At 70.8% G+C, this 57,671-nt stretch carries 48 protein-coding genes (1 of these 48 running past the window's edge); all 48 read left to right on the top strand.

Annotation, left to right across the window (positions count from 1 at the left end):
- Positions 1-216 carry the final stretch of a flagellar basal-body rod protein FlgG gene (flgG, locus tag JR065_RS07130; RefSeq protein WP_206233327.1) on the top strand. 570 nt of this gene lie to the left of the window's left edge, so only the last 216 of its 786 coding nucleotides appear in the window; its start codon lies off the left edge, out of view; the stop codon is at positions 214-216.
- Positions 217-239: 23 nt separating this feature from the next.
- On the top strand, positions 240-938 hold the full coding sequence (gene flgH, locus JR065_RS07125; RefSeq protein ID WP_206233326.1) for a flagellar basal body L-ring protein FlgH: 699 nt from the start codon (positions 240-242) through the stop codon (positions 936-938).
- Between the two features lie 7 nt (positions 939-945).
- Entirely contained in the window at positions 946-2,064 is a 1,119-nt protein-coding gene (locus tag JR065_RS07120) for a flagellar basal body P-ring protein FlgI (protein ID WP_206233325.1), read from the top strand.
- A 1-nt stretch (position 2,065) separates the two neighbouring features.
- Positions 2,066-3,277 carry a flagellar assembly peptidoglycan hydrolase FlgJ gene (gene flgJ, locus JR065_RS07115; RefSeq protein ID WP_206233323.1) on the top strand — a complete coding sequence of 404 codons (1,212 nt, stop codon included), beginning with the start codon at positions 2,066-2,068 and terminating at the stop codon, positions 3,275-3,277.
- An 11-nt stretch (positions 3,278-3,288) separates the two neighbouring features.
- Complete coding sequence (gene flgK, locus JR065_RS07110) at positions 3,289-5,163, top strand: flagellar hook-associated protein FlgK (RefSeq protein WP_206233322.1); 1,875 nt, start codon at positions 3,289-3,291, stop codon at positions 5,161-5,163.
- Complete coding sequence (gene flgL / locus JR065_RS07105) at positions 5,160-6,362, top strand: flagellar hook-associated protein FlgL (RefSeq protein ID WP_206233321.1); 1,203 nt, start codon at positions 5,160-5,162, stop codon at positions 6,360-6,362. Before flgK ends, flgL begins: the two co-directional genes overlap by 4 nt.
- Before the next feature lie 151 nt (positions 6,363-6,513).
- Positions 6,514-7,335 carry a hypothetical protein gene (locus JR065_RS07100; RefSeq protein ID WP_241093446.1) on the top strand — a complete coding sequence of 274 codons (822 nt, stop codon included), beginning with the start codon at positions 6,514-6,516 and terminating at the stop codon, positions 7,333-7,335.
- A gap of 542 nt (positions 7,336-7,877) precedes the next feature.
- A complete protein-coding gene (locus JR065_RS07095; RefSeq protein ID WP_206233320.1) occupies positions 7,878-9,056 on the top strand; it encodes a flagellin in 1,179 nt (392 codons plus the stop codon).
- Between the two features lie 225 nt (positions 9,057-9,281).
- Positions 9,282-10,622, top strand: coding sequence for a flagellar filament capping protein FliD (gene fliD, locus JR065_RS07090; protein WP_206233319.1), 1,341 nt, complete (start codon positions 9,282-9,284; stop codon positions 10,620-10,622).
- A gap of 163 nt (positions 10,623-10,785) precedes the next feature.
- Complete coding sequence (gene fliS, locus JR065_RS07085) at positions 10,786-11,205, top strand: flagellar export chaperone FliS (protein ID WP_206233318.1); 420 nt, start codon at positions 10,786-10,788, stop codon at positions 11,203-11,205.
- Positions 11,202-11,510 carry a hypothetical protein gene (locus JR065_RS07080; protein ID WP_206233317.1) on the top strand — a complete coding sequence of 103 codons (309 nt, stop codon included), beginning with the start codon at positions 11,202-11,204 and terminating at the stop codon, positions 11,508-11,510. Before fliS ends, JR065_RS07080 begins: the two co-directional genes overlap by 4 nt.
- Complete coding sequence (locus tag JR065_RS07075) at positions 11,507-12,091, top strand: PilZ domain-containing protein (RefSeq protein ID WP_206233316.1); 585 nt, start codon at positions 11,507-11,509, stop codon at positions 12,089-12,091. Before JR065_RS07080 ends, JR065_RS07075 begins: the two co-directional genes overlap by 4 nt.
- 91 nt (positions 12,092-12,182) lie before the next feature.
- Positions 12,183-12,815 (top strand): response regulator, encoded by a 633-nt coding sequence (locus tag JR065_RS07070; protein ID WP_206233315.1) that lies wholly within the window; start codon positions 12,183-12,185, stop codon positions 12,813-12,815.
- A 265-nt stretch (positions 12,816-13,080) separates the two neighbouring features.
- On the top strand, positions 13,081-14,481 hold the full coding sequence (rpoN, locus tag JR065_RS07065; RefSeq protein ID WP_206233314.1) for an RNA polymerase factor sigma-54: 1,401 nt from the start codon (positions 13,081-13,083) through the stop codon (positions 14,479-14,481).
- Positions 14,482-14,494: 13 nt separating this feature from the next.
- Complete coding sequence (locus tag JR065_RS07060; RefSeq protein ID WP_206233313.1) at positions 14,495-14,878, top strand: response regulator; 384 nt, start codon at positions 14,495-14,497, stop codon at positions 14,876-14,878.
- Positions 14,875-16,365, top strand: a complete 1,491-nt coding sequence (locus JR065_RS07055; protein ID WP_206233312.1) for a sigma-54 dependent transcriptional regulator — start codon at positions 14,875-14,877, stop codon at positions 16,363-16,365. Before JR065_RS07060 ends, JR065_RS07055 begins: the two co-directional genes overlap by 4 nt.
- Before the next feature lie 169 nt (positions 16,366-16,534).
- Entirely contained in the window at positions 16,535-17,551 is a 1,017-nt protein-coding gene (locus JR065_RS07050; RefSeq protein WP_206233311.1) for an XcbB/CpsF family capsular polysaccharide biosynthesis protein, read from the top strand.
- A 10-nt stretch (positions 17,552-17,561) separates the two neighbouring features.
- Positions 17,562-18,218, top strand: a complete 657-nt coding sequence (locus tag JR065_RS07045) for a TylF/MycF/NovP-related O-methyltransferase (protein WP_206233310.1) — start codon at positions 17,562-17,564, stop codon at positions 18,216-18,218.
- Between the two features lie 78 nt (positions 18,219-18,296).
- A complete protein-coding gene (locus JR065_RS07040) occupies positions 18,297-18,728 on the top strand; it encodes an adenylyltransferase/cytidyltransferase family protein (RefSeq protein ID WP_206233309.1) in 432 nt (143 codons plus the stop codon).
- Positions 18,729-18,740: 12 nt separating this feature from the next.
- On the top strand, positions 18,741-22,625 hold the full coding sequence (locus JR065_RS07035; protein ID WP_206233308.1) for a CDP-glycerol glycerophosphotransferase family protein: 3,885 nt from the start codon (positions 18,741-18,743) through the stop codon (positions 22,623-22,625).
- Complete coding sequence (locus JR065_RS07030) at positions 22,622-23,929, top strand: ATP-grasp domain-containing protein (RefSeq protein WP_206233307.1); 1,308 nt, start codon at positions 22,622-22,624, stop codon at positions 23,927-23,929. Before JR065_RS07035 ends, JR065_RS07030 begins: the two co-directional genes overlap by 4 nt.
- 91 nt (positions 23,930-24,020) lie before the next feature.
- Positions 24,021-25,148 carry a DegT/DnrJ/EryC1/StrS family aminotransferase gene (locus JR065_RS07025; RefSeq protein WP_206233306.1) on the top strand — a complete coding sequence of 376 codons (1,128 nt, stop codon included), beginning with the start codon at positions 24,021-24,023 and terminating at the stop codon, positions 25,146-25,148.
- On the top strand, positions 25,145-26,476 hold the full coding sequence (locus JR065_RS07020) for a CDP-glycerol glycerophosphotransferase family protein (protein ID WP_206233305.1): 1,332 nt from the start codon (positions 25,145-25,147) through the stop codon (positions 26,474-26,476). Before JR065_RS07025 ends, JR065_RS07020 begins: the two co-directional genes overlap by 4 nt.
- A complete protein-coding gene (locus JR065_RS07015) occupies positions 26,473-30,018 on the top strand; it encodes a glycosyltransferase (RefSeq protein ID WP_241093444.1) in 3,546 nt (1,181 codons plus the stop codon). Before JR065_RS07020 ends, JR065_RS07015 begins: the two co-directional genes overlap by 4 nt.
- 290 nt (positions 30,019-30,308) lie before the next feature.
- A complete protein-coding gene (gene fliE / locus JR065_RS07010) occupies positions 30,309-30,671 on the top strand; it encodes a flagellar hook-basal body complex protein FliE (protein ID WP_206233304.1) in 363 nt (120 codons plus the stop codon).
- Positions 30,672-30,682: 11 nt separating this feature from the next.
- The gene (gene fliF, locus JR065_RS07005) at positions 30,683-32,386 is read left to right on the top strand and encodes a flagellar basal-body MS-ring/collar protein FliF (protein WP_206233303.1); all 1,704 of its coding nucleotides are present in this window, start codon (positions 30,683-30,685) and stop codon (positions 32,384-32,386) included.
- A 10-nt stretch (positions 32,387-32,396) separates the two neighbouring features.
- The gene (fliG, locus tag JR065_RS07000) at positions 32,397-33,386 is read left to right on the top strand and encodes a flagellar motor switch protein FliG (protein ID WP_206233432.1); all 990 of its coding nucleotides are present in this window, start codon (positions 32,397-32,399) and stop codon (positions 33,384-33,386) included.
- Positions 33,383-34,000 (top strand): FliH/SctL family protein, encoded by a 618-nt coding sequence (locus tag JR065_RS06995; protein ID WP_206233302.1) that lies wholly within the window; start codon positions 33,383-33,385, stop codon positions 33,998-34,000. The genes fliG and JR065_RS06995 overlap by 4 nt, the downstream gene beginning before the upstream one ends.
- The gene (locus tag JR065_RS06990; RefSeq protein WP_206233301.1) at positions 33,997-35,373 is read left to right on the top strand and encodes a FliI/YscN family ATPase; all 1,377 of its coding nucleotides are present in this window, start codon (positions 33,997-33,999) and stop codon (positions 35,371-35,373) included. Before JR065_RS06995 ends, JR065_RS06990 begins: the two co-directional genes overlap by 4 nt.
- A 3-nt stretch (positions 35,374-35,376) precedes the next feature.
- Positions 35,377-35,832, top strand: coding sequence for a flagellar export protein FliJ (gene fliJ, locus JR065_RS06985; protein ID WP_206233300.1), 456 nt, complete (start codon positions 35,377-35,379; stop codon positions 35,830-35,832).
- Positions 35,829-37,058 (top strand): flagellar hook-length control protein FliK, encoded by a 1,230-nt coding sequence (locus JR065_RS06980; protein ID WP_206233299.1) that lies wholly within the window; start codon positions 35,829-35,831, stop codon positions 37,056-37,058. The genes fliJ and JR065_RS06980 overlap by 4 nt, the downstream gene beginning before the upstream one ends.
- Positions 37,059-37,252: 194 nt before the next feature.
- Entirely contained in the window at positions 37,253-37,777 is a 525-nt protein-coding gene (locus tag JR065_RS06975; protein ID WP_206233298.1) for a flagellar basal body-associated FliL family protein, read from the top strand.
- Between the two features lie 11 nt (positions 37,778-37,788).
- Positions 37,789-38,796: a flagellar motor switch protein FliM gene (gene fliM, locus JR065_RS06970; protein ID WP_206233297.1), complete on the top strand. Its 1,008-nt coding sequence runs from the start codon at positions 37,789-37,791 to the stop codon at positions 38,794-38,796.
- Complete coding sequence (gene fliN / locus JR065_RS06965) at positions 38,793-39,131, top strand: flagellar motor switch protein FliN (RefSeq protein ID WP_206233296.1); 339 nt, start codon at positions 38,793-38,795, stop codon at positions 39,129-39,131. The genes fliM and fliN overlap by 4 nt, the downstream gene beginning before the upstream one ends.
- The gene (fliO, locus tag JR065_RS06960) at positions 39,128-39,544 is read left to right on the top strand and encodes a flagellar biosynthetic protein FliO (RefSeq protein ID WP_206233295.1); all 417 of its coding nucleotides are present in this window, start codon (positions 39,128-39,130) and stop codon (positions 39,542-39,544) included. The genes fliN and fliO overlap by 4 nt, the downstream gene beginning before the upstream one ends.
- Before the next feature lie 2 nt (positions 39,545-39,546).
- The gene (fliP, locus tag JR065_RS06955; RefSeq protein WP_206233431.1) at positions 39,547-40,368 is read left to right on the top strand and encodes a flagellar type III secretion system pore protein FliP; all 822 of its coding nucleotides are present in this window, start codon (positions 39,547-39,549) and stop codon (positions 40,366-40,368) included.
- A 4-nt stretch (positions 40,369-40,372) separates the two neighbouring features.
- The gene (locus JR065_RS06950; protein ID WP_206233294.1) at positions 40,373-40,645 is read left to right on the top strand and encodes a flagellar biosynthetic protein FliQ; all 273 of its coding nucleotides are present in this window, start codon (positions 40,373-40,375) and stop codon (positions 40,643-40,645) included.
- 159 nt (positions 40,646-40,804) lie between these two features.
- Positions 40,805-41,596 carry a flagellar biosynthetic protein FliR gene (gene fliR, locus JR065_RS06945; RefSeq protein WP_206233293.1) on the top strand — a complete coding sequence of 264 codons (792 nt, stop codon included), beginning with the start codon at positions 40,805-40,807 and terminating at the stop codon, positions 41,594-41,596.
- Between the two features lie 102 nt (positions 41,597-41,698).
- On the top strand, positions 41,699-44,638 hold the full coding sequence (locus JR065_RS06940) for a diguanylate cyclase (RefSeq protein ID WP_343237252.1): 2,940 nt from the start codon (positions 41,699-41,701) through the stop codon (positions 44,636-44,638).
- Between the two features lie 472 nt (positions 44,639-45,110).
- Positions 45,111-48,062 (top strand): ligand-binding sensor domain-containing diguanylate cyclase, encoded by a 2,952-nt coding sequence (locus JR065_RS06935; protein WP_206233290.1) that lies wholly within the window; start codon positions 45,111-45,113, stop codon positions 48,060-48,062.
- A gap of 141 nt (positions 48,063-48,203) precedes the next feature.
- Entirely contained in the window at positions 48,204-49,334 is a 1,131-nt protein-coding gene (gene flhB / locus JR065_RS06930; RefSeq protein WP_206233289.1) for a flagellar biosynthesis protein FlhB, read from the top strand.
- A 17-nt stretch (positions 49,335-49,351) separates the two neighbouring features.
- A complete protein-coding gene (gene flhA, locus JR065_RS06925; RefSeq protein WP_206233288.1) occupies positions 49,352-51,415 on the top strand; it encodes a flagellar biosynthesis protein FlhA in 2,064 nt (687 codons plus the stop codon).
- Between the two features lie 213 nt (positions 51,416-51,628).
- Positions 51,629-53,221, top strand: a complete 1,593-nt coding sequence (gene flhF / locus JR065_RS06920) for a flagellar biosynthesis protein FlhF (RefSeq protein ID WP_206233287.1) — start codon at positions 51,629-51,631, stop codon at positions 53,219-53,221.
- Entirely contained in the window at positions 53,208-54,092 is an 885-nt protein-coding gene (locus JR065_RS06915) for a MinD/ParA family ATP-binding protein (protein WP_206233286.1), read from the top strand. The genes flhF and JR065_RS06915 overlap by 14 nt, the downstream gene beginning before the upstream one ends.
- On the top strand, positions 54,089-54,838 hold the full coding sequence (locus JR065_RS06910; protein ID WP_206233285.1) for an RNA polymerase sigma factor FliA: 750 nt from the start codon (positions 54,089-54,091) through the stop codon (positions 54,836-54,838). The genes JR065_RS06915 and JR065_RS06910 overlap by 4 nt, the downstream gene beginning before the upstream one ends.
- A 17-nt stretch (positions 54,839-54,855) precedes the next feature.
- Positions 54,856-55,248 carry a chemotaxis response regulator CheY gene (cheY, locus tag JR065_RS06905; RefSeq protein ID WP_206233284.1) on the top strand — a complete coding sequence of 131 codons (393 nt, stop codon included), beginning with the start codon at positions 54,856-54,858 and terminating at the stop codon, positions 55,246-55,248.
- Positions 55,248-55,856, top strand: coding sequence for a protein phosphatase CheZ (locus JR065_RS06900; RefSeq protein ID WP_206233283.1), 609 nt, complete (start codon positions 55,248-55,250; stop codon positions 55,854-55,856). Before cheY ends, JR065_RS06900 begins: the two co-directional genes overlap by 1 nt.
- A gap of 4 nt (positions 55,857-55,860) precedes the next feature.
- Positions 55,861-57,630, top strand: coding sequence for a chemotaxis protein CheA (locus JR065_RS06895; protein WP_206233282.1), 1,770 nt, complete (start codon positions 55,861-55,863; stop codon positions 57,628-57,630).
- The last annotated feature ends 41 nt before the right edge of the window (positions 57,631-57,671 follow it).

Raw genomic sequence — 57,671 nt, 5'->3', positions numbered from 1 at the left:
CTGTACGCGGAAACCACCGCCTCCGGTCCGGCGCAGAACGGCACGCCCGGCCTCAACGGCCTGGGCACCACCGTGCAGGCCTCGCTGGAAGGCAGCAACGTCAACGTGGTCGAGGAGCTGGTCAGCATGATCGAGACCCAGCGCGCCTACGAGATGAACGCCAAGGCGATCTCCACCACCGATTCGATGCTCGGCTATCTGAACAACAACGTCTGATCCCGACTTTCCTGGAACCTGCCATGTCGCGTCTGTCCGCTCTCCCGTTCACCGTCGCCCTCGCCCTGCCCCTGCTGGGCGGCTGCGCCAGCATCGGCGTCGCCGCCGGCGACGTGCGCCCGTACGCGCCGATGGCGCCGATCGTGCCGGTGGTCGCGCCGATGGCGCAGGCCAGCGCCGGCGCGATCTACGCCGCCGGCCCCGGGCTGCAGCTGTACTCGGACCGCCGCGCGCGCGACGTCGGCGACCTGCTGACCATCACCCTGGTCGAGAGCACCACCGCCAGCTCCAGCGCCAACACCAGCATCAGCAAGGCCGACACGGTGACGATGGATTCGCCGACGCTGCTCGGCGCGCCGCTGACCGTCGGCGGCCTGGACGTGCTGAGCAACTCCACCAATGGCGACCGCAGCTTCGCCGGCAAGGGCAACTCGGCGCAGAGCAACCGGATGCAGGGCAGCATCACCGTGACCGTGATGCAGCGCCTGCCCAACGGCAACCTGGTGATCCAGGGGCAGAAGAACCTGCGCCTGAACCAGGGCGACGAACTGGTGCAGGTGCAAGGCATCGTCCGCGCCGCCGACATCGCCCCGGACAACACCATTCCCTCCAGCAAGGTGGCCGAGGCGCGCATCGCCTACGGCGGCCGCGGCGCCATCGCGCAATCCAACGCGATGGGCTGGCTGAGCCGCTTCTTCAATTCGCGCTTCTCGCCGTACTGAGGCTTCCATGAGCATCTCCTCCCTGCCCTGCCGCCTGCTCGCCGCCTTCGTGCTGTGCTGCGGCGTCGCCGCTCCGGCCGCCGCCGAACGCATCAAGGACCTGGCCCAGGTCGGCGGCGTGCGCGGCAACGCGCTGGTCGGCTACGGCCTGGTGGTCGGCCTGGACGGCAGCGGCGACCGCACCAGCCAGGCGCCGTTCACCGTGCAGAGCCTGAAGAACATGCTTGGCGAGCTGGGCGTCAATGTCCCGGCGAACGTCAATCCGCAGCTGAAGAACGTCGCCGCGGTGGCGATCCACGCCGAGCTGCCGCCGTTCGCCAAGCCCGGCCAGCCGATCGACATCACCGTGTCCTCGATCGGCAACGCGGTCTCGCTGCGCGGCGGCTCGCTGCTGATGGCGCCGCTGAAGGGCGCCGACGGCCAGATCTACGCGGTCGCGCAGGGCAGCCTGATCGTCGGCGGCTTCGGCGCGCAGGGCAAGGACGGCTCGCGGATCTCGGTCAACGTGCCGAGCGTGGGCCGCATCCCCAACGGCGCGACGGTGGAGCGCGCGTTGCCGGACGTGTTCGGCGCCAGCGGCGAGATCACCCTGAACCTGCACCAGAACGACTTCACCACGGTGTCGCGGATGGTCGCGGCGCTGGAAAACGCATTCGGCGCCGGCAGCGCCCGCGCGGTCGACGGCGTCACCGTGGCGGTGCGCGCGCCGACCGACCCGGGCGCGCGCATCGGCCTGCTGTCGCGGATCGAGAACATCGAGCTGTCGCCGGGCGCGGCGCCGGCCAAGGTGGTGGTCAACGCACGCACCGGCACGGTGGTGATCGGCTCGCAGGTGCGGGTCAGCCCGGCGGCGATCTCGCACGGCTCGCTGACCGTCACCATCAGCGAGGGCACCGAGGTCAGCCAGCCCAACGCGCTGAGCAACGGCCAGACCGTGGTCGCGCCGAAGTCGACCATCACCGCCACCAACGAAGGCAGCCGCATGTTCAAGTTCGAAGGCGGCACCTCGCTGGACGAGATCGTACGCGCGGTCAACGAAGTCGGCGCCGCCCCCGGCGACCTGATCGCGATCCTGGAAGCTCTGAAGCAGGCTGGCGCGCTGAGCGCGGAGCTTGAGGTGATCTGACATGCGCATCTCCGCCTCTCCCATCGAGCTGAACCCGACCACCCAGAACGATCCGGCCCGGATCGACAAGGTGTCGCGCCAGCTCGAAGGACAGTTCGCGCAGATGCTGGTCAAGAGCATGCGCGACGCCAGCTTCGGCGACTCGCTGTTCCCGGGCGAGAACCAGACGTTCCGCGACATGTACGACCAGCAGATGGCCAAGTCGCTGACCGACGGCAAGGGCCTGGGACTGGCGGCGATGATCGCCAAGCAGCTGGGCGGCGGCAAGAACGAGCCGGCGCCACCGGTCAACACCTCGCTGGGCAACGCGCAGGCCGCGGCCAAGGCGTACTCGCTGGTGTCCGGGCAAGGCGCCGGCAGCGGCAACGGCATCGCCGCGGCGGGCGCGGCCGCCGCCAGCGGCAACGACGACGGCGCGCTGGCCGGCCTGGATGCCGGCAATGCGCCGCAGCACCAGATCGACCGCGTGCTGGACCTGATCGCCGGCCGCGAGACCAGCGCGATGCACGATGCGATCGGCAGCAGCCCGGCCGAAGGCAACGTGCCGCTGGCCTGGCCGATGGCCGACGACCGCTGGCAGGACCTGGCCGCCACCGACGGCGCCGGCGCGCAGACCGATGCCGACGCCAGCGCGGCCGCCACGGCGGCAGCGGCGAGCCTGGGCGAGCGCACCCCGGAAGGCTTCGTCGCGCAGATCTGGACCCACGCGCAGAAGGCGGCCAAGGAACTGGGCGTGGACGCGCGCGCGCTGGTCGCGCAGGCCGCGCTGGAGACCGGCTGGGGGCGCAAGGGCATCCAGCGCAACGATGGCGGCAGCTCCAACAACCTGTTCGGGATCAAGGCCACCGGCTGGAGCGGCGAGCGCGCCACCACCGGCACCCACGAATACGTCAACGGGGTCAAGCAGTCGCAGACCGCCGACTTCCGTGCCTACGCCTCGGCGGCGGAGAGCTTCGCCGACTACGTGCGCCTGCTGAAGACCAACCCGCGCTACCAGCAGGCGCTGAAGGCCGGTACCGATATCCGCGGCTTCGCCCAGGGCCTGCAGCGCGCCGGCTACGCCACCGACCCGTCGTACGCGGCCAAGATCGCCGCGATCGCCGGCGGCCCGACCATCGGCCGCGCCGTCGCCGCGATCGGCAGCGCGGCGGTGGCCGGCGTCGAGCGCGTGTTCGCCAGCAACTCCGATGCGTCCCGCATCAACCGCCGCTGAGGTAGCCGACCATGTCCGTACTTTCCACCGGCACCAACGCGCTGATCGCCTTCCAGCGGGCGCTGGCCACCGTCAGCCACAACGTCGCCAACATCAATACCGACGGCTACAGCCGGCAGCGGGTGTCCTTCGCCACCTCCACGCCGACCCGGTACGGCTCGGACTACATCGGCAACGGCACCCAGATCACCGACATCAGCCGCATCGCCGACCAGCTGGCGACCTCGCGCCTGCTCGACAGCGGCGGCGAACTGGCGCGGCTGCAGCAGCTGTCCAGCCTGGCCGGCCGCGTCGACGGGCTGTTCTCCGACACCGCGACCAACATTTCCGGCCTGTGGTCGAAGTTCTTCGACGCCAGCAGCGGGCTGTCGTCCAACGCGTCTTCCACCGCCAGCCGGCAGAGCCTGCTGGACAACGCCACCGCGCTGACCACCCGCTTCAAGCAGCTCGACGGCCAGCTGGACGCGCTCGACAACGAGGTCAACAACGGCCTGCTGTCCAGCACCGCCGAAGCCAACCGCCTGGCCACCGAGATCGCCAAGCTCAACGGCACGATCGGCAGCAACGCCGCCGGCGCGGCGCCGGACCTGCTCGACCGCCGCGACCAGCTGATCAGCCAGCTGGTCGGCTACACCGGCGGCACCGCGGTCAGCCAGGACGGCGGCGCGATCAACGTCTACACCACCGGCGGCCAGGCGATGGTGGTCGGCACCACCGCCTCGACCCTGACCACGGTCGCCGATCCGTACCAGCCCGGGCGGCTGCAGGTCGCGCTGAAGGCGCAGGGCGGCACCATCACCCTCAACGGCAACGCGCTCGGCGGCCAGATCGGCGGCCTGTTCGAGTTCCGCAGCAGCGTGCTGGATCCGGCCATCGCCGACCTGGGGCGCATCGCCACCGGCCTGGCGGTGACCTACAACCAGACCCATAGCGGCGGCATGGACCTGTACGGCAACCTGGGCGGGGACTTCTTCTCGCTGCCCTCGCCCGCCGTCAACGGCCACAGCGCCAACACCGGCAGCGCCAGCTTCAGCGCCAGCGTCGGCGACCTGAGCAAGCTCGACGGGCAGAACCTGGTGCTCAAGTTCGACGGCAGCGCCTGGACCGCCAACCGTGCCGATACCGGCGCCAGCGTGGCGCTGACCGGCACCGGCACCGGCGCCGACCCGTTCGTGGTCAACGGCGTGGAACTGCAGCTGTCCGGCACCGCCGCCGCCGGCGACAGGTTCCTGCTGCAGCCCACCGCCGGCGTGGCCGGCACGCTGACCGTGGCGATCACCGATCCCTCGCGCATCGCCGCGGCCACGCCGATCAAGGCCACCACCGACCTGGCCAATCTGGGCACCGGCGTGGTCAGCAAGGTGCGCGCCACCGATGCCGGCAACGCCAACCTGCTGGTTCCGGCGAACATCGAGTTCATCGACGCCAACCAGTACACCATCGATGGCGCCGGACCGTTCCCCTACACCGCCGGGCAGACCATCAGCGCCAACGGCTGGAGCCTGACCCTGGACGGCGCCCCGGTCGCCGGCGACAGCTTCGGCGTCGGCCCGACCGGCGCCGGCTCCAGCGACAACGGCAACGCCCTGCTGCTGGCCAACCTGGACGACGCCAAGGCGTTCAACGGCAACACCATCACCCTCAACGGCGCGGTGTCCGGGCTGACCACCTCGATCGGTTCGGCGGCGCGGCAGGCCTCGTATTCGGCCGAGGCGCAGCAGATCATCCACACCAACGCGCAGGACGCGCGCGATTCGGTCTCCGGCGTCAACCTGGACGAGGAAGCCTCGGACATGCTGCGCCTGCAGCAGGCCTACCAGGCCGCGTCGCAGCTGATCTCCACCGCCGACACGATGTTCCAGTCCATCCTGAGTGCAATCCGATGAACCGCATCTCCACCGGCATGATGTTCAACCAGTCCGTGTCCACCATGCTGGGCAAGCAGGCCAAGATCTCGCACCTGGAAGCGCAGCTGGCCAGCGGCAAGCGCCTGGTCACCGCCGCCGACGACCCGGTCGCCGCCGGCACCGCGGTCAATCTGGATCGCGCGGTCGCCGAGCTGGAGCGCTTCGGCCAGAACGCCAACAACGTGCAGAACCGGCTCGGCCTGCAGGAGAACACGCTGGCCCAGGCCGGCGAACTGATGGCGCGGGTCAACGAGCTGACCATCCAGGCCAACAGCTCGGCGCTGACCAGCGACGACCGCAAGGCCATCGCCTCGGAACTGAAGTCGCTGCACGACGGCCTGCTGAGCCTGGCCAACAGCACCGACGGCAGCGGCCGCTATCTGTTCGCCGGCACCGCCGACGACAGCGCGCCGTTCGCGGTGGTCGGCGGCCAGGTGGTCTACAACGGCGACCAGACCCAGCGCAGCGTGGAAGTGGCGCCGGACACCAAGGTCGCCGACGCCCTGCCCGGCAGCGAGGTATTCATGCGCATCCGCACCGGCGACGGCACCGTCGACGCGCACGCGGCCGGCGCCAACACCGGCACCGGGCTGCTGCTCAGCTACGGCCGCGACGCAAGCTCCGGCACCTGGAACGGCGGCAGCTACAGCGTCGCGTTCACCGCCGCCGACACCTATGAAGTGCGCGACAGCGGCGGCGCCGTGCTGCAGACCGGCACCTATGTCGCCGGCGAGAGCATCGGCTTCAACGGCCTGACGCTGCGCCTGGACGGCGCGCCGGCGGCCGGCGACAGCTTCGACATCGGCGCATCCACCAACAAGGACGTGTTCGCCACCATCACCGACCTGGTCGACGCGCTCGGCTCCGATCCGTTGACCGCCGCGGACAAGGCCGCGCTGCAGAACACCCTGCAGTCGTCGATGCGCGACATCAGCCAGGCCTCGGCGAAGATGATCGACGCGCGCGCCTCCGGCGGCGCGCAGCTGGCCGCGCTGGACAACGCCAGCGAACTGCGCGAGTCCAACACGGTGACGCTCAAGACCACGCTGTCGTCGCTGCGCGACCTGGACTACGCCGAGGCGATCGGCCAGTACCAGCTCGAACAGGCGGCGCTGAAGGCGGCGCAGACCATCTTCACCCAGATGCAGTCGATGTCGCTGTTCAACTCGATCCGCTGACCCCTGCGCGCATGACAGTCCGTGCCGACGGCGCCACGGTTCCGGCGGAGCTCAACGCACCGATGTGCGACCGCAGCGCCGCTGCGGCGCCGAGGGTGGCTTTCATCGGCCACGAAATTGCGCGATGCTCTGCCGAACGGGGGAGAAGCGCATGAGCACCAGGGAAGAGGACGGTATCCACCGCGATGGGGCGGCGGTCGCCGCTGGCGGCGGGCAGGATGCCGGGGCGATCGAGCAGACGCCGACCGATTGGTCGCTGTTGCCGGTCAAGCACGTCAACCAGGACTCGATGGTCGCGGAGATCTGGCGCCTGCTGCGGCAGGAGCCGGCGCTGATGGTCAGTGCCGGTTACGTGTTTCTGTCCGCGCTGGGACTGTGGTCGAGTTATTTCTTCTACCGGCGTTTCCAGCTGTCGATCCTGGACTACCTGCAGGTAAGCGACTTCCTGGTCGCCGGCCTGCGCGATCCGGCCTATATCCTGATCCTGCTGCTGGGCATCCTGATCGCGGTGGTGCTCGGCTGGCCGGAGACGCTGCGCCGCCGCAACCCGGCCAAGGTGGAGCGCCTGCGCGCGCGGCATTGGGGCTGGCGGCTGCTGTTCTCGCATTCGCCGTGGATGAGCTGGGAACTGTCCGGGCTGCGGCCGTTGACCGGCATGTGCATGGCGGTGGTCTGCTTCATGGCCATCGGTGCGGCACTGTATGCCTCGAACACGGCCGAGAAGATCCGCGATGGCCGCGCGGGCACGCCGGTGCAGGTGATGCTCAGCGGCGACCGCGCGGCGCTGCCGGGCAACGCGAAACTGCTGGGGTCCAGCAGCGCGTTCGTATTCCTGTGGTGGCCCACGCAACGTCGCGCCGAAGCGGTGCCGATCGCCTCGATCCGCCGGCTGCAGTCGGGGGTGGTGCCGGCCAAGCGCCCGGCCCCGGCACCGGCGGCGAAACCGGCGCCGGTGCCCGCCGCGGCGCGCTGATCGCCCAGGCTGCGCTGTTCCTGGGCCGCGGGGGCCACGGATACACCGCCGCGCATTGCCTGCGGCGTTTCTTCGTACCGCTCTCGATGCCCTTCCTGGCGTAGCGTTCTTACCCGCGCCTGGCCGGATCCTCTTGGCCGCCTTTATGGTCTTTGCGCCTTACGCGTTGTTTCCTTGCGCCGACCTTCCGGACGGCGTTCTTGCCGCTTATCCGCAATCGGGTGAAGTCCTCCTCGGCCCGAAGCGAGGCGACGCTTCCTTTATACCGGGTTCGTCATTGCCGTCGGCCGCGGGTGGCGCCTGCGCAGCAACTCTAAAGTTTGGCAATCCGCGGCCGAAACAAGCTCTTCGCGCCGCCCGCGCAACCTGCGACCGCCCTGCCCGATGCAGCGAATCGCGAATATTCCGCAGAAAATCGCTAAAGGTTGTTGACACGGCGCCGTTACCTATCTCAGCAGCGGCAACGGCCAATTGATGGCCCCCCTGCGGAGGCTCCAGGCACCGACAGGTGGCCGGATAAATCGCTTAGAGGAGATATCAAAATGGCACAGGTAATCAACACCAACGTAATGTCGCTGAACGCTCAGCGTAACCTCAACAGCACCAGCTCGAGCATGGCGACGACGATTCAGCGCCTGTCTTCGGGCCTGCGCATCAACAGCGCGAAGGACGACGCCGCCGGTCTGGCGATCTCCGAGCGTTTCACCACCCAGATCCGCGGCCTGGACGTCGCCTCGCGCAACGCCAACGACGGCATCTCGCTGGCCCAGACCGCCGAAGGCGCGATGGTCGAAATCGGCAACAACCTGCAGCGTATCCGCGAGCTGTCGGTGCAGTCGGCCAACGCCACCAACTCCGACACCGACCGCGAGGCGCTGAACTCGGAAGTCAAGCAGCTGCTGTCGGAAATCGACCGCGTCGCCAACCAGACCAGCTTCAACGGCACCAAGCTGCTGAACGGTGACTTCTCCGGCGCGCTGTTCCAGGTCGGCGCCGACGCCGGCCAGACCATCGGCATCAACTCGATCGTCGACGCCAACGTCGATTCGCTGGGCAAGGCCGGCTTCGCCGCCGCGCAGACCAGCACCGCCGACTTCGTCACCGGTACCGCTACCGCTTCGGGCAGCGTCTCGGGCGTCCAGGTCAACGGCCAGAGCATCGCCAGCGTCAAGGTCGCCGTGGGCGACACCGCCGCCGATGTCGACAAGAAGATCGCCGCGGCCATCAACGACAAGCTGGACCAGACCGGCGTGTACGCCTCGATCGACTCCGCCGGCAAGCTGAAGCTGGAATCGCTGAAGGCTGGCAAGGACTTCTCGTTCACCGCCGGCACCAGCGACGCCACCGGCCTGGCCGTAGCGTTCGGCGGCATCAACGCCACCGCCACCGCGGTCGCCGGCACCACCAGCACCCTGGAAGACCTTGACATCTCGTCCTTCTCCGGCGCGCAGAAGGCGCTGGAAATCGTCGACAAGGCGCTGACCTCGGTCAACTCCTCGCGCGCCGACATGGGTGCGGTGCAGAACCGCTTCACCTCGACCATCGCCAACCTGAGCTCCACCTCGGAGAACCTGTCGGCCTCGCGCAGCCGCATCCGCGATACCGACTACGCCAAGGAAACCGCCGAACTGACCCGCACGCAGATCCTGCAGCAGGCCGGTACCGCGATGCTGGCGCAGGCCAAGTCGGTCCCGCAGAACGTGCTGAGCCTGCTGCAGTAACAGGCCCGGTTCGCCCGCACCCGCGGCGCGATCCAAAGCCCCTCTTCGGAGGGGCTTTTTTTTTGCGCCGGCCTTTTGGGCGCGGTTCCAGGTACGGGACTTGCATGGCGGTAGGGACAATCCCTACCCGGGCGACCGGCGCGCTAAAGCTTGCGCGCCACCGGCCGATAGGACCATCAACTGCTGGCGGTTCCGCCCGTGCCAGCTACCGTAAGGACGCTCGTTATGGCTGCTTCATCGCTCAGCGCTGTCGGCTCCGGCCTGGACATCCCCACCCTGGTCGCCAACCTGGTCAAGGCCGAGCGCGCCCCGGCCGAGAACCGCATCAACAAGGACGGCACCGCCTCCAGCGCCAAACTTTCGGCGCTCGGCACGATCAAGAGCGGACTGACCAACCTGCAGACCGCGCTGACCGCGCTGACCACGGCCAGCACCAAGGCTGCCTACAAGGCCACGGTCGCCGAAGGCGCCGGCTACACCGCCAGCGTCACCGAAAGCGCCAGCGCCGGCACCTACAGCATCGAAGTGGTGAGGCTGGCCGAGCGGCAGAAGCTCAGTTCGGCCGCGTTCGCCGACGATGCGGTGGTCGGCGACGGCACCCTGACCATCGCCTACGGCGAAAGCTCGCTCAACGTCAGCGTCGCCCAGGGCAGCACCCTCAGCGACATCGCCAGCGCCATCAACAAGGCCGCCAACGGCAGCGGCGTGACCGCCAGCGTGGTCAGCGCCGACGACGGCGACCACCTGGTGCTCAACGCGGTCGATTCCGGCACCAAGGGCGCGTTGACCATCACCGCCTCCGGCGGCAACGGCGGGCTCAGCGCGCTGACCTACGGCGCAGGCGCCGCCGGCGGCATGACCCAGACCGTGCCGGCCACCGACTCGGTGGTGCGCGTGGACGGCTTCGAGCGCACCTCCAGCAGCAACGCGGTCAGCGACCTGGTGCCCGGGGTGACGCTGAACCTGACCAAGGCCGCCGAGGGCAGCAAGTACAACCTGAGCATCGCCAAGGACAACACCGCGCTGAAGGCCAACCTGACCGCCTTCGCCAGCGCCTACAACGCGGTCAACACCGTGCTCAAGTCGTCCACGGCCTACAACTCCACCACCAACACCGCCTCGGCGCTGACCGGCGACTCGCTGGTGCGCGGGCTGCAGCAGTCGCTGCGCGCGCAGGTCACCGGCAACGTCTACGAACTCAAGGAACTGGGCGTCACCATCTCCAAGGACGGGGTGATGAGCTTCGACGGCGCCAAGTTCGACTCGGCCATCGCCAAGGACCCGGCCGCGGCGCAGGCGATGTTCGGCGCCGACGGCAGCTTCGCCAGCGGCCTGGACAAGGTGCTGGACAGCAACCTGGATGCGACCAACGGCACCCTGAGCCAGCGCACCGCCAGCCTGAGCAAGCACATCGAGGACCTGACCGACCAGCTCGACGCGCTGGACAAGCGCATGGAGACGCTGACCAAGCAGTACACCGCGCGCTTCACCGCGATGGACACGCTGGTCGCGCAGATGCAGACCACCAGCAACTACCTGGCGCAGCAGTTCGCCACCAACAGCTGATAATCGTTATCGATATGCCCTTCACCGGACTCAAGTCGAACCGCCTAGTGGCCGATAACTTTAGTATCGACAGTCATTCCGGACCGGCTCCGAGTACCGCCGCCGTGGCGCCATCGCCACGCGCCGTGGCAAGCGGCCGCCACGTCACCCGAGGGAGTTTTTCATGCACGGTTCCACTCGCCAATTCGCCGAGCAATATCGCAAGATGAGCGTGTCCACCAGCGTCACCGACGCCGACCCGCACAAGCTGGTCTCGCTGCTGTTCGCCGGCGCCTGCCAGCGCATCCGCCAGGCGCAGGCATGCCTGGCGCAGGGCGACCAGGCGCGCAAGGGCAAGGCGATCGGCGAGGCCTGCGCCATCGTCGGCCACCTCAACGGCTCGCTCGACCACGAGGCCGGCGGCGAGATCGCCAACAACCTCTCGGCGCTGTACGACTACGTCATGCACCGCCTGACCGAGGCCAACCTGCACAACGACGACAGCGCGCTGGTCGAGTCGCTGGAACTGCTCAGCGAGATCGACGCGGCGTGGAACGCCATTCCGCATCAGCAGCGCGAGCTGTCGGCCGCGGTCGCGTCATGAACGCGGCCGCTTCCAGCATCGAGTCGCTGCATGCCGAGCTGCTTGCGCTGCAGGACGCCCTGGACCGCGACGAGCACGCGCTGGCGGCGCAGATGGTCGCCGACCACGACCGCCACCTGCGCCAGTACATCGCCCAGGCCGGGCGCGAGGCGTCCATCGCCGGGATGGCCTCGCTGCTGGAACTGCAGCAGCGGCTGATGGCGCGGATGCGCGAGGCGCGCGACGAAGCCGGCGCCTGGCTGCGCGCCAGCCGCCAGTCCAACAACGCCGCGCGCGCCTATTCGCAGGCCGGATCGCTGCGATGAACGCGGCATCGGACGGCGGCATCCAGCACCCCGCCGAAACCGAACTGTTCCAGGACACGCTCAGCTGCGACCTGGCGCTGCCGGCCGACTTCCGGGTCGGCAACGGCGTCGGCCGCTTCAGCGCCGGCGAGGCGCTGCTGCGCGGCCTGGCCCAGGTCGAGGACATGCGCAGCGACGACGGCAACGAGGAGCGCGGCGAACTGCCGCTGCAATTGCAGCGCATGGACGCCAAGCTGGACCTGATGCTGGTCCTGCTCGGCCGCCTGGCGCGGCAGAACGAGGACGCCCTGCCGCTGCGCCCGCTGCGCTGGTCGCGCCGCGGCCTGCGACTGGAGCTCGGCTCGCGCAGCGGCGCTTCGCCCGGTGCGGCCGGCCTGGTGCGCCTGCAACCCTCCGATTGGCTGCCCGACTATCTCGAACTGCCGGTACGGGTGGTGGCCGAGGCCGATGCCGGCGCTGGCGCCGGATTCCACCTGTGGCTGCGCTTCGACGACCAGCCGGCCGCGCTCGAAGAAGCCCTGGAACGGCACCTGTTCCGCATGCACCGGCGCCAGATCGCCGAGAGCCGGCGCCTGCGCTGAGCGCGCGCGCCGGCCGCCGCGTGGCCGGCCATGGTTGGCGGCGGCGGCGCGCTCGGCTAAGGTGCGGGACTAGAGAGAGGGACTTTCCAACGTGCGAGTCATCATCGTCGACGATCATCATCTGGTCCGCGCAGGCCTGAGCCGGCTGCTGCAGACGTTTGCCGACGTCGATGTCGTCGCCGAAGCCAGCAACGCCCAGCAGGCGGTCGACCTGGCCACCCTGCACCGCCCCGACCTGGTGCTGATGGACCTGTCGCTGCCCGGGCGCAGCGGCCTGGACGCGCTGACCGATGTATTGCAGATCTCGCCCAAGACCCGCGTGGTGATGATGTCGATGCACGACGACCCGGCGCACGTGCGCGACGCGCTGGACCGCGGTGCCACCGGCTTCGTGGTCAAGGACGCCGCGCCGCTGGAACTGGAGCTGGCGCTGCGCGCGGCCAGCGCCAACCAGTTGTTCCTGAGCCCGCAGATCTCCTCGAAGATGATGGCGCCGATGCTCGGCCGCGAGCGCCCGGTCGGCATCGCCGCGCTGTCGCCGCGGCAGCGCGAGATCCTGCGCCAGATCGGCCGCGGCCAGAGCAACAAGGAGATCGCCGCGGACCTGGGCATCAGCGTCAAGACAGTGGAGACGCACCGCGCGCGGATGATGGAATCGCTGGGTTGCCGGCGCGCCAACGACCTGGTGCTGCTGGCCGCGCGGCACCAGAACGAGCTGACCTGAGCCGCCGCCGGGATCCCGCCGTCTACGAATGGCACCAGGCTTGCATAAACCGGTCAGCTTGCGACGCCGGACCGGCACCCCGCGCCAGCACTGGGATTGCGCCGTCGGACTACCGGCGCTCCTGACACCTCTGTAAGGGAATTCCCTACACCCCGTCAGGAATTTGACTACACGCCTCAGGAACGTCCTGATTCTCTTCCCGACAGGCGGCAAGCAATATGCGTTCCAAGGCGCCGGAGAGTTGGCGTCACCCAAGGAACGACCCATGAAGCCGACCGTCTCCGTCCAGCTTGGCCAGCAACTCCACCTGACCCCGCAGCTGCTGCAGTCGATCCGGCTGCTGCAGCTCGACGGCATGCAGCTGGAACTGGAGATCCGGCGCGCGCTGGAGACCAATCCGCTGCTCGAACTGGAAGAGTCCGAAGGCGCGCTCGAGCCGGTGGTGCAGCACGACGCGGCGCTGGACACGGCCGCCTTCGACGAGCTGCCGGAAACCTCGATGTGGGATACCCCGGCCGCCGGCTGGAGCGAAGGCGACGAAGACCGCATGCAGCGCATCGCCGCCGGCGAGTCCACCGACCCGCAGGTGCGGGTGCTGCAGCGGCTGGCGCTGGAACTGGACGAACGCGAACTGGAAGTGGCCGCGTTCTGGCTCGAACACACCGACGACGCCGGCTACCTGAGTGAGTCGCTGCACACGCTGACCCTGCTCGCCTCGGCGCGCTTCGACCTGGATGCCGCGCGGGTGGAGGCGGTGCGCCAGCGCCTGCTGCAGGGCGACCCGACCGGCCTGGCCGCGTGCGACCTGCGCGAATGCCTGAGCGTGCAGCTGGCCGCCCTGCCCGGCCGCGTCGCCGCCCGCCACCTGGCCGCGCGCATCCTCGACGGCGACCTGAACCTGCTGGCCAGCCACGACTATCCGCTGATCGCGCGCCAGCTCGACGCCGAGGCCGACGACGTGCGCGAGGCGGTGCGGCTGATCCTGTCGCTGCAGCCGCGCCCGGGCGACAGCCTGCAGCCGGAGAACCTGGGCCACGTGATCCCGGACGTGATCGCCTGGCACGCCGACGGCAGCTGGCGGGTGGCGCTGAACCCGGCCACCACCCACCGCGTCACCATCAACCCCATGCACGAGCGCGCCCTGGCCGAAGCCGGCGACGCCGCGCAGCCGCTGCGCGAGATGCTGCAGGAAGCGCGCTGGCTGACCCGCGGCCTGTCGATGCGCTACGAGACCCTGCTGCGCGCCACCCGCGCCATCGTCGAGCGCCAGGCCGCGTTCCTGGTCAAGGGCGAGGAAGCGATGGCACCGCTGACCCTGAAGGAAGTGGCCGACGAGATCGGCATGCACGAGTCCACCATCTCGCGCATCACCACCGGCAAGTATCTGCAGACGCCGCGTGGTACCTTCGAGCTGAAGCATTTCTTCGCCGTGCGCCTGGAAGGCGCCACGGTGTCCGGGCAGGCGGTGCGCGCGATGGTGCGGCGCCTGATCGAATCGGAGCCGGCCGGCCGTCCGCTGGCCGACGAGGCCATCGCCGGGCTGCTGTCGCGACAGGGCGTCAACGTGGCGCGGCGTACCGTGGCCAAGTATCGTGAACAACTGGACATCGCCCCGGCTCGCGAACGCCGTCGCGGCGCCAAGCCGCTACTGGCCCGCGCGGGCTAAGGAACCCTTGCACATGAACAAACTGTCCGTACTGCTGGTCGACGACCACGAAGGCTTCATCAACGCGGCGATGCGCCACTTCCGCAAGCTGGACTGGATGGAAGTGGTCGGCAGCGCCGCCAACGGCCTGGAGGCGATCGAACGCTCCGAGTCGCTGCGCCCGCAGGTGGTGCTGATGGACCTGGCGATGCCGGAAATGGGCGGTCTGCAGGCCACGCGCCTGATCAAGACCCAGGACCAGGCGCCGTACATCGTGATCGCCAGCCATTTCGACGATGCCGAGCACCGCGAGCACGCGATGCGCGCCGGCGCCGACAACTTCGTCAGCAAGCTGTCCTACATCCAGGAAGTGATGCCGATCCTGGAGGGCTTACGCACCGAAGGAGTACCGGCATGAGCGAGTCACGCATCCTGGTGATCGATGGCGACGCGGTGCGCGCCGAACGTACCGTGAGCCTGCTCGAGTTCATGGACCTCAACCCGCGCTGGGTCACCGACGTGGCCGACATCAACCCGGGACGCCACCGGCAGACCGAATGGATGGCGATCCTGGTCGGCGGGCTCGACGACGAGGCCCAGGCCGACGAGTTCTTCGGCTGGGTCGCGCGCAGTCCGCTGCCGCCGCCGGTGCTGATGCTGTGCGGCGACGCGCAGGCCTTCGCCCAGCGCCACGGCCTGCACGAGGCCAACGTGTGGCAGCTGGAGGCGCCGCTGCGCCACGCGCAGCTGGAGACCCTGTTGCGCCGCGCCAGCCTCAAGCGCCTGGACGCCGAGCACCAGGCCGGCGCCGTGCAGGACAGCGGCCCGACCGGCAACAGCGCCGCGGTGACCCGGCTGCGACGGCTGATCGACCAGGTGGCCGCGTTCGACACCACCGTGCTGGTGCTGGGCGAGTCCGGCACCGGCAAGGAAGTGGTCGCGCGCGCGATCCACCAGCAGTCGCCGCGCCGCGACGGCCCGTTCGTGGCGATCAACTGCGGCGCGATCCCGCCGGACCTGCTCGAGAGCGAGCTGTTCGGGCACGAGAAGGGCTCGTTCACCGGCGCGCTGACCGCGCGCAAGGGCCGCTTCGAGATGGCCGAGGGCGGCACCCTGCTGCTGGACGAGATCGGCGACATGAGCCTGCCGATGCAGGTCAAGCTGCTGCGCGTGCTGCAGGAGCGCAGCTTCGAGCGCGTCGGCGGCAACGTCACCATCCGCTGCAACGTGCGCGTCATCGCCGCCACCCACCGCAACCTGGAAGAGCGCATCGCCGGCAACCAGTTCCGCGAGGACCTGTTCTACCGCCTCAACGTGTTCCCGATCGAGATGCCGGCGCTGCGCGAGCGCAGCGACGACCTGCCGGCGCTGGTCAACACCATCGCCGCGCAGCTGGCGCGCACCGGGCGCGGCGAAGTGCGCTTCTCCGAGGAGGCGCTGCTGGCGCTGCGCGGCTACGACTGGCCGGGCAACGTGCGCGAACTGACCAACCTGGTCGAACGCCTGGCGGTGCTGCACCCCAGCGGGCTGGTGCGGGTGCAGGACCTGCCGGCGCGCTACCGCGGCGACTTCGCCTCGTCGATCGACGTATCCGCGCCGCCGGAACCGGTGCCGGCCGACCCGCGGCGCCAGCCGAACGTGGTCGACCTGCACGCCAGCGGCAAGCCGCTGCTCGCCGGCGGCGACCCGACGGTCAGCCCGGCGGCGGTGACGCTGCCGGAAAGCGGCATGGACCTGCGCGGACACATGGCCAACATCGAACTGGCGCTGATCAACGAGGCGCTGGAACGCACCCAGGGCGTGGTCGCGCACGCGGCCCAGCTGCTCGGCCTGCGCCGCACCACGCTGGTGGAGAAGCTGCGCAAGTACGGCATCGACCGCGACCAGACCGAACTGGCCAGCTGAGCCGGCCTTCCCGGCGCCCCTTTTTCGACTTCGATTGGCATCCTGCTTGCATCCCAGGCAGGGTGCCGTGCGCCCGAGAGCGCGCGCGCCACGGCGCCGGTCATGCGGCATGGGGCCGTCCCGGCCGGGCGCTTGCAAGCATTCCAGAGGACGATCGATGAGTGGAGCGGTGAAGATTGACGCAAGCGAGCTGGCCGGCGCGGATCTCGGGCAGGCCCGGTTCGTGCACCTGCGCCACCCGGGCGAGGACAACTGCATCCGGCTCTCGCGAAGGGACCCACAGCTGAAGGAATCGCTGGTGTCGCTGGTCGACCAGGGCTTCCTGGTCTACAAATACGCCAACGACGGCGCGGCGGTCACCTCGTTCGTGCACGCGTCCATCGCGCCGAGCTTCTGGGCCGAGAAAACCGATTTCGGGCTGAGGGAATACAACGGCGTCTGCTACAAGCTGGAGCAGCAGCAGGACGTCGTCGCGCGCCGCCTGCTGGTGGTCTTTTCCTGCATCTCCAAGGTCGACCAGATGTACGAGGCCGGCTTCTCCGCCCGGTATTTCGCCCGGAACCTCAACCAGGCGGCGAAATACACGCCCTTCGATACCGCCGTGCTGCGCATCGCCGACCTCGGCGGGGTGGTCGGCGCGTTCTACACCAACACCAATGCGCAGCCGGACAACGAGGAGCGCGTCGCCGCGCTCATCGCCAAGGTCGCGCTGGACCTTGCGATAGCGCCGCAGCACATCGTCCTGTACGGCGCATCGAAAGGCGCGTCCGGCGCCCTGCTCCATTCGTTGCGCTCGGGCATGAAGCTGGTCTGCGTCGAGCCGATCCTGTCGGACGACTACTACCTGCATCGCTACCGCGACTCGCACTTCACCCAGGGGCTGTTCCCGCGCAGCAAGCAGGCGCTGTTCGCCCATCACCTGGCCGCCGAGGGCGCGCCGGCCGAACGCGTGGTGATCTATTCGGACAAGTCGCCGCAGTTCCCCTACATCCGCGACATCGCCATGCAGTCGTCGCGGGGCAAGGACATCGCCTTCATCGACGTGCAAAGCCCGGCGATCAAGGATCATCCGGACGTGGCGCCTTGGTCGATGGGACTGCAGGTCGCGCTGTTGAACCTGATGCTCTGCGGCATCGACGTCGACGACCGGCACCTGGCCGCGCTGCGCGCGGCCCATGCGGTCTGAGGCGGCGGGCATGGCCAGTGCCACGCAGTCGGAGAAGTTCCAGCAGATCCGGGAACGGCTGCCCGGGGTTCCCGAACTGCGCACGCGCACGTTCGCCGACAACGAGGACCGTTGGTACAGCTACAAGCTGACCTCGCTGTACGAAGGCGTCGGCGAAGTCACGCTGCCGGGCGACTACCTCCAGCTCGGCGTCTACAAGGGACACTGCGCCAGGTTCCTGGCCGGGCTCATTCCGCCGGAGCGTACGCTGTACCTGCTGGACAGCTTCGAGGGCCTGCCCGAGGACTGGATGGGGCCGTGGAAGAAGGGCGCGTTCTCGCTGGCCGGCGACGAGATCCCGACGTTCGACGCGCCGAACGTGAAGGTGGTGCCGGGCTGGTTCCGCGACACGGTCCCGGGGCTCGCCGAGGGGCTGGATGCGCCGCTGGCCATGATCCACGCCGATGCGGACCTGTACAGCTCGACCCTGGAGGCCTTGTCCGGGCTCGAGCCGCGCATCGCGCCGGGCACGGTGATCGTGTTCGATGAATACTTCATGCAGGTCGGCGACCGCTTCCAGGACGACGAGCATCGCGCGTTGCTGGACTGGTGCCGGACCTACGACCGGGACTTCGAGTACCTGTGGAAGACCGAATGGGTGCAGGTCGGCATCCGCATCACCCGATAGGGCGCGCCGCGCCGGGCGCCGCGGCACACCGTTTGCATCACGTAGCGACGTTCCCTTCCACTTTGCGGAAACTCCACCATGGCACTCGTCGTGACGTACGGCACCTTCGATCTGCTCCATGTCGGTCACGTCAACCTGCTGCGCCGCGCCCGCGCGCTGGGCGACCGCCTGGTGGTGGGGCTGTCCAGCGACAGCTTCAACGCGCTGAAGCACAAGCGCGCCACGCAGAGCTACGCCGACCGCGAAGTGGTGCTGCGGGCGATCCGCTACGTGGACGACGTGTTCCCGGAACACACCTGGGAACAGAAGGCCGAGGACATCCTTAGGCTCGGCGCGGACCTGCTGGTCATGGGCTCGGACTGGAGCGGCCATTTCGATGCGCTGTCCACGCTGTGCCAGGTGCGCTACCTGCCGCGCACCGCCGACATCTCCAGTTCCTCGCTCAAGTCGCTGATCCGCCAGGGAGCCGAGCCGCCACCGGTGCTGGCAGTCGCCGGCACGCATGGCTGAACAGGCGCGGACGTGATCTCCAGCCAGCCAAGCGACCCGGCCGTCCCCGCCCCCGACCTGCCGATCCCCGGGCATCGGCCCGCCGTGGCCGCGCAGTCGGCGCCGGCGTGGTTCGATGCGGACTTCTACCTGCTGCACAACCCCGACGTGGACATGGCGGGCACCACGCCCTACGCGCATTTCCGCGAGCGCGGCTGGCGCGAGTTCCGCAATCCGTCCGCCGGCTTCGACCTGTGGTGGTATTGCATCCGGCACCTGGATTCGGACCTGGAGCGCGATCCCGGCGCCCACTACGCAGCGCACGGCCAGGCGCTGGGCCTGAGCACCACCCTGCTCCCCAGCCAGCGGCTGGAGGTCGCGCAGCGCACCGAATTCAATACCCGCAGCCTGGCCCTGTTCAAGCGGCTGGAGGCGCCGCCGCAGGTGCTGGCGCGCATCGCCGCCAACCTGGCGCGCATGGAGCTGTGGGAGGTGGCCGACATGATCGCCGTGCGCGCCTGCGCGCTCGATCCGGACGACGCCGCCAACCTGGTCCTGCTGGCGCGGATCGTGGCCAAGCGCGGCGGCTGGCGGCGCGCGGTGGATCCGCTGCGCAAGGCCACGCGCCTGGACGACCGACACCCCGCCTGGTTCCACGAACTGGGCTACGCCTGCGAACGCCTGGACTGGCTCGACGAGGCGATCGACGCCTACCGCAAGGCGCTGGCGCTGGACGACGCGCGCGAGGACACCCTGTACCGCCTCGGCTACCTGTACGAACAACGCGGCGCCGCGCAGGACGCGGCCGGCTGCTACGAGCGGCTGGCGGCGATCAATCCGCAGATCGCCCAGCTGGGCGTGGGGGCGTTGCACGCACAGGAGAACGACTGGAGCGCCGCCGAGGCCGCCTACGCGCGGCGCGCCGGGCAAGCCGGCGCAGCGGCGCCGGCAGCGCTGCATTTCGCCCACGGCTTGGCGCTGGAAATGCTGTTGCGCTGGGAAGACGCCGAGGCGGCCTACCGCCGCGCGCTGGCGGCCGACGCGGGCCAGGCCGACTGGCACTACCGCCGGGCCTACATGCTCGAGCGCCTGGAGCGCCATGCCGAAGCCGCCGACGCCTACGCGCAGGCGCTGCAGTTGCGCGAGGACGCCGACTGGCGCTATCGCCAGGCCAGCAGCCTGTTCGGCGCCGGCGACGCCCGCGCCGCGATCGCCGCGTGGCTGCGCTGCCTGCCGGACCAGCCCGAACAGCTGGCGATGGACGAAGCCCCGTCGGCGCTGCACGAGCGGCGCCACGCGCTGCGCGCCGAACTGGCCGGCAGCCAGCTCGACCCCGACACCCACTACCGGCTCGGCACCGTCTGCGAGCGCCTGGGCCTGCTGGCGGAGGCGGCCGACGCCTACCGCGGCGCGGCGCGGCGCCGCGGCGATCACCGCGCCTGCGACCATTACCGGCTCGGCGCGGTGCTGTACCGCCTGGGCGAACTGACCCAGGCCTGCCATGCGCTGCAGGACACGCGCCTGTACAGGCGCGATTTCTCGCACCTGCCGCAGCCGCCGGAGGACATCAAGACGACCTACGCCGAATTCCTCGACACGCTGGAGGTCGACGACGGCATCGTCCTGTACGAGAGCTTCCACGGCGCCTCGGTCAGCTGCAATCCGCTGGCGGTGTTCCGCCGCGCATACCGGCGCTTCGCCGGAAGCGGCCGGCTGCACGTATGGGCGGTCAGATCCGACGCCAGCGTGCCGCCCGAGTACGCGGCGCTGCCGGACGTGCTGTTCGTGCGCCATGGCAGCGCACTGTACGTGCGCTATCTGGCCACCGCCGGCTGGCTGGTCAACAACAACACGTTCATGCCCTATTTCGTGCGCCGGCCGCGGCAGCGCTATCTCAACGTCTGGCACGGCACGCCGCTGAAGAAGCTCGGCGCCGACATCCCCGGCGCGCTGTTCGACCACAAGAACTGCACGCGCAACCTGCTGCAGGTCACCCATCTGGCCGCGCCGAACGCCCATACCTGGCATACCCTGCTGCATGCGAACCAAGTGCGCGACGTGTTCGCCGCGCGCGTGGCCGCGACCGGACACGCGCGCATCGACCTGATGCTCAACGCCACCGACGCGGACCGCGCGCGCCTGCGCGAGCGCCTCGGCGTGGCCAGCGGGGAGCGCGTGGTGCTGTACGCGCCGACCTGGCGCGGCAGCCTGGGCGGCGCATCGCTCGACACGGCGCTGGTGGCCGCGGCGATCGAGCACATGGCGCGCCCCGGCGTCGCCCTGCTCTTCAGCGCGCACCACTTGGTGGCGCGCAAGCTCGGCCCGCTGCCGGCCGGCGCGCGCGCGTTCCCGAACGGCGTGGACATCACCGAGGCCCTGGCGATCGTCGATGTGCTGGTCACCGACTACTCGTCGATCCTGTTCGACTACCTGCCGTCGCGGCGTCCGCTGATCCTGCACGTCCCCGACGCCGAGCAGTACGCACGCGAACGCGGCCTGTACCGCGACATCGCCTCCCTGCCCGCGCGGTTCAGCCGCACGCCCGAGGCGCTGGCGTCGGCGCTGACCGAGGCGCTGGCGCCCGGCGCGGCGCCGGCCGCCGCCCTGCAGGAGGCGCTGGCGGAGTACTGCGCGCACGAGGACGGCGCCGCCGGCGAACGCGTCCTGGACTTCTTCTTCGACGACGCCCGCGTCCCCGGCGAGGTGGCGCTGCCGCCGACCGGCAAGCGCAGCCTGCTGTTCCAGGCCGGCAACTTCAATCCCAACGGCGTGACCGCTTCGTTCAACCGGCTGGTATCGCAGCTGGACCCGGCGAAGTTCTCGGTCGCCGTGGTCGCCGATCCCTGGAGCATGGAGAGCTACCCGCAGCGCCTGCAGCGCTACGGCGAACTGCCTGCGCACGTGCAGCGCTGGGGACGGGTGAGCCATCCGGTGACCAGCGTCGAGGACCAGTGGCTGCACCAGCGGCTGGGCATGCCCGACACCCTGGCCGAGCGTGCCCAGCGCCAGCTCGACCGGATCCTGGCGCGCGAGTACCGGCGCCAGTTCGGCTCGGCGCGGATCGACGCGGCGATCGACTTCGCCGGCTACACCGCGTTCTGGACCGGCCTGTTCGCGCGCGGCCGGCCGCACGGCGTGCGCGCGGTGACCTACCTGCACAACGACATGCGCCAGGAGGCGGCCACCCGCCACCCGCAGCTGGCGCGCGTATTCCGGCAGTACCGCTACTGCGACGCGCTGGTATCGGTGTCGCAGAGCCTGCACGAGGTGAACGCCAGCACCCTGGCCGACTGCGTGGACTACGATGCGCAGCGCTTCCGCGTGGCCGAGAACTGCATCGATCCGGACTTCATCCGCGCCCATGCGCAGGCACCCGTGCCCGAAGCGCTGCTGGCCTGGCGGCGCGGCCACGTCCTGATCGGCAGCGTCGGCCGGCTGTCGCCGGAGAAGGGGCATGCGCGCCTGCTGGACGCCTTCGCCGCGCTGCGCGGCCAGTTCCCGCAGGCGCTGCTGGCGATCGCCGGCGAAGGCGCCGAGAAACCGGCGCTGCTCGAGCAGATCGCGCGGCTGGGGCTGTCCGACACGGTGCGCCTGCTCGGCGCGCTGGAGAATCCGTATCCGCTGATGCGCGAGCTGGACCTGTTCGTGCTGCCTTCGCTGTACGAAGGCCAGGCGATCGTGCTGCTGGAAGCGCTGACCCTCGGCACGCCGGTGCTGTCCACCGACATCCCCGGTCCGCACAGCGTGCTGGCCGGCGACCGGCAGCGGCTGGTCGACAACTCGACGCAGGGCCTGCTCGAGGGCATGCGCCGCTGGCTGGCGGCGCCGGCCGCCGGCCAGGCCTGGGACGCGCAGGCCTATGCGCGCAGCGCGCTGGCCCAGTTCGAGCGCATCGTCGCGCCCGCCGACCAAGCATGACCGGCGAACGGATGCGCATGAACGTGCTGGTGTTTCCCTGCGGCTCGGAGATCGGCCTGGAGATCCACGCCGCCCTGCGCCACGCCAAGGAGGTGTGCCTGTACGGCGCATCGTCGGCGGAGGACCATGGCGAGTTCGTCTACGCGCGCTACCGCCAGATCGGCGCGCATGCGCGCGCGCCTGGATTCATCGACCAGCTCAACGCGCTGATCGACGAATGGGGCATCGACATCGTGCTGCCGGCGCACGACGACGTCATTCCCGTGCTCGCGGCCGCCGGCGGGCGCCTGCATGCCAAGGCGGCGGTACCGGATCCGGACATCGCCGCGATCTGCCGCGACAAGCGGCTGACCCATGCGCGGCTGCGGCCGCTCGGCATCGTGCCCGCCGACGCCGACGCCGACGCCGATGGCGACGGCTGTGCGTATCCGATCTTCGCCAAGCCCGCGATCGGCCAGGGCAGCCAGGGCGCGCAGCGGGTCGACGACGCCGGGCACCACCGTCGGCTGCGCGAAAGCGGGGTCGACTACGTTTTCAGCGAGTACCTGCCGGGCGCCGAATACACCGTCGATTGCCTGTCCGACGCCGAGGGGCAGTTGCTGCACGTCGCCGCGCGCCGCCGCGCCCGGATCAAGTCCGGCATCAGCGTGCGTACCGAGCCGGCCGCGGCCGACCCGCGCGTGGCGGCCATCGCCCGCGCCATCGCCGGCGAACTGCGGCTGCGCGGCGCCTGGTTCTTCCAGCTCAAGCTGGACCGGCACGGCGAACCGAAGCTGCTGGAGGTCGCGCCGCGGATCGCCGGGTCCATGGCGCTGGCGAGGATGCGCGGGGTCAACCACAGCCTGCTCGGGCTGCTGGCGCACATGGGCCGGCCGTTCCGGGTGCTGGACCAGCAATGGCCGCTGGTCCTGGACCGCGCGTTGGGCAACCGCTACCGCACCGAGCTGCGCTACGGCCGGGTGTACCTGGACCTGGACGACACGCTGATCGCCGGCGACCGGGTCAACCCGTGGCTGATCGCCCTGCTCCACCAGTGGCACGCGCAGCGGATCGACGTGGTCATGCTCACCCGCCACGCGGCCGACCCGCTGGCCACGCTGGCGCGCCACCACATCGGCGCCGGTCTGTTCGCCGAGATCGTGCACCTGCGCGACGGCTCGCCGAAGAGCGCGGCGATCGAAGCGGGCGTGGCGGCGATCTTCATCGACGATTCGTTCCGCGAGCGTGCCGACGTGCACCGGGTCCACGGCCTGCCGGTGTTCGACCTGGACGCCATCGAACAACTGCTGGACCTGCGCGGGTGACGGCCGCCGCCCGCCGCCCGGCGGCATGGGTTTTGCATCATCATCGGGGTGGTGCCGCGCCGGCGCCGTCGCCTGCCGCCGAGCCGTCCGGATGAAAGCCAAGCCCATTCCCGTCACCAGCCCGCTGCTGCCTCCGCTGGAGGAGTTCATCCCGTACCTGCAGCGGATCTGGGACAGCCGCATCCTGACCAACGGCGGCAGCATGCACCAGGCGCTGGAGAAGGCGCTGTGCGACTATCTGGGCGTGGAGCACATCGCCCTGTTCGCCAACGGCACGCTGGCGCTGTTGACCTCGCTGCAGGCGCTGCGCGTCACCGGCGAGGTCATCACCACGCCGTATTCGTTCGTGGCCACCGCGCATTCGCTGCTGTGGAACGGGATCAAGCCGGTGTTCGTCGACATCGACCCGGTCACCCTCAACCTGGATCCGGCCCGGATCGAGGCGGCGATCACCCCCAAGACCACCGCGATCATGCCGGTGCACTGCTACGGCACCCCGTGCGACGTGGCCGAGATCCAGCGCATCGCCGACACCTACAACCTGCGGGTGATCTACGACGCGGCGCACGCGTTCTCGGTACGCGACGCCGGCGGCAGCGTGCTGCGCCACGGCGACCTGTCGGTGCTCAGCTTCCACGCCACCAAGGTGTTCAACACCTTCGAGGGCGGCGCGATCATCTGCCCGGACGCGCGCACCCGCCAGCGCATCAACCACCTGAAGAACTTCGGCTTCGTCGACGAGGTCACCGTGGTCGCCCCCGGCATCAACGGCAAGATGAACGAGGTCTGCGCCGCGTTCGGCCTGCTCCAGCTCCAGCACATCGACCAGGCGCTGGCGCGCCGCGCGCAGATCGACGCGCTGTACCGGCAGCGGCTGGCGGGCGTGCCGGGGCTGCACTGCCTGCGCGCCAGCGACCACATCAGCCCGAACAACGCCTACTTCCCGATCATGGTCCAGGACGAGTACCCGCTGTCGCGCGACGAGCTGTTCCAGCGCATGCGCGACCACGACATCCTGGTGCGGCGCTACTTCTTCCCGCTGATCAGCGAGTTCCCGATGTACCGCGGGCTGCCGTCGGCGCTGCCGTCCAACCTGCCGGTCGCGCACGCCGCCGCGCGCCGGGTGCTGTGCCTGCCGATCTACCCGGACCTGAGCGAAGACGACGTGGAGCGGATCTGCGAGGTGCTGCTGGCCCCGGCGCGGCGCCGCGCGGCATGACCCAGCGGCAGGCGTCCGCGGCGATGCCGGCATCGTGCGACGCGCCATGGTGGCGGCGCGGGATCGGCAGCGTCCGGCTGGGCCGCGCGGTGCTGGCGCTGTGGTGGTGCCTGGACCGGCTGCTGCCCAAGCGCGACGACCACTGGGCGTTCTTCGCCCACCCGCTGAAACCGACGCAGTTCGTGGAGAACGCGCGCGCGGTGTTCGAGCAGGTCGGCGCCGACCCCGGCATTTACAAGCTGGTGTTCGTGCGCGGCGCGGCGCCGCCGTTGCGCCTGGATGCGGCGTGCAATACGCGCGTGCTCGAACTGGGCAGCATCGCCGGCCTGCTCGCGCTGGCGCGCTGCGGCGTGCTGCTGCTGACCAATTCGGTGGCCATGGACCTGTCGCTGCATTGGCGCGATGGCAGCTACGACGCGCCGCGCGCGAGCCTGCGCCGCCGCGTGGTGGTCAACCTGTGGCACGGCATCCCGCTCAAGCGGCTGTTCGCGCTGGCCAATCCCGAGCAGCGCCGGCACGGCGACCGCAACGCGGCGCGGCGCCGCGAACGCCGCCACTACGCCGGGCTGGTGGCCTCGTCGGACGTGGACAGCTACGCGATGGCGGCGATCTTCCATCCGCTGCCGCCCGACCGGGTATGGGTGACCGGCCTGCCGCGCAACGACTTCCTGCGCATGCCCGAGGACGCGCTGCCAGCGACGCTGCGCGAGCAGACCGAGCGGCTGCGGCAGCTGCGGCGCGGGCGGCCGCTGGTGCTGTACGCGCCGACCTACCGCGACACTAGCGTAGCCGCCACGCCAAGCCATGCCTTCAGCGACGGCGAAGTGGCGCGGCTGCGCGAGCTGCTGCAGGCCGCCGGTGCGGTGCTCGGCGTGCGCGGGCACTACCTGCGCAATGCCGCGCCGCCGTTCGACCCGCAGCGCCATCTGGACGACGACGTGCTGCTGGACCTGGAGCACGAGCGTTTCCCGGAGATCGCGCCGCTGCTGCGCGAGGCGGCGGTGGTGCTGACCGACTACTCGTCGGTATACATCGACGCGATGTACCTGGACCTGCCGGTGCTGAGCTTCGCCTGGGACCTGGAGCATTACCGCACGCGCCAGAACGGCCTGCTGTACGACATGGCGCTGGCCTTTCCCGGGCCGGTGGCGACCGACTTCGACACGCTGTTGGAGGCGCTGGACGCGGCGCTGAAGCAGCGCGGACAGGCGCCGGACGCGCGCTACCGCGCCGCGCAGCGGATGTTCTTCAACCATCGCGACGCGCACAACTCGCAGCGGCTGGTACAGCGGCTGCGCGCGGCGATCGCGCAACGAGCCCACCGATGAGCCACGCCCCCTCCTCCCCCGCAGCGCCGCTGGTCAGCGTGGTGATGCCGGCCTACAAGGCGCGCTACCTGGCGCAGGCGCTGCACAGCGTGCGCGCGCAGACCCACCGCCCGCTGGAGCTGGTGGTCTGCGACGATTCGCACGACGGCCAGATCCAGGCGATGGTCGAGGCCTTCGCCGCCGAGGTCGACTTCCCGGTGCTGTACCGGCGCAACCCGACCCGGCTGTGGGAGGTGCGCAGCACCGCCCGCGGCGTGGCGCTGGCCTCGGGCGAGTACATCAAGTTCCTGCACGACGACGACGTGCTGCATCCGGACTGCATCGCCGCGCTGCTGGCGGCGCTGCGCGCGACGCCCAACGCCGCGCTGGCGGCGGCGCGGCGGCGCCTGGTCGATGCGGACGGCGCGCCGTTGCCGGACGAACTGAGCACCAGCTTCCCGTTCGCGCACGACGTGCTGATCGACGGCCGCGAGCTGACCGCGTTTCTCGCCGAGCACACGGTCAACTTCATCGGCGAACCCAGCGCGGTGCTGTGCCGGCGCGCGCCGCTGCTGGCGCTCGGCGACGGACTGGCCACGCTCAACGGCGTGCGCATCACCTGGGTCGCCGACCTGGCGCTGTACGTGAAGCTGCTGCGCGACGGGCCGCTGGCGATGCTGGCGCGGCCGCTGCTGGATTTCCGCATCTCGCGCGAGCAGTTCAGCCAGCTCGGCCGCGACCGGCCCGGCATCGGCACGCCCGGGCACGAGGCGCTGCGCCGCGCGATCCGCGACCTGGGCTGGAGCCGCGACGACGGCAGCGCCGGCGAGGTGGCGGTGGCGCCGCTGGACGGCAGCGCCGGCTTCGCCCGGGTCGATCTGCTGCAGGCGCTGCGCGCCGCGCTGGCGCGCGACCTGGCGCAGCGCCAGCTGCGCGACTGGCAGGCGCGGCGCACGCTGCTGCCGGCGCAGCAGGCCCTGCTCGACGCGCACCTGCGCCAGGCCGGCCCCGGCCCGCGCCTGGGCGTGCTGGTGTCGGCGCCGCGCGACGGCGACGCCGCCGCGCTGCAGCGCACGCTGGCCAGCCTGGCGCTGCCCGGCGCGCTGTACGCCAACCTGTCGGTATGGCTGCTCGGCGCGGCGGTGCCGCCGGGCGCGGCGATCGGCAGCGGCGAGCTGGGCAGCGTCGCGTTCGACCCGGCCTATCCGGCCGACGCGCTGAACGCGGCGATCGGCGCATGGGACGTGGACTGGCTGGTGCGCGTCGACGCCGGCACCGAATTCGCCGCCAGCGGCCTGCTGCGGCTGCTGCTCGAGCTGCGGCAGGCGCAACCGCCGCTGCGCGCGCTCTACGCCGACGAGTGGCAGCGCGGCGGCGACGGCGGCCTGGGCGCGGTGTTCCGCCCGGACGTCAACCTGGACCTGCTGCTGAGCAACCCGGCGGCGATGGCGCGGCACTGGGTGTTCCGCCGCGACGCGGTGCTCGCGGCCGGCGGCTTTTCCGCCGACCATCCCGGCGCGCTGGAACTGGCCCTGATCCTGCAGCTGATCCAGCACGGCGGCCTGGCCGGCCTGGGCCATCTGCCCGAGCCGCTGCTGACCTGCGATGCCACGCTGCGCGACGACCCGCAGGCGCAGATGCGCGCGATCCAGCAGCACCTGCAGCAGCGCGGCTACCCCGACGCGCTGGTGGCGGCGATCCAGCCCGGCCTGTACCGCATCGACTATGCGCACGGGCAGCGCCCCAGCGTGTCGATCGTGCTGGTGGCGCACGACGACCTGGCGCGGCTGCAGCGCTGCCTGGTCGGCCTGCTGGAGAAGACCGCCCACCCCCACTACGAGGTGCTGCTGGTCGACAACGCCAGCGCCGGCGCCGATACCCGGCAGTGGCTGCACGCGGTCGCCGGGCTGGCCGCCGGGCGGATCCGGGTGATCCGCGCCGAGCAGCCGCTGGGCCATGCCCAGGCCTGCAATCTCGGCGCCGCGCAGGCCGAAGGCGACTACCTGCTGTTCCTGCGCGCCGACACCGCGGTCGTGCAGGCGCAGTGGCTGGACGCGCTGCTCAACCACGGCCAACGCCCGGAAGTGGGCGTGGTCGGCGCGCGCACCGTGTCCGGCGACGGCGCCATCACCCATGCCGGGCTGCTGCCGGGCCTGCTCGAAGGCGGCGGCCATGCGTTCGTCGGCGAGGCGATGACCGCGCCGGGCTACATGGGCCGGTTGCAGGTGGACCAGAACTACAGCGCGGTGTCCGACGCCTGCCTGTTGCTGCGCCGCGCCTTGTTCGCCGAACTGGGCGGCTTCGACGCCGAGACGTTCCCGCAGCAGGGCGCGGACATCGACCTGTGCCTGCGCGCGGGCGTCCTCGGCTACCTGACCGTGTGGACCCCGCACGCGCTGCTGCTGCGCGGCGAAACCGCCGAGCGCGCGCCCGACGCGGTGCACGAACGCCTGTTCGAGCGCTGGCTGCCGCAGCTGGCGCACGATCCGGCCTACAACCCGAACCTGCGCCTGGACCGTGCCGGCGGCTTCAGGCTGGACGAATCGGAGTTCTCGTGGCGGCCGCTGCCCGGGCGCCCGTTGCCGGTGGTGCTGGCGCATCCGGACGACGCGTTCGGCAGCGGCCACTACCGGGTGATCCAGCCGTTCCTGGCGCTGCGCGATGCCGGCCTGATCGACGGCGCGTACCACGCCAGGCTGCTGGACACGGTGGAACTGCACCGCTTCGCCCCGGACGCGGTGGTGCTGCGGCGGGTCGGCGACGACGCGCTGCGGCTGATGCAGCGCATGCACCGGCATTCGCGCGCGTTCAAGGTCTTCGAGCTGGACGATTTCCTGCCCAAGCTGCCGCCCAAGAGCGTGCACCGCGAACACATGCCCAAGGACATCGCGCGCTCGGTGCGCAAGGCGCTGGCGTACATGGACCGGTTCGTGGTCTCGACCGCGGCGCTGGCCGAGGCCTATGCCGGCTACCACGCCGACATCCGCGTGGTCGAGAACCGGCTCGGCCCGCAGTGGTGGGGCGCGCTGCCGCCGTCGCGGCGCAACGCCGGCGCCAAGCCGCGGGTCGGCTGGGCCGGCGGCTCCAGCCACACCGGCGATCTGGAACTGCTGGCCGACGTGGTGCGCGACCTGGCCGACGAGGTCACCTGGGTGTTCTTCGGCCTGTGCCCGGACAAGCTGCGTCCCTACGTGCACGAGGTCCATGCCGGCGTCGAGCTGGCCCGCTACCCGCGCGCGCTCGCCGCGCTGGACCTGGACCTGGCGCTGGCGCCGCTGGAGCAGAACCTGTTCAACGAGTGCAAGAGCAACCTGCGCCTGCTCGAGTACGGCGCCTGCGGCTACCCGGTGGTCGCCAGCGACCTGCGCTGCTATGCCGGCGCGCTGCCGGTGACCCGGGTCAAGAACCGCTACCGCGACTGGATCCAGGCGATCCGCATGCACCTGGCCGACGCGCCGGGCCGCGCCGCCGCCGGCGATGCGCTGCGCGAGGCGGTCCGCCGCGACTGGATGCTGCAGGGCGCGCACCTGCAGGCCTGGCGCAGCGCCTGGCTGCCGGACTGAGCCCGGCCGCCGGCGGCCGCAGCGGCCATCGCCTCGCCGCCCCGGGTCGCGCGGGCCGGTAAGCGGCCGGAGTCCAGCCCCGCCATGACGACGCCGGCAGCCCGGCGTCAATTCGCCGGCGCGCCGCCCGGGGCACGCGCGGCGGCGCGTCGGAAACCCGGCCAGCGCCCGCCCACCGCGCCGGCACGGCGGTTGCACACCGCCTGGCAGCCCGACCGCATGGATCCACCCGTTTCGGCACGCCCCTTGCATCACAACCGGGTAAGCCGAACCGGCATGGACCTTCCCGTATGAGCGATTCCATCAGTTCAATCCTGTCGCAGATCCGCACCTACCAGAGCCAGGTCAGCCAGACGGCGCCGGCCCAGGTCGGCGACGCCGCGCGCAGCAACGCGATCGAGGGCCTGACCGGAACCCAGGGCACCCAGGCCCCCAACTTCAGCGAGACCCTGCGCAGCGCGCTCAGCGGCGTCAACGAGACCCAGCAGAAGTCCGGCAACCTCGCCAAGGCCTTCGAGCTCGGCGACCCCAACGCCGATCTGGCCAAGGTCATGCTCGCCGCGCAACAGTCCCAGGTGGCGTTCCGCGCCACCGTGGAAGTCCGCAACCGACTCGTCCAGGCGTACCAGGACGTGATGAACATGCCGCTGTAAGGTAGAAGACGATGGCCCTCGCGCTCACCAAGGATTCCCTCAGCAGCGAAAAGGCAGGCGCCTGGTTCGACCGCCTGCGCAGCCTGCAGATCACCCGTCGCATCGGCCTGATGGCGATGATCTCGGTCGCCGTGGCGGCCGGGCTGTTCGTGTTCTTCTGGTCGCAGAAGCCCGCCTTCACCCCGCTGTACACCGGCCTGGACGAGAAAGGCACCGCCGAGGCCACCGACCTGCTGCGCACCGCGCAGATCCCGTTCAAGATCGACCCGGCCACCGGCGCGATCACCGTGCCGGAAGACAAGCTGTACGACGCGCGGCTGAAGCTGGCCGGCTCCGGGCTCACCGAGACCGGCCGCATGGGCTTTGAGGTGATGGAGAAGGACCCGGGCTTCGGCGTCAGCCAGTTCGTCGAGAACGCGCGCTACCAGCACGCGCTGGAGACCGAACTGGCGCGCACCATCGGCAGCCTGCGCCCGGTGCGCGAGGCGCGCGTGCACCTGGCCATTCCCAAGCCCAGCGCGTTCACCCGCCAGCGCGAGGTCGCCAGCGCCTCGGTGGTGCTGGAACTGCGCGGCGGCAACACCCTGGAGCGCAACCAGGTGGACGCGATCGTCAACATGGTCGCCTCGAGCATTCCCGACCTGGCGCCGGAACGCGTCACCGTGGTCGACCAGAGCGGGCGCATGCTCACCATCGCCGACCCGAACAGCGACGCGGCGCTCAACGCCGCCCAGTTCGAGCAGGTGCGGCGCCAGGAAAGCTCCTACAACCAGCGCATCCGCGAACTGCTCGAGCCGATGACCGGCCCCGGCCGGGTCAATCCGGAAGTCAGCGTGGACATGGACTTCTCGGTGGTCGAGGAAGCGCGCGAGCTGTACAACGGCGATCCGCCGAAGCTGCGCAGCGAGCAGGTCAGCGACAGCAGCAGCAATGCCGGCGGCCCGCAGGGCGTGCCCGGCGCGACCAGCAACAGCCCGCCCGGCCCCGGCGCCGCCGCGCCGGCGGCCGGCCAGCCCAACGCCGCCGGCGCGCCGGCCAATGCGCAGACCGCGGCCGCCGCCACGCCGACCGAAAGCTCCAAGAGCGCCACCCGCAACTACGAGCTGGACCGCACCCTGCAGCACACCCGGCAGCCGCCCGGCCGCATCAAGCGCGTGTCGGTGGCGGTGCTGGTCGACAACGTGCCGCGGCCCGGCGCCAAGGGCAAGATCACCGAGCAGCCGCTCAGCGCCGCCGAACTGACCCGGATCGAAGGCCTGGTCAAGCAGGCGGTGGGCTTCAACACCGAGCGCGGCGACACCGTATCGGTGATGAACGCCCCGTTCGTGCGCCAGGCGCCGGAAGCGGCGGACAAGCCCGGCTGGTGGGAAGATCCGCGCATGCGCGACGCGCTGCGCCTGCTGCTCGGCGCGGCGGTGGTGCTGGCGCTGCTGTTCGGCGTGCTGCGCCCGGCGCTGCGCCAGATCGCCGGCCCGGCGCCGGCCAAGGACAAGGACAAGGAACCGCAGAGCGCCAGCGTGTCGATGCTGGACGACGAGGACCCGCTGCTGCCGTCGCTGGCCGAGGACACCGCCAGCCTCGCCGGCGGCGCCAAGCACGCCATCGCCCTGCCCGATGCATACGAAGAGCGCCTGCGCCTGGCGCGCGAAGCGGTGAAGCAGGATTCCAAGCGGGTCGCGCAGGTCGTGAAGGGATGGGTCGCCAATGAAAGCTGATGCGAGTGCGATGAACGGGGTGCAGCGCGCCGCGGTGCTGCTGCTGTCGCTCGGCGAGTCCGATGCGGCCGAAGTGCTCAAGCACATGGACCCGAAGGAAGTGCAGAAGATCGGCATCGCGATGGCGACGCTGAGCGGCATCTCGCGCGACCAGGTCGAGAAGGTGATGGACGAGTTCAATGCCGAACTCGGCAGCAAGACCTCGCTGGGCGTGGGCGCCGACGACTACATCCGCAACGTGCTGGTGCAGGCGCTGGGCGCGGACAAGGCCGGCGGGCTGATCGACCGTATCCTGCTCGGGCGCAACACCACCGGCCTGGACACGCTGAAGTGGATGGACCCGCGCGCGGTCGCCGACCTGGTGCGCAACGAGCACCCGCAGATCATCGCCATCGTGATGGCGCACCTGGACAGCGACCAGGCCGCCGAGGCGCTGAAGCTGCTGCCCGAGCGCACCCGCGCCGACGTGCTGATGCGCATCGCCACGCTCGACGGCATCCCGCCGAACGCGCTGAGCGAGCTCAACGAGATCATGGAGCGGCAGTTCGCCGGCAACCAGAACCTGAAGTCGTCCAACGTCGGCGGGGTCAAGGTCGCCGCCAACATCCTCAACTTCATGGACAGCGGCCAGGACCAGGGCGTGCTGGCGGCGATCGGCAAGATCGACGCCGAGCTGAGCAGCCGCATCCAGGACCTGATGTTCGTGTTCGACAACCTGGTCGAGCTGGAGGACCGCGCGCTGCAGACGCTGCTGCGCGAGGTCTCCGGCGACCGCCTGGGCCTGGCGCTGCGCGGCGCCGACATCAAGGTGCGCGAGAAGATCACCAAGAACATGTCCCAGCGCGCCGCCGAGATCCTGCTCGAGGACATGGAAGCGCGCGGGCCGGTGCGCCTGGCCGACGTGGAAGCGGCGCAGAAGGAGATCCTGTCCATCGTCAGGCGCCTGGCCGATGAAGGCGTGATCAGCCTCGGCGGCGCCGGCGCGGAGGCGATGGTATGAGCGGCAACGTGGTCCGCTGGCTGGCGCCGGACCTGGATCCGGCCCCGCCGCCGCCGGCGCTCGAGCCCGTCGAGCCGCAGGCGCCGGTGCTGCGTCCGCCGAGCCTGGAAGAGATCCAGGCGATCGAGGAAGCCGCGCAGCGCGAAGGCTTCGAACGCGGCCACAGCGAGGGCCTGGCCCAGGGCCAGGCCGAGGTCCGCCGCCTGACCGCGCAGATCGAAGGCATCCTGGACAATTTCTCGCGCCCGCTGGCGCGGCTGGAGAACGAAGTGGTCGGCGCGCTCGGCGAGCTGGCCGTGCGCATCGCCGGCAGCCTGGTCGGGCGCGCCTACGAGGCCGACCCGGCGTTGCTGTCGGACCTGGTCGGCGAGGCGCTGGACGCGGTCGGCGGCGCGCGCCGCGACGTCGAGGTGCGCCTGCACCCGGACGATATCGCCGCGCTGACCCCGCTGCTGGCGCTGATGGCCGACGGCACCCGGCTGGTGCCGGACCTGACCCTGAGCCGCGGCGACCTGCGCGTGCACGCCGAGTCGGTGCGCATCGACGGCACCCTGGACGCGCGCCTGCGCGCGGCGCTGGAAACGGTGATGCGCAAGTCCGGAGCGGGCCTGTGAGCGCGCTGTCCGGCACCCATCCCGGCGACTGGCTGGACGCGCGCAACCTGCGCCTGTCCGCGCGCCTGGGCAAGCTCGACCTCGACCCCGCCGCCGGCCGCGGCCTGATCCGCGAAGGCATCCTGCGCCGCGCGGTCGGGCTGACCCTGGAAGCGGTCGGCTGCGAGGCGCCGATGGGCGCCACCTGCAAGGTCGAGGTCGACGGCGGCTGGGTCGACGCCGAGGTGGTCGGCTTCTCCGGCGACCGCACCTCGTTGATGCCCAGCGCCGAAACCCACGGCCTGCTGCCCAACGCGCGGGTGGTGCCGCTGCGCCGCCGCGGCGGCGTGGAAGTGGGCGAAGGCTTGCTCGGCCGGGTCATCGATTCGGACGGCGTGCCGCTGGACGGCAAGGGCCCGATCCGCGCCGAGGGCTCGGTGGGCATGGCCGGCGTATCGATCAACCCGCTGGCGCGCGAGCCGATCACCATGCCGCTGGACGTGGGCGTGCGCGCGATCAACGCGCTGCTGCCGATCGGCCGCGGCCAGCGCGTGGGCCTGTTCGCCGGCTCCGGCGTCGGCAAGTCCACCCTGCTCGGGATGATGACCCGCTACACCGCCGCCGACGTGATCGTGGTCGGGCTGATCGGCGAACGCGGCCGCGAAGTGCGCGATTTCGTCGAGACCACGCTGGGCGAGGAAGGCCTGCGCCGCGCGGTGGTCGTCGCCGCCCCGGCCGACCGCCCGCCGCTGGCGCGCCTGCACGGCGCCTATCGCGCCACCGCCATCGCCGAATGGTTCCGCGACCAGGGCCTGAACGTGCTGCTGCTGATGGACTCGCTGACCCGCTTCGCCCAGGCGCAGCGCGAGATCGGCCTGTCGGTCGGCGAACCGCCGACCACCCGCGGCTACCCGCCGTCGGTGTTCGCCAAGCTGCCGGCGCTGGTCGAGCGCGCCGGCAACGGCGCCAAGGGCCGCGGCTCGATCACCGCCTTCTACACCGTGCTCACCGAAGGCGACGATCCGCAGGACCCGATCGCCGATGCGGCGCGCGCGATCCTCGACGGCCACATCCTGCTGTCGCGCCGCGTCGCCGACAGCGGCCTGTACCCGGCCATCGACGTGGAATCCTCGGTCAGCCGCGTGGTCCAGGACATCGCCGACGAGCCGTGGCGGCTGCGCATCCGCGCGCTGAAGCGGCTGGTCTCGGCGTACTCTTCCAACCGCGACCTGATCACCATCGGCGCCTACCAGCGCGGCAACGATCCGGCGGTGGACGAAGCGCTGGAACGCTGGCCGGAGATCATGGAATTCCTCGGACAGGACGTCGCCAAGGCCGCAGATCTGCCCCACAGCCAGGCCGCGTTGAAGCGCCTGGTCGAACGTGAGAACTAAGCCATGATGCAATCGCAACGTATCGATCCCCTGCTCCGCCGCGCCCAGCAGCACGAGGACGAGGTCGCGCGCGACCTGGCCGAGCGCCAGCGCGCGCTCGCGACCCACGAGTCGCGGCTGGAGGAGTTGCGCCGCTACGCCGAGGAATACGCCAACAGCCAGATGTCCGCCACCAGCCTGGCGCAGCTGGCCAACCGGCGCGCGTTCCTGGACCGGCTGGAAAGCGCGGTGCAGCAGCAGTGCCAGACCGTGGACCGCAACCGCGAGAAGGTCGAGATGGAGCGCAGCCGGCTGTTGCTGGCCAGCCGCGACAAGCAGGTGCTGGAGCAGCTGGCCGCCAGCTACCGCGCCCAGGAGCGCAAGGTGGACGACCGCCGCAGCCAGCGCGAGATGGACGACCTGGGCGCGCGCCGGGTGCGCCTGGCCGCGGCCGAGAACGAGAACGGAGACAGCCGATGAATGCCCTGTCCGCCCTCGGCGGCGCCGGCCGCACCCCGCAGGTGTCCGGCGGCGACGGCAACGCCCCGGCCGCCGGCGGGTCCGGCCAGGACTTCGCCAAGCTGCTGGACGGCGACGGCAACAGCGCCCCCAAGCCCAAGGCCCAGGGCAGCGACAAGACCCAGCAACAGGCGCCGGCCGACACCAGCGGCGCGTCGAAGCCGCCTGCCCAGACCGACGGCGCCGCCGAACCGACGCGCGACGCCCAGGCCGGCGAGCAGGCGGTGCGCGACAGCGACAAGCCCGAAGGCGCCGACAAGGACACCAGGGCCGACAGCGACGACGATGCCGGCTGGCCGCCGGCCGGGCTGGCCGGCTTCGGCATGGCGATCATGCCGGCATTGAACGCCGCGCTGCCCGCCACCGCCACCGCGCTCGGTGCCGCCGGGCTGGCGCTCGGTGTGGCCGCAGCCGCGGCCAAGGGCGTGGCCGGCGTGCTCGGCGGCGACGTCGCGCCAGCCACCGCCGGCGCCGCGGGCGCACTGCCCGGCGCCGCGCAGGCCGCCACCGGCGCCAGCGCCGCGGTCGCCGCCGGCGATTTCACCGGCCTGCTGGCGCAGGCCGCCAGCGCCACCGCGCACGCCGCGACCGCCGAGGCGGCGGCACCGGCCGCGGCATTGGCCGCCCTGGCCGGCGCCGGCGACGGCGCGCAACCGGCCGGCGGCGACATCGCCAGCCCGGACCCGTCGAACCTGCTCGGCCTGGGCAACACCCCGGCGGTGTCGGTGGCGCGCAGCGCGGACGGCGCCGCGCCGTTCACGGGTTCGCCGACCCCGACCCCGGACCTGCACGGCGACGACTTCGACGACGCGCTCGGCGCACGCATGAGCTGGCTGGCCGACCAGAAGATCGGCCACGCCCACATCAAGCTCAACCCGGCCGAACTCGGCCCGGTCGAGGTGCGCCTGCAGCTCAGCGGCGACCAGGTCAACGCCAGCTTCAGCAGCGCCCAGGCCGACGTGCGCCAGGCGCTGGAGAACAGCCTGCCGCGGCTGCGCGAGTTGCTCGGCCAGCAGGGCTTCCAGCTGGGTCAGGCGGACGTCGGCAGCCAGCAGCGCAACGCCTCGTCGCAGAACCCGGCGCAGCCGGGCTTCGGCACCGGCGACGGCGGCGACGACGGCCTGGCCGGCGTCGGGATTCCGGCAGCGGCGCTGCGCCAGCGCGGCCTGCTCGACGCCTACGCCTAGCGCTAGGCGCCTGCCAGCGCAGGCGCGGATTCGTCGCCGGCCGGGTACCGCCGGCGACGCCTGGTCCGCCTGAAGCCCCTCCCGCAAAGCATTCGCGGCCGCGGCGGCCGCCGTCAAATATCCGCCGCCGCCATCCCCGTGTTTCGGCACGCCGGTTGCATCTGTAGGGCCAAGAGTCCCTCCAGGAGCACCCCGTGGCAGCTGCCGCCGACAAATCGAAGAAACCCGCCGACGCCAAGGCCGCCCCCGAGGGCGGCAAGTCGAAGAAGAAGCTGCTGATCATCGTCGCCGTGGCGGTGCTGGTGCTCGGCGGCGGCGGTGCCGGCGCGTGGTTCTTCCTGAAGAAGCCCGAGGCCGCGCACGGCAAGGCGCAGGCCAAGCACGCCGAGCTGCCCAAGCCGGCGCAGTACTTCGCGATGGACCCGGCCTTCGTGGTCAACCTCAACGGCGCCGAAGACGGCCCGCGCTACCTGCAGCTGGAAGTGCAGCTGATGACCCGCGACCCGGAGGAGCTGAAGTCGATCACCGAGAACGCGCCGGCGATCCGCGCGCACCTGCTGATGCTGTTCTCGCAGGTGCAGGCGCAGGACATCGCCGACATCGCCGGGCGCAAGAAGCTGCAGGCCGCCGCGCTGGCCGAGGCGCAGAAGCTGATGACCGCCGAGACCGGCAAGAAGTGCGTCGACGACCTGCTGTTCACCAGCTTCGTGACCCAGTAAGGCGCCCGACGATGAGCGACCTGCTTTCCCAAGACGAAATCGATGCGCTGTTGCATGGCGTCGATGCCGGCGCGGTGGATACCGGCCCGGCGCCGCCGGCGCCGGGCGAAGCGCGCCAGTACGATTTCTCCAGCCAGGACCGGATCATCCGCGGGCGCATGCCCACGCTGGAGATGGTCAACGAGCGCTTCGCGCGGCTGTGGCGCATCGGCCTGTTCAACCTGATCCGGCGCTCGGCCGACATGTCGGTGCGCGGCATCGACCTGATCAAGTTCAACGACTACATGCATTCGCTGTACGTGCCGAGCAACCTCAACCTGATCAAGTTCAAGCCGCTGCGCGGCACCGGGCTGATCGTGTTCGAGCCGACCCTGGTGTTCACCGTGGTCGACAACTTCTTCGGCGGCGACGGCCGCTATCCCACCCGCATCGAGGGCCGCGAGTTCACCCCGACCGAGATGCGGGTGATCCAGCTGATGCTCAAGCAGACCTTCGCCGACCTGCACGAGGCGTGGGCGCCGGTGATGGACGTGGACTTCGAGTACATCAACTCGGAGATCAACCCGCACTTCGCCAACATCGTCACCCCGCGCGAGTACGTGGTGGTCAGCCGCTTCCACGTGGAGCTGGAAGGCGGCGGCGGCGAGATCCACATCACCCTGCCGTACTCGATGCTCGAGCCGATCCGCGAACTGCTCGACGCCGGCATCCAGAGCGACCGCGTGGACCGCGACGAGAGCTGGAACATCATGCTGCGCGAACAGCTCAACAACGCCGAGGTCACCTTGTCCAGCGTGCTGGCGCAAAAGCAGATCAGCCTGCGCGAACTGACCCGGCTGAAGGTCGGCGACGTCCTGCCGATCGAGCTGCCCAAGCAGGTGCCGCTGTGCGTGGAGAACATCCCGGTGTTCACCGGCGAGTTCGGCGTTTCCCGCGGCCAGAATGCGGTCAAGATCGTTTCCAACCAACCTCCGGGCGCCCTGCCGCGCCGTCCCGCCCTCCAGGAAGACGCCTCATGAGCCAGACCGAAATCCCCAGCGCCACCCCGGCCCAGTTCGACACCCTGCAGCCCGAGCAGAGCATCGACGGCAACGACCTCAACCTGGACGTGATCCTGGACGTGCCGGTGACGCTGTCGCTGGAAGTGGGCCGCTCGCGCATCCCGATCCGCAACCTGCTGCAGCTCAACCAGGGCTCGGTGGTGGAGCTGGAGCGCGGCGCCGGCGAGGCGCTGGACGTCTACGTCAACGGCACCCTGATCGCGCACGGCGAAGTGGTGACCATCAACGACCGCTTCGGCGTGCGCCTGACCGACGTGGTCAGCCCGAGCGAGCGCATCCGGAGACTGCGGTGAGCCTGCTGCTGGCCGTCGCCGCGCAGACCGCCAAGAGCGCGGCGCCGGCCGCCAGCAGCGCCCCTTCCCCGCCGGGGCTGATTGGCGCGTTCTTTGCATTGCTGCTGGTGCTGGGCCTGATCGTGGGCCTGGCGTGGCTGCTGAAGCGGATGCCGGGCAGCGGCTTCCGCCCCGCCGACGGCTTGCGCGTGGTCGCCAGCCTGTCGGTCGGCGCCAAGGAACGGGTGGTGGTGGTCGACGTCAACGGCGAGCAGTTGCTGCTGGGGGTGTCGCCCGGCGGCATCTCGGCCCTGCACAGGCTGCCCGAACCGCTGCCGCAGGCGCCGTCGCCGACGCTGCCGAACTTCAAGAACCTCAAGCATCTTCCCGATTTCGCCCAGCTGCTGGCACAGAAGCTGCGCAAGGACAAATGACCATGTTGCCTCGCTGGACCCGTTGGAACCGCTGCCTGCGCCTGCTGCTGATCCTGCTGACGCTGAGCCTGCTGCCGTCGCTGGGCTGGGCCCAGGCCGCGCCTGCGGCACCGGCCGCGCCGGCCGCGACCGGCGCCGCGCCGACCTTGCCGTCGCTGCCGGAAGTCAACGTCGGCAAGGTCGGCGCGCAGCCGGTGAGCCTGCCGCTGCAGACCCTGCTGTTGATGACCGCGATCACCCTGCTGCCGTCGATGCTGCTGGTGCTGACCGCCTTCACCCGCATCACCATCGTGCTCGGCCTGCTGCGCCAGGCGATGGGCACCGGGCAGACCCCGTCCAACCAGGTGCTGATGGGCCTGGCCCTGTTCCTGACCGCGCTGGTGATGATGCCGGTGTGGGAGAAGGCCTGGGGCCAGGGCATGAGCCCGTATCTCAACGGCCAGATCGATTTCCAGACCGCGTGGACGCTGACCACGCAGCCGCTGCGCGCGTTCATGCTGGCGCAGGTGCGCGAGGCCGACCTGATGACCTTCGCCGGCATGGCCGGCGACGGCACCTACAGCAGTCCCGACGCGATCCCGTTCCCGGTGCTGGTGGCCTCGTTCGTCACCAGCGAGCTGAAGACCGCGTTCGAGATCGGCTTCCTGATCTTCATCCCGTTCGTGATCATCGACCTGGTCGTGGCCAGCGTGCTGATGTCGATGGGCATGATGATGATGTCGCCGATGCTGGTGTCGGCGCCATTCAAGATCCTGCTGTTCGTGCTGGTCGACGGCTGGGTGCTGACCGTCGGCACGCTCGCCGCCAGCTTCAACGGAGTCTGAGCCGATGAGCCCCGAACTTGCCCTGACCGAACTGCGCGGCGGCCTGGTCACCGTGCTGTGGGTCGCCGGCCCGCTGCTGCTGGCGATGCTGGTGGTCGGCGTGGTGATCGGCGTGATCCAGGCCGCCACCCAGCTCAACGAGCCGACCATCGCCTTCGTCGCCAAGGTGATCGCGCTGACCGCGATGCTGTTCGCCACCGGCAGCATGCTGCTGGCGCACCTGGTCGAGTACACCACGATGCTGTTCCAGCGCATTCCGCATCTGATCGGGGGCTAGCGCCGTGAATGGCAAGGGCTGGCGCGGGACCGGGAACCGGGGACCGGGGACCGGGAAAAGCAGGGGCAACCTCGGGGCTTTCCCCGTACGCGCTCTTCCGGTCCCCGGTCCCTGGTCCCTGGTCCCGGCTCCTGGTCCCCGTTACCCGGTCCCCGCCTGATGGATTCGGCAACCCAAATGGTCATCGACGGCCAGCAGGCCTTCGCGATGGTCGGCGCGATCCTGTGGACGATGCTGCGCATCGGCGCGCTGCTGCTGGTGATGCCGCTGGTCGGCACCCGCGCGGTGCCGGCGCGGATCCGGGTGATGCTGGCGGCGACGCTGGCCATGGCGCTGGCGCCGCTGCTGCCGCCGGTGCCGGACTGGGACGGCTTCAACGCCGCGGTGGTGCTGAGCGTGGCCCGCGAGCTGGCGGTCGGCGCCAGCATGGGCTTCATGCTGCGGCTGATCTTCGAGGCCGGCGCGATGGCCGGCGAACTGGTCTCGCAGAGCACCGGCCTGGGCTTTGCGCAGATGGCCGACCCGTTGCGCGGCGTCACCTCCGGCGTGATCGGGCAATGGTTCTACCTGGCCTTCGGCCTGCTGTTCTTCACCGCCAACGGCCACCTGGCGCTGGTCGCGCTGCTGGTGGACAGCTACAAGGCGCTGCCGATCGGCACCGCGGTGCCCGACGCGCAGGCGATGGCCGCGGTGGCGCCGGATTTCTTCATGACCATGATGCGCGGCGCGGTATCGCTGGCGCTGCCGGTGATGGTGGCGATGCTGGCGGTGAACCTGGCCTTCGGCGCGCTGGCCAAGGCCGCGCCGGCCTTGAACCCGATCCAGCTCGGCCTGCCGGTGGCGGTGCTGCTGGGCCTGGGGCTGCTGGCGGTGCTGGCCGGGGAACTGGGGCCGCCGGTGCAACGGCTGTTCGATGCGGCCTTCGATGCCGCGCGCCAGGTCACCGCGTGAGCCGTTCAAGCCCCGCCGTCCCGCGCCGATAACGGCATGAGCCCGGTGCGGACGGCATCGACCACCGGCGCGCGCCTTCCAATTGGGACGTCCGTTCTCGCCGTGCTGACCGATCACCTGCCGCCGTGGCTGTCCCGTCTGCGCGCCGCGGCGCTGGGACGCGCCGGCGCGTGCCTGGCGCTTTTCGGCGCGCTCGGCGGCACGGCATTGGCGCAGGACTACAGCTTCCGCGACTACGCCCAGGCCGACGGCCTGCAGGGCCTGAGCACCAACTGCCTGTTCCAGGACCATCGCGACGTGGTCTGGGTGTGCACCGAGCTGGGCCTGCACCGCTACGAACGCGAGCGTTTCGAGCGGCTCGATGCGCAGACCGGCCTGGATAGTCCGCTGGTCTACGCGATGAGCGAGGACAGCCGGCAACGGCTGTGGGTCGGCGCGTCCAACGCGCTGTACGTCGGCGACGGCGTGCGCTTCGCGCCGGTGCCCGGCGCCGACGGGCAACGCCTGTCGATCGACATCGGCCAGTCGCTGGCGCGCTTCGGCGATGACATCGTCGCGCTCAGCGACAAGCGCCCGCTGCGCGTCAGCAGCGGCGAGGGTGGGCGCTGGCGCGTGGCGCCGTTGCAGTCCAGCGGCGCTCCGCTGGGCGAGGTGTCCAGCGTGAGCGCGGTCGGCGATGCGTTGTGGCTGGGGTGCGGCCGCCAGTTGTGCCGGATGGACGCGCACGGCCGGGTGCGCCGGCTGGGCGTGGCCGACGGCGTCCCCGACGACCTGTGGCTGGGCGTGCTGCGCGACCGCCACGGCACCGTGTGGGCGCGCGGCGTGCACCACGTGCTGGCGTGGCCGGCCGGCGCGGCGGGCTTCGCCGACCGGCCGCCGCCCCCGGGGGTGGCGTTCTCCACGCTGTCGGTGGGCGTCAACCTGGTCGAGGACGCGGACGGCCGCGTGCTCACCCGCAGCGACGGCGGTCTGGTACGCTGGGAGGGCGGGCGCTGGCGCAGCTTCAGCCGCAGCCAGGGGCTGAAGCTGGCGCAGAACTTCGGCGCCTTGCTCGCCGACCGCCAGGGCCGGCTGTGGCTGGGCACCCGCGGCCTGGGCGTGCAGCGCTGGCTCGGCTACGGCCTGATCCAGCACTGGGAGGAACCGCAGGGCCTGGCGGTGGGGCCGACCTGGGCGATCCTGCGCAGCCGCGGCGACGGTCGCCTGTACGTCGGCAGCGAGATGGGCGCCAACGTGCTCGACGAACGCAGCAAACGCATGCTGCCGCTGACCGGGGACGGCGGCCAGGCGCTGCTGCAGTCGGTGCAGCTGCTGGACGATGCCAGCGGCACGCTGTGGCTGGGGCAGTCGTCCGGGCGGGTCTGGCGCCTGGAGCGCGGCCGCGGCCGCATGCGCGAGGTGATCAAGGTGCCGTCGACGCTCAAGTCGATGTTCTTCGACGATGCCGGCATGCTGTGGCTGTTCACCACCCGCGGCCTGTTCCAGCTGGCCCCGGGCGCCCGTGCCGCGACAGCGGCGGCCGGGGTGCCGTCCGGGCAGTTCGTCGGCGGCGGCTACGACGCGCAGCGCCGGCTGTGGCTGGTCGCGCGCGACGCCCTGTACCTGCACCAGGGCCAGCGCTGGCAGCCGATCCGGCTGCGCGGCGCGCTGCCCGGCGCGGACCTGGACAAGTTCAGCGTGGGCGGCAACGAGGCCTGGCTGTCGTTCGGCGACGTCGGCGTGTGGCGCGGCCGCCTCGACGCGAAGTCCGCCACCCTGGACCTGCGCAAGGTCGACGACGCGCTGCTGTCGCGGGTGCTGCCCTACGTGCTGCACCTGGACCGCCGGCAGCGGCTGTGGGTCGGCAGCAGCCAGGGGCTGGACCTGTGGGCGCAGGGCCGCTGGATCCGCGTCACCCAGGCCGAAGGGCTGCTGTGGGACGACATCTCCGAGTTCGCGTTGTTCGAGGACCGCGACGGCTCGGTGTGGATCGGCAGCAGCAAGGGCCTCAGCCAGGTGCTCGACCCGGCACGCCTGTTCGCCGCCCATCCGCTGAAACTGCAGCTGCTGCGCGCCTCGCGCGACGGCCGCACGGTCGCCCAGGGCGCGCAACTGCCGTGGTCGCAACAGCCGATCGAGGTCGCCTTCGCGGTCCCCGGCGCGGTCGGCGGCGACGACCACATCAAGTTCCGCTACCGCCTGAGCGGCCTGCAGTCGCGCTGGGCCACCACCCAGCAGAGCCATCTCACCTACACCCTGCTGTCGCCGGGCCGCTACACGCTGGAGGTGCAGGCGCTGGACGAACGCCAGCGCACGCGCAGCAACGTCGTGCGCCTGGACTTCCAGGTCATGCCGCCGTGGTGGCGCAGCCCGCTGGCGTGGATGCTGTACGCGCTCGCCGCCGCGTTGCTGGTGCACCTGGTGTGGCGCTGGCGGATCCGCCAGCTGAGCGCCCGCGAGCGCGAACTGGCGCGGCTGGTCGCCGAGCGCACCCGCGAACTGGAACACGACAAGCGCGAGCTGGAGAAGGCGCGCGCGGCGCTGGCGCTGAAGGCGATCCGCGACGACCTGACCGGCCTGCTCAACCGCACCGGCATCCTCGATGCGCTGTCCGCGCAGATCCGCCTGCATGCGCTGGACCCGCAGCCGCTGGCGGTGGCGATGATCGACCTGGACCACTTCAAGCACGTCAACGACCAGTACGGCCACCTGGTCGGCGACGCGGTGCTGGCGCGGGTCGGCAAGCGCATGAACGCCAACCTGCGCGGCTCGGACCTGATCGGACGCTACGGCGGCGAGGAGCTGCTGGCGGTGCTGCCGGGCCTGGCGCCGCCGGCGCGGGCGCGGCTGCACGAGCTGCACCAGGTGATCGGCGCCACGCCGTTCATCACCGACGGCGGGGTGATCGAGGTCACCGCCTCGATCGGGGTGACCTGGTACCGGCCCGGCGAAAGCGCCGAACAGCTGCTCAACCGCGCCGACGAAGCGCTGTACCGGGCCAAGCACGGCGGCCGCAACCGGGTCGAACTGCATCTGGAGGCGGCGCAGCGCAGCGCGCCGTAGCCGTTCCGGCGCCGGGTGCGGCCAGTGCAGCGATGGCCGTGCTCGCGGATGTACGCGCGCCCGGCATGCAGCCTCCTGGGAGGCCAGGGGTCGGCTGCGTCGTCACGGGTGCGGCGCGCCCTTCCTGCATGATCGATGCGTTGGCGAGGTTCCTGCGTCGATGCGCAAGCTTCAGGGCCTACGGTGCGGCACGCCCTCCACACCCGTCGGCCCTCGCCCTTCCCTGCCCCGGCACGCGCCGCGATCGCGCCGGCCGTGCGCAATACCCCGCAACCGTGGCGCCGGCTCAAGCGCAGGCGGCGCGCGGCCGATATCCGAATGGACCCGCCAGCGCGCTGGCGGCATCGCGACTGCTGCTGCGCAACCTTCCGCCACCGGAACGCCATGAACCGTCCTTTTTCCGGCACTCCCCGCCGCCGCGCCGGCCACCGCGCCGGTGCGCGCAACGCCGGCGACGGCTGACGCCACCGGCATGCGCGCGAACCGGCGGACCTGGCGGCTGTGCGGCACGTTGCTGTGGCTATGGCTGTGGCTGGGCCCGGGGGCGAGCGACGGCGTCCACGCCCAGTCGATTCCGCTGCGCCGCTACGCCCACGACCAGGGCTTGCTCGGCCTGGCCGGCACCTGTCTGCTGCAGACCCGCCAGGGCATGCTGTGGGTGTGCACCGAAAGCGGCCTGTACCGCTTCGACGGACGCGATTTCCAGCAGGTGCCGCTGCACGGCGAGGGCGGCCACCTGATCGCCGATGCCGAAGAGGACGCCGCGCAACGCCTGTGGGTGGCCTCGTCCGAACACCTGTACGTCGACGAAGGCCAGGGACTGCGCCGATTGAGCGTGCAGGAAACCGGGCCGCTGCAGCACGGCGGCCTGCAACTGGCCAGCCCGCGCTGGGGCACGGTGGTGATCGACGGCGAACGCGCGCTGCATGCGCAGCGCCAGCCCGACGGACGCTGGCGGCTGCAGCCGCTGTTCGATGCCGCCACGTTGGCGCGCGTCCCGCAGCTCGGCCGCATCGTCAGCGCCCAGGCCGAAGGCGATGCGCTGTGGCTGGGCTGCGGCCGCGCCCTGTGCCGGATCGGCGCGGACCGTTCGGTGCTGGTATTCGGCCAGGCGCAGGGCTTGCCCGAGGACGTCTGGCGCAGCGTGCTGCACGACCGCGATGGCGCGCTGTGGGTGCGCGGCCAGCACCAGCTGATGCAACTGCCGGCCGGCGCGGCGCGATTCGTGCCGCGTCCGGTCGACGGCGCCGGCGTGGCGATGTTCAGCCGCCAGGCGCAGCTCCTGCTCGATGCCAAGGGCCGCGTGCTGCTGCGTACCAACACCGGCCTGGCGCGCTGGGAAGGCGGCCGCTGGCGCCTGTTCGACCGCCGCAACGGACTGCCGGAAAGCGCCATCGTCGCGCTGCTGCTGGACCGGCAGGGCGACCTGTGGATGACCGTCGACGGCGAAGGCGTGGTGCGCTGGAGCGGCTACGACTGGATCGAGAACTGGGACGTGTCGCAGGGCATGCGCATGGCCCCGACCTGGGCGATCCAGCGCGACCGCCATGGCGCGTTGCTGCTCGGCAACGAGGGCGGCGGCAGCCGCCAGTCCGGTGCCGGCGCGCGCTTCCGGCCCTGGCTGGACGACGCCGGCATCCAGCTGGTCGGCCTGCAGGTCGCCGCCGATGGCTCGCTGTGGAGCGCCGATTCGCTCGGCGACCTGCGCCACCACGATGGCGACGGCGGCAATGGCCGCCTGGTCGCGCGCCTCGGCAGCGCGGTCAAGCGGCTGTACCTGGATCGCGCCGGCAGGCTATGGTTCCTCTCGCAGAAGGGCGTCTACCTGCTGCCGCGGCCGCAGGAGGAGACCCGGCCGCATCGGGTCCAGGCGCTGCCGATGGTGGAGTACACCGACATCCACGAAAGCGCCGACGGCACGCTGTGGATCGCCGGCGCGGCCGGCGCCTACCGCTTGCGCGGCGCGCACTGGTCGCCGCTGCAGCTGCGCCTGGACGGCAAGCCGGCGCGGCCGGCGGTGGACAAGCTGCTGGTGCTCGGGGACGGCACGGTGTGGGCGTCGCTGTCGCGCCCCGGGCTGTGGCGGGGCCGCGTGGACGGCGATGGCCTGGCGTTGCGCCAGGTGGACGACGCCCCGCTCAAGGGCCTGCGCGTGTACCTGATCCGCCAGGACCGCGCGCGGCGGATCTGGGTCGGCCACAACCAGGGCCTGGACGTGTACGACGGGCGACGCTGGTCGCGGCTGAGCCAGTCGCAGGGCCTGCTGTGGGACGACACCTCCGAAAGCGCCTATTTCGAGGACCGCGACGGCTCGGTGTGGATCGGCAACAGCAAGGGCGTCAGCCATGTCCTGGACCCGCAGCGCCTGTTCCAGGGCGACACGCCGGCGGTGACGCTGAGCCGGTTCACCCGCGGCGACCGCGCCATCGGCGCCGGCGCGCGGCTGCCGTGGAGCGAGCAGCCGCTGCACATCGAAGTGACCACGCCGGCGCTGTACGACGACCGCCACCGGGCGACGCTGCGCTACCGCTTCGCCGGCCAGCACAGCCAGTGGATCTCCACCCCGAACTTCGAGATCGAACATCCGCCGCTGGCGCCGGGCGACTATGTGTTCGAGATCCAACTGCTCGACAGCTACCGGCGCAGCGCCTCGCCGCTGACCCGCGTGGCGTTCTCGGTGGCGCCGGTGTGGTGGCGCAGCGCGCCGATGCTCGGCCTGTACGCGCTGGCGGCGCTGGGGCTGGCGATCGCCCTGGTGCGCTGGCGCGAACGCCAGTTGCGCCGGCAACAACGCGAACTGGCCGCCCTGGTGGCGCTGCGCACCCGGGAGCTGGAGCACGACAAGCGCGAGCTGGAGAAAGCACGCGCGGCGCTGGCGGTGAAGGCCTCGCACGACGAACTGACCGGCCTGCCCAATCGCGCCGGCGTGCTCGACGCGCTGATCGAGCAGATCGGGCACAGCCAGGCCGACGGCCGCCCGCTGGCGGTGGCGATGATCGACCTGGACCATTTCAAGCGGGTCAACGACGAGCACGGCCACCTGGTCGGCGATGCGGTGCTGGTCATGGTCGGGCAGCGCCTGACCGCCAACCTGCGCGGCGCCGACCTGATCGGACGCTACGGCGGCGAAGAGCTGCTCGGGGTGCTGCCCGGGCTGCCGATGCCCTCGCACGAGCGGCTGCAGGAACTGCGCGAGGCGATCGGCGGCAAGCCCCTGCGCCTGGGCAGCCAGACGCTTACGCTCACCGCGTCGATCGGCGTGGCCTGGTACCGGTCGGGCGAGACCGTGCAGCAGTTGCTCGGCCGCGCCGACGATGCGCTGTACCGGGCCAAGCACCTGGGCCGCAATCGGATCGAAATGCAGTTGGACGCGGTTCCCGGCGCGGCGCCGGATGCGCCCGTGCACGGGCTCGCCGGCGGCTGAGCGTCCCGCGGCATTCCACTGGCGCAGGCCGCTGCCGCCACGTGGACGGCCACGCCCGCCTGGACTAGGGCCTAGGCGCCTGCGGCGAAACGGAACAGTCCTTGCAAGAGCCGACGGGATCCCTTCCGGCCAGCCCCTGCCATGTCCGAAAACGAACAAGCCGGCGAACCCACCGAACAACCTACCGAAAAACGCCTCAGACAGGCGCGCGAGCAGGGCAACATCCCGCAGTCGCGGGAACTGGCGACGGCGGCGGTGTTCAGCGCCGGCGTGTTCGCGCTGATGGCGATGTCCGGTTCGATGGCCGCCGGCGCGGTCGCCTGGATGAAGCTGGCGCTGCGCCCCGACCCCGGGCTGTACGGCCATCCCGACGCCCTGTTCGGCCATGTCGGCGTGCTGCTGCTGGGCCTGCTGAAGATCACCGTGCCGCTGGTCGGCGTGTGCCTGCTGGCCGGCTTCATCGCCCCGGCGCTGATGGGCAGCCTGCGCTTCTCCGGCGCCGCGCTGATGCCCAAGTTCAACCGGCTCAACCCGATGAGCGGGCTGGCCCGCCTGTACGGCCCGCAGAGCCTGGCCGAGCTGCTCAAGTCGATGCTGCGCCTGCTGTTCGTCGGCGGCGCCGCGGTGCTGTGCACCTGGGGCAAGCTCGACGACCTGCGCGGCCTGCTGCACGAGCCGCTGGAGCAGGCCATCGGCCACGGCCTGGGCTTCACCCAGCGCCTGCTGCTGTACACCGCCGGCGCGCTGGCGCTGCTGGCGGCGATCGACGCGCCGTACCAGAAGTGGAACTACATCCGCAAACTGAAGATGACCCGCGACGAAGTGCGCCGGGAAATGAAGGAAAGCGAAGGCAGCCCCGAGGTCAAGGGCCGCATCCGGCAGATGCAGATGCAGCTGTCGCAGCGGCGGATGATGGAGGCGGTGCCCAGCGCCGACGTGGTGGTGGTCAACCCCACCCACTACGCGGTGGCGCTGAAGTACGAGAGCGGGCGCATGCGCGCGCCGACCGTGGTCGCCAAGGGCGTGGACGAACTGGCCTTCCGCATCCGCGAGATCGGCGAGCAACACCGGGTCGCGGTGATCTCCGCGCCGCCTTTGGCACGCGCCTTGTATAGGGAAGGCGAACTCGGCAAGGAAATCCCCGTGAGACTGTATTCGGTCGTGGCCCAGATCCTGTCCTACGTGTACCAGCTGCGCGCCTGGCGCAGCGGCCCGATGCCGCCGCTGCCGCCGCTGGACGTCGATGAATTCGCCCCGGGGAGCAAGCCGTGAGCAAGCCCGCATCGCAAATGAACGCGCGCAAGATGATGGACATGGTCAAGCACGGGCTCGGCGCCCCGCTGATCGTGATGGCGATGCTGGCCATGGTGGTGGTGCCGCTGGCCGCGCCGGTGCTGGACGCGCTGTTCACCTTCAACATCGCCATCTCGCTGATGGTGCTGCTGGCGGTGGTGTACGTGAAGCGGCCGCTGGAATTCAGCATCTTCCCGATCGTGCTGCTGATGACCACGATGCTGCGCCTGGCGCTGAACGTGGCCTCCACCCGCGTGATCCTGATCAACGGCCAGAACGGCCACGAGGCCGCCGGCAAGGTGATCGCCGCGTTCGGCGAGTTCGTGATCGGCGGCAACTACGCGGTCGGCATCGTGGTGTTCGCGATCCTGACCATCATCAACTTCGTGGTCATCACCAAGGGCGCCGGGCGCGTATCGGAAGTGACCGCGCGCTTCATCCTCGACGCCATGCCCGGCAAGCAGATGGCGATCGACGCCGACCTCAACGCCGGCCTGCTGACCCGCGAGGAAGCCAAGGCCCGGCGCGAGGAAGTGCGCGAGGAAGCGGACTTCTACGGCTCGATGGACGGCGCCAGCAAGTTCATCCGCGGCGACGCCATCGCCGGCATCCTGATCCTGTTCATCAACCTGCTCGGCGGCTTCGCGGTCGGCATCCTGCAGCACGGCATGCCGGTCGGCGAGGCCGCCTCCACCTACACGCTGCTGTCGATCGGCGACGGCCTGGTCGCGCAGCTGCCGGCGCTGCTGGTGTCCTCGGCGGTGGCGATGCTGGTCACCCGCGCCTCGCGCGCGCAGGACATGGGCGCCTCGATGATGGGCCAGGTGTTCGGCCAGCACAAAGCGCTGGCGGTGTCGGCGGCGATCCTGGGCCTGGTCGGCCTGGTCCCGGGCATGCCCAACGTCGCTTTCTTGACGCTGGCGCTGATCCTGGGCGTGCTGGCCTGGAAGATGTGGAAGCGCAGCCTGGTCGCCGAGGAAACCGGCGCCGAGGCGGTGCAGCCGGCCGCGGCCGCCGCCGCGCAGGCCAATGCCGAACTGGGCTGGGACGAGCTGCGCCCGATCGACCCGCTGGGCCTGGAGGTCGGCTACCGGCTGATCCCGCTGGTGGACAAGGCCCAGGGCGGCGAACTGATGGCGCGGATCAAGGGCGTGCGGCGCAAGCTGACCCAGGACATCGGCTTCCTGATACCGCCAGTACACATCCGCGACAACCTGGAACTGCCCGCCAACGCCTACCGGCTGCTGGTGCACGGGGTGCCGGTGGCCACCGCCGACATCCATCCGGACCGCGAACTGGCGCTGGATCCCGGCGGCGCGCTCGGCAAGATCGACGGCATCGCCGGCAAGGACCCGGCGTTCGGGCTGGACGCGATCTGGATCCAGCCGCACCAGCGCGCCCACGCCGAAACCATGGGCTACACCGTGGTCGACCCGGCCACCGTGGTCGCCACCCACCTGTCGCACCTGATCCGCGAGCACGCCCCGGAACTGCTCGGCCACGAGGAAGTGCAGCAGCTCATGGCCACCCTGGCCAAGAGCGCGCCGAAGCTGGTCGAGGACCTGACCCCGAAGGCGCTGCCGCTGTCGGTGGTGGTGCGCGTGCTGCAGAACCTGCTGATCGAGAAGATCCCGGTACGGCAGCTGCGCAAGATCGTCGAGGCGCTGGTCGAACACGCGCCGCAGAGTCAGGAACCCGGCGCGCTCACCGCCGCGGTGCGCAACTCGCTGGGCCGGTTCATCGTCCAGGAAATCGCCGGCATGTCCGCCGAACTGCCGGTTTTCACCCTGGCCCCGCAATTGGAACGCGTCTTGCAAGACTCTACCCAAGGCAACGGCGCCGCGCTCGAGCCGGGTCTGGCCGAGCGGCTGCACCAGAGCCTGTCCGACTGCGTCAGCAAGCAGGAGGCCAGGAACGAGCCGGCGGTGGTGCTGGTGCCGGCGCAGGTTCGCGCCGCACTGGCCCGCCTGGTCCGCCACAGCGTCCCCTCGCTGTCGGTGCTGTCCTACAGCGAAGTGCCGGAAGACAAGCGCTTGAAGCTGGTGGGGACGATTAGTTGAAGCCGGGACCCGGGACCCGGGACCCGGGACTCGGGACTCGGGGCTCGAAAAAGCGCAACGGTCAGGAATCGGAACGGTCAGGAATCGGAATAGACAAATGAATGCTCGCAAACACATCCACAGCCCGACGCCATTGCAAGGTGCAGCCTCCATGCGCTTGCTTTCGCCGAGTCCCGAGTCCCGCGTCCCGAGTCCCGCCCCCAAGGTGTCCGCATGAAGATCAAACGCTTCGTAGCTCCCGACATGCGCACCGCGTTGCGCATGGTGCGCGACGAGCACGGCCCGGATGCGGTGATCCTGTCCAACCGTCGCACCGACGAGGGCATCGAGATCGTCGCCGCCAACAACTACGACGAGGCGCTGGTGCAGCGCGCCCTGGATGCGGTGGTGCCGGACGAGCAGGCGCCGCGCCAGCCGGTCTCGGCCGCCCATCCGGCGCCGCGCGCCACCGCCAACCCGGCGATGGCGATGATGGCCGCGATCAGCGAGCGCCGCGCGTCGGCGCCGCCGATGCCGGCCTCGCCGCAGGATGCCGCGCTGCAGGCGGCGCTGGCGCTGACCCCGGCCCCGGCGCCACGGCTGCAGCGGCCGGCCGCTGCCGCCGCGGCGCCGCGTCCCGCCGCTCCGGTCGAATTCGCCATTCCCGACGAGGTGTTCCGCAGCGCGCCGATCCGCGTGCCGATGGCCAGCAGCCCGTTCGCCGCGGCGGCCACGCCGCCGGCCGCCGCCGATACCGTCCCGGCCTGGCTGGACAGCATCGCCGCGGTGTCGCTGACCCCGGCCGCGCCAAACCCGGCGCCGGTCGCGGCCGTTGCCGCCCCGCTCGCCCCCGCCGCCGGAATCCCGGCGCCGGCCACGCCGGCACCGGCGCCCGCGCCGGTCTTCGCCGCGCCGCAGAACGACGAACAATTGACTCAGCTGCGCGACGAACTGGCGCTGATGCGGCAGATGATCGAGCGCGAGATGAACCGCCTCACCGACGAACGCCTGCGCGGCTCGCCGGTGCGCGCCCAGGCGCTGGAACTGATGGACGACTACGGCTTCGACGCCGGCCTGACCCGCGACGTGGTGATGCAGATCCCGGCCGACATCGAACTGCATCGCGGCCGCGGGCTGATGCTGGGGCTGCTGTCCAAGCGCCTGCCGATCGCCCCCACCGACCCGCTCGAGGAAGGCGGCGTGATCGCCCTGGTCGGCCCCACCGGCGCCGGCAAGACCACCACCATCGCCAAGCTGGCCTCGCGCTTCGTCGAACGCCATGCCGCGCGCGACGTGGCCCTGGTCACCACCGACACCATCCGCGTCGGCGGCCGCGAACAGCTGCACAGCTACGGCCGACAGCTCGGCATCGCGGTGCACGAGGCCGACAGCGACGCGGCGCTGCAGCAGCTGCTGCAGCGCCTGAGCGACTACAAGCTGGTGCTGATCGACACCGCCGGCATGGGCCAGCGCGACCGCGCCCTGGCCGCGCAGCTGCACTGGCTGCGCGCCTCGCGAGTGGTCCGGTCCTTGCTAGTACTCCCTGCCAACGCTCATTTCTCCGACCTGGACGAGGTGGTGCGCCGGTTCGCCGGCGCCGATCCGCAGGGGGTGATCTTGACCAAGCTGGACGAAACCGGGCGGTTTGGCAGTGCCTTGTCGGTGGTCGCGGACCACCGGCTTCCCATCACCTGGGTCACCGATGGTCAGCGCGTGCCGGACGACCTGCACCGCGCCAACGCCGCCAGCCTCGTATTGCGCCTTGAAGATTTGCGGCGCGCTGCCGATAAGCCCTGTACTCCGGAGCAGAACCATGCCGTCGCGTGATTACGCCAAGCTGACCAACGCCTTCCCCCTGTCGGCGACCCGTACCGAGCCCCTGGGGCCGGTGCGCACCATCGCCGTGACCGGCGGCAAGGGCGGCGTCGGCAAGACCAACATTTCGGTCAACCTGTCGATGGCGCTGGCCGACCTCGGCAAGCGCACCCTGCTGCTGGACGCCGACCTGGGCCTGGCCAACGTCGACGTGCTGCTCGGGCTGACCCCGAAGTTCACCCTGGCCGACCTGGTCGCCGGGCGCTGCACGCTGGAAGAGGTGCTGGTCGACATGCCCAACGGCCTGATGGTGGTCCCCGCCGCCTCCGGCCGCCGGCACATGGCCGAGCTGCCGCCGGCCCAGCACGTGGGCCTGGTCAACGTGTTCTCCGAGCTCAAGCGCGAGCTGGACGTGATGGTGATCGACACCGCCGCCGGCATCACCGACAGCGTGCTGACCTTCTGCCAGGCCGCGCAGGACGCGGTGGTGGTGGTCTGCGACGAGCCGGCCTCGATCACCGACGCCTACGCGCTGATCAAGGTGCTGTCGCGCGAGCGCGGCGTGGACCGGGTGCAGATCGTCGCCAACATGGTCCGCGACCCCAACGAAGGCCGCCTGCTGTACGACAAGCTCAGCCGGGTGTGCGAGAAGTTCCTCGGCGACGTGTCGCTGAACTACCTGGGCTGCGTGCCGCAGGACGACTGGCTGCGCCTGGCCGTGCAGCGCCAGCAGCCGGTGGTCAAGGCCTACCCGTCCAGCCCGTCGGCGCAGGCGATCACCGAGATCGCGCGCCGCACCTCGCGCTGGCAGGCGCCGACCGCGCCGCGCGGCAACGTCGAGTTCTTCGTCGAACGGATCATCCAGCGGGGGGTCGCCGCATGAACGCCGCCGCCCAGTACCGCGCCGTCCAGCGCAACAACGACAACGACTACGTCGTCCAGCACGCCGACCTGGTGCGCCGCATCGCCCACCACCTGGCGGCGCGGCTGCCGGCCAGCGTGGAGATCGACGACCTGATCCAGGCCGGCATGATCGGCCTGATCGAGGCCTCGCGCAGCTACGACGCCGACCAGGGCGCCTCGTTCGAGACCTACGCCTCGATCCGCATCCGCGGCTCGATGATCGACGAGATCCGCCGCGGCGACTGGGTGCCGCGCTCGGTGCACCGCCGCGCGCGCGACGCCGCCTCGGCGATCCGCAAGATCGAGCAGAGCACCGGCCGCGCCGCCGCCGCCAACGAAGTGGCCGCGGCGATGGACATGCCGCTGCCGGACTACCTGCGGTTGATGGAAGACGCCGCCCGCGGCCAGGTGCTGAGCCTGGAGTCGCGGATCGAGGACCACGGCGAACTGGACACCATCGCCAAGGGCGGTCCCAATCCGCAGCAGATGCTCGAGCGCAGCGAGTTCGGGCGCGAACTGGGCAAGGCCATTGCCCTGCTGCCCGAACGCGAACAGCTGGTGCTGTCGCTGTACTACGAACAGGAATTGAACCTGAAGGAAATCGGCGCGGTGCTCGGTGTCAGCGAGTCGCGCGTATGCCAGATCCACGGCCAGGCCACGGTGCGGTTGCGCGGACGCTTGAAAGCGTTCGAAGCGGCCGACGCCGGGCTGGAAGACCAAGAATAAGACCAAGGGAGTTTGCGGTGAACAAGAACATGCGGATTTTGATCGTGGACGATTTCTCGACGATGCGGCGCATCGTCAAGAATCTGCTCGGCGATCTGGGCTTCACCAACACTGCAGAGGCCGAAGACGGCAACAGCGCGCTGACCGCGTTGCGCTCGGCGCCCTTCGATTTCATCGTCACCGACTGGAACATGCCCGGCATGACCGGCATCGACCTGCTGCGCAACGTCCGCGCCGACGACAAGCTCAAGCACCTGCCGGTGCTGATGGTCACCGCCGAGGCCAAGCGCGAGCAGATCATCGAAGCGGCGCAGGCCGGGGTGAACGGCTACATCATCAAGCCGTTCACCGCGCAGACCCTGCAGGAGAAGCTCGGCAAGATCTTCGAGCGCATGGGAGCGACCGCCTGATGGAAGCCACGGCCGAACGCAGCGCCCTGATCGAACGCCTGCAAGGCGCGCTGGACGCGCTGGAGAAAGGCGACGAAGCCGGCTGGCGCAAGGAAATCGACACCCTGGCCGCGTGGCGCACGCGGCCGATGATGCAGGGCCTGAGCCGGCTGGCGCGCGACCTGGGCCAGGCGCTGGGCGAGCTGCCCACGGTGCCGACCGAGGCCGGCGAACTCGACGACGCCTGCTCGCGGCTGGACCACGTGGTGGCGATGACCGAGGAGGCCAGCCACCGCACCCTGGACCTGGCCGAGGAATGCCGCGCGCTGGCCGAACAGCTGCGCGCCGGCGGCCTCACCGGCGACCAGGGCGAGATCCTCGACAAGATCCGCCACAACCTCACCGAGATGGCCCTGGCGCAGAGCTTCCAGGACCTGACCGGACAGATCATCCGCCGCGTCGCCGGCATCGTGCGCCGCGTCCACGAAGGCTTCGGCGCGCTGGGCCTGCCGCCGAAGGAAGAAAAGAAACCCGATGGCAGCCTCGCCGGCCCCGCGCTGGCGGGCCTGGACCGTCATGGCGTGTCGCAGAACGACGCCGACGACCTGCTGTCCGGACTGGGACTGTAACCATATGAGCGCCGTACCCGACGACATCGCTGCCGACTTCATCATCGAGGCCCAGGAGATCCTGGACCGGCTCGGCGAGCAGCTGGTGTCGCTGGAGCAGGCGCCTCAGGACACCGAGCAGCTCAACGCGGTGTTTCGCGGCTTCCATACGCTCAAGGGCGGCGCCGGCTTCCTGGCCATCCACGCCATGGTCGAGCTGTGCCACGCCGCGGAAGAGACCCTGGGCATGGCGCGCGCCGGCCAGGCGACGCTGCAGGCGCACCACTTCGACGCCGCGCAGCAGTCGCTGGACTACCTGCAGTCGATGCTCGACGCGTTCGGCAGCGGCGGCGAACCGCCGCACGCGCCGCCGGAACTGATCGCCCAGTTCGACGTCAATGCGCCGGCTGTGCCGGCTGCGGGACCGGGGACTCGGGACTCGGGACTCGGGAAAAGCCAGGCGCCTGCGGCGAAGTCCGCTGATCCCGAACTGATCAGCGACGACGAGTTCGAAGCGCTACTGGACAGCTTGCACGGCGGCGCCGCGCCCAGTGCCGAACCGCAGATTTCCCGAGTCCCGAGTCCCGAGTCCCGAGTCCCGGCGGCCTCGGCCGCCCCGAAGCCCGCCGCCGCGCCGGCCAAGCCCGCCGAGGCCGAACACACCGTGCGCGTGGACACCAAGCGCCTGGACGCGATCGTCAACCTGATCGGCGAACTGGTGCTGGCGCGCAACCGGCTCAAGACGCTGCGCGTGCGCCTGCGCGACGAAGAGCTGGACCGCGCGGTCAGCGGCCTGGACATCGCCACCGCGCGCCTGCAGTCGGCGGTGATGCGCACCCGCATGCAGCCGGTGGGCAAGGTGTTCTCGCGCTTCCCGAAGGTCGCGCGCGACGTTGCGCGTTCGTTGAACAAGGAAGTGGAACTGGAACTGATCGGCGCCGACACCGAGCTGGACCGCAACCTGGTCGAGGCGTTGGCCGATCCGCTGGTGCACCTGGTGCGCAACGCGATCGACCACGGCATCGAGGCGCCGGCGCTGCGCGAGGCCTCGGGCAAGCCGCGCAGCGGCCACGTGCGCCTGTCGGCGCAGCAGGAAGGCGACTACGTCAGCATCGAGGTGCAGGACGACGGTGCCGGCATCGATCCGGAACGGCTGCGCGCCAAGGCGCGCGAGAAGGGCCTGATCGATCCGGAGGCCGCCGCCCGCCTGACCACCGAGGAATGCCTGCACCTGGTGTTCCTGCCCGGGTTCTCGACCAAGCAGGAAGTCACCGACATCTCCGGCCGCGGCGTGGGCATGGACGTGGTGCAGTCGCGCATCCGCGAACTCAGCGGACAGATCCAGATCCAGTCGGAACTGGGCCGCGGCAGCCGTTTCCTGATCCGCGTGCCGCTGACCCTGGCGATCCTGCCGACGCTGCTGGTGCAGGCCGGCGATACCGTCTACGCGCTGCCGCTGGCGCGCGTGGTGGAAGTGCTGCACGCGCCGCTGCGTTCGCTGGGCTGGTTCGACGGCCGCGCCGTGCTCGACCGCCAGTCGCACACCCTGCCGCTGGTGGACCTGCGCCTGTGGCTGGGCATCGACGCGCCGCCGCTGCCGCTGCTGACCGTGGTGGTGCTGCAGGCCGGCGAATCGCGCGTGGGCCTGGTCGTGGACCAGGTGCGCGGCCGCGAGGAAGTGGTGATCAAGCCGCTGCCGCGCGCCTTGCGCGGCCTGCCCGGCTACGCCGGCGCCACGCTGATCGGCGACGGCCGGCTGGCGCTGATCCTGGATGTGGATGGGTTGAAGAACTGAGGTGGCGCGGGACCGGGGACCGCAGGAGCATGTCCCAGCTC

The organism is Xanthomonas sp. (assembly GCF_017163755.1).
GTDB lineage: Bacteria > Pseudomonadota > Gammaproteobacteria > Xanthomonadales > Xanthomonadaceae > Xanthomonas_A.
This window is presented reverse-complemented; position numbering and strand designations above follow the sequence as displayed.

Bases quoted from the DNA above. Each gene is read 5' to 3' on its own strand.
- fliJ (WP_206233300.1), top strand. From the start codon at position 35,377: ATGATGCAATCGCAACGTATCGATCCCCTGCTCCGCCGCGCCCAGCAG.
- fliP (WP_206233431.1), top strand. From the start codon at position 39,547: ATGTTGCCTCGCTGGACCCGTTGGAACCGCTGCCTGCGCCTGCTGCTG.
- flgK (WP_206233322.1), top strand. From the start codon at position 3,289: ATGTCCGTACTTTCCACCGGCACCAACGCGCTGATCGCCTTCCAGCGG.
- fliS (WP_206233318.1), top strand. From the start codon at position 10,786: ATGCACGGTTCCACTCGCCAATTCGCCGAGCAATATCGCAAGATGAGC.
- JR065_RS07045 (WP_206233310.1), top strand. From the start codon at position 17,562: ATGGCCAGTGCCACGCAGTCGGAGAAGTTCCAGCAGATCCGGGAACGG.
- JR065_RS07040 (WP_206233309.1), top strand. From the start codon at position 18,297: ATGGCACTCGTCGTGACGTACGGCACCTTCGATCTGCTCCATGTCGGT.
- fliM (WP_206233297.1), top strand. From the start codon at position 37,789: ATGAGCGACCTGCTTTCCCAAGACGAAATCGATGCGCTGTTGCATGGC.
- JR065_RS06950 (WP_206233294.1), top strand. From the start codon at position 40,373: ATGAGCCCCGAACTTGCCCTGACCGAACTGCGCGGCGGCCTGGTCACC.
- JR065_RS06935 (WP_206233290.1), top strand. From the start codon at position 45,111: ATGCGCGCGAACCGGCGGACCTGGCGGCTGTGCGGCACGTTGCTGTGG.
- fliD (WP_206233319.1), top strand. From the start codon at position 9,282: ATGGCTGCTTCATCGCTCAGCGCTGTCGGCTCCGGCCTGGACATCCCC.
- JR065_RS06980 (WP_206233299.1), top strand. From the start codon at position 35,829: ATGAATGCCCTGTCCGCCCTCGGCGGCGCCGGCCGCACCCCGCAGGTG.
- flhB (WP_206233289.1), top strand. From the start codon at position 48,204: ATGTCCGAAAACGAACAAGCCGGCGAACCCACCGAACAACCTACCGAA.
- JR065_RS07055 (WP_206233312.1), top strand. From the start codon at position 14,875: ATGAGCGAGTCACGCATCCTGGTGATCGATGGCGACGCGGTGCGCGCC.
- JR065_RS07095 (WP_206233320.1), top strand. From the start codon at position 7,878: ATGGCACAGGTAATCAACACCAACGTAATGTCGCTGAACGCTCAGCGT.
- JR065_RS07120 (WP_206233325.1), top strand. From the start codon at position 946: ATGAGCATCTCCTCCCTGCCCTGCCGCCTGCTCGCCGCCTTCGTGCTG.
- flgJ (WP_206233323.1), top strand. From the start codon at position 2,066: ATGCGCATCTCCGCCTCTCCCATCGAGCTGAACCCGACCACCCAGAAC.
- JR065_RS07025 (WP_206233306.1), top strand. From the start codon at position 24,021: ATGAAAGCCAAGCCCATTCCCGTCACCAGCCCGCTGCTGCCTCCGCTG.
- JR065_RS07015 (WP_241093444.1), top strand. From the start codon at position 26,473: ATGAGCCACGCCCCCTCCTCCCCCGCAGCGCCGCTGGTCAGCGTGGTG.
- fliN (WP_206233296.1), top strand. From the start codon at position 38,793: ATGAGCCAGACCGAAATCCCCAGCGCCACCCCGGCCCAGTTCGACACC.
- JR065_RS07075 (WP_206233316.1), top strand. From the start codon at position 11,507: ATGAACGCGGCATCGGACGGCGGCATCCAGCACCCCGCCGAAACCGAA.
- JR065_RS06895 (WP_206233282.1), top strand. From the start codon at position 55,861: ATGAGCGCCGTACCCGACGACATCGCTGCCGACTTCATCATCGAGGCC.
- JR065_RS06900 (WP_206233283.1), top strand. From the start codon at position 55,248: ATGGAAGCCACGGCCGAACGCAGCGCCCTGATCGAACGCCTGCAAGGC.
- JR065_RS07030 (WP_206233307.1), top strand. From the start codon at position 22,622: ATGACCGGCGAACGGATGCGCATGAACGTGCTGGTGTTTCCCTGCGGC.
- JR065_RS06915 (WP_206233286.1), top strand. From the start codon at position 53,208: ATGCCGTCGCGTGATTACGCCAAGCTGACCAACGCCTTCCCCCTGTCG.
- JR065_RS07020 (WP_206233305.1), top strand. From the start codon at position 25,145: ATGACCCAGCGGCAGGCGTCCGCGGCGATGCCGGCATCGTGCGACGCG.
- rpoN (WP_206233314.1), top strand. From the start codon at position 13,081: ATGAAGCCGACCGTCTCCGTCCAGCTTGGCCAGCAACTCCACCTGACC.
- flgH (WP_206233326.1), top strand. From the start codon at position 240: ATGTCGCGTCTGTCCGCTCTCCCGTTCACCGTCGCCCTCGCCCTGCCC.
- JR065_RS06995 (WP_206233302.1), top strand. From the start codon at position 33,383: ATGAGCGGCAACGTGGTCCGCTGGCTGGCGCCGGACCTGGATCCGGCC.
- JR065_RS06910 (WP_206233285.1), top strand. From the start codon at position 54,089: ATGAACGCCGCCGCCCAGTACCGCGCCGTCCAGCGCAACAACGACAAC.
- JR065_RS07060 (WP_206233313.1), top strand. From the start codon at position 14,495: ATGAACAAACTGTCCGTACTGCTGGTCGACGACCACGAAGGCTTCATC.
- JR065_RS07080 (WP_206233317.1), top strand. From the start codon at position 11,202: ATGAACGCGGCCGCTTCCAGCATCGAGTCGCTGCATGCCGAGCTGCTT.
- flhF (WP_206233287.1), top strand. From the start codon at position 51,629: ATGAAGATCAAACGCTTCGTAGCTCCCGACATGCGCACCGCGTTGCGC.
- fliR (WP_206233293.1), top strand. From the start codon at position 40,805: ATGGATTCGGCAACCCAAATGGTCATCGACGGCCAGCAGGCCTTCGCG.
- flhA (WP_206233288.1), top strand. From the start codon at position 49,352: ATGAACGCGCGCAAGATGATGGACATGGTCAAGCACGGGCTCGGCGCC.
- fliF (WP_206233303.1), top strand. From the start codon at position 30,683: ATGGCCCTCGCGCTCACCAAGGATTCCCTCAGCAGCGAAAAGGCAGGC.
- fliG (WP_206233432.1), top strand. From the start codon at position 32,397: ATGAACGGGGTGCAGCGCGCCGCGGTGCTGCTGCTGTCGCTCGGCGAG.
- JR065_RS07100 (WP_241093446.1), top strand. From the start codon at position 6,514: ATGAGCACCAGGGAAGAGGACGGTATCCACCGCGATGGGGCGGCGGTC.
- fliE (WP_206233304.1), top strand. From the start codon at position 30,309: ATGAGCGATTCCATCAGTTCAATCCTGTCGCAGATCCGCACCTACCAG.
- flgL (WP_206233321.1), top strand. From the start codon at position 5,160: ATGAACCGCATCTCCACCGGCATGATGTTCAACCAGTCCGTGTCCACC.